Origin of the sequence: Comamonas sp. 4034 (assembly GCF_050434545.1) — a bacterium.
GTDB classification, from domain to species: domain Bacteria; phylum Pseudomonadota; class Gammaproteobacteria; order Burkholderiales; family Burkholderiaceae_C; genus Comamonas; species Comamonas odontotermitis.
Map to the genome: position 1 here is coordinate 1 of NZ_JBNDIT010000025.1, position 47,957 is coordinate 47,957.

A 47,957-nucleotide genomic window follows, 5' to 3' on the forward strand; every position below is an offset into this window, starting at 1 on the left:
GCACCCAGGGCAGGCGGGTAGGGGCCCGCTTTTCGGAATACAGATCTAGCCTGGGAGTAGCAATAATACTGTATATCCATACATATATTTATGCCAGTGCCTGTAGGTCTGCATACGGGTGAGTAATGGGACAAGTATCGGCACTGCCAGTCGGGGTGTAGCAGGGTAATTGGCAATGTATTGATGGCGCTGGTTGAATGGTGGTCTATTGCACCGCGCGCAGCTTGCCGGGCTCTGTTGTGGCATCAAACTGCACCCCGGCTTGTTCCAGAATCCATGCCTCGATACGCTCATGGTGTAGGCGTAGTAAATCAAGGGGACGCACTTTGTAGTGCTTTTCTGCCGTGGCGCTGGGTTTGTGGCCTTGAATCTGCGCGACTACCCCGGCAGGCACCTCAAGCCATTCGGTAAGGCTGGCGAAACTGCGACGCAGGCCGTGTAAAGTTAAGCCATCCAGGCCAGCAGCATTGCAGGCGCGGGTGTGTGGATTGTTGGGCTCGGTCAGACATCCGCTGGCGCTGGTCGGACTGGAAAACACCCATTTATTTCGGCGGGGTAGGGTGGACAATAAATGCAGCACATAGGGTGTTGCCGGTATCTCGCGCTTACCTTCCGCCTTGTCGCGGATGCTTATTCCCTTCCATTGGGTGTTCACATCCTCCCAGCGCAGTGACAGCACTTCGCCGGGGCGAGCACCTGTCAATAGCATCATTTGCAGACAAGCGGCAATGACTTGGTTTGGTATCTGCTGCACCGAGGCAAACCATGCGGTCAATTGCTCACGCTGCAACACGTCTGACTTGGTGCCAGCTTTGCCCAACGCCTCTCGCGCCTTCTTGGTCTTGGCAGGATTCTTGTCTGGCAGCAGTGCGGCATAGGTAGGGTGTTCCCCGCACCACGTCAAAAACACTGTTAGCAGTCGCCACGCAAGTCGAGCTGATGATGGCCGGGTTTTACCTTCGTTGGCTGCCCACGCCTCTATGGTGGACTGATTTAGGTCTTTCAGCGCCAGCGGCATCAATTCAGCCAATGGCCCCGGCTTGGTCAATTGCTTGCCACCACCACGGCGGCCAGACGGCAACCCGCCAACCTTCGCCTTGTCGATGTGGTCGCGGTAGTGCAGGTCGCCCCAGAATGGGCGGCGTTGTTCTATATAGTCGGCCCAAACCTCGCCTACGGTTACAGCCTCCTGTTTAGCAGTGGCAGCTTGCACCATAGCGGCTATTGCTAGGGCGGCTTTGTTTGCCTGTTGCTGGCGCTCAATCTCTCGCGGGTCTTGCCCACTGTCCAGAAGAACGGCCAAGCGGCGGGCTTCGATACGGGCCTGCTCTATTGTCCAGGTCTTCACATCGCCAATCGTGCGACGGATGGTCTGTCGGTTGAGTTTGGCCTCAAACACAAATGACTTCGCTCCTGTGTTGGTGACCCGCACACGCAAACCGGGTGTTTCGCTATCTCGTAGGAATGCCTGTGCCTTGGTATCGGTGCGGCAAGTCAGGCGCTCGATAGCGCTTGTTGTCAGCGTGATGCGCTGGGTAAGGTCCAGGGGGGTATCTTTCTTGGGGCGAGCCATTACGGTTCCTCGGTTTAGCTACAACGAATCTTGTGTAGCCACTGTGTAGCCAAATTTTCCATATTTTGACGCATACAGACATATATCAGTACTGATTTTATACACAGTTGTAGTTGGTTAATTTATTGTTTTATATATATTCGTCTATTGTGACCAACACAGGCAAACGCAAAAAAGTCAGGATTGTGATTCCTGTTGTCGTGGGTTCGAGCCCCATCAGCCACCCCATATAAACAAAGGCGCTAGTGCTATTAAAGCTCTAGCGCCTTTTGCTTTATATTCCAACCGTTGGAATTTGGAGCACTACAAGGATCCCTGCCCAATCTCTTTCAAGGGATCGTATGTTTTGCGGTGAAAACACAATGGCGGTTGATCATCCTGTATCACCTGGCTTGCTTCCAGGGGTGGAGTAGAGGATTCCGGAGTCTTCGGTCAGGCCAGACCTCGGCAGGCAGGTTTGCTATTTACTGTTCAATGACAACCAGCTGGCCGTCCACTTCCATTGCGTTGTGGGCCAGGGATCTGGACAGCGGCAAGCCCAGGACACGCTGATCCCAGAAGTCGGGGATGCTCGGCATCCACGACGCGCCCAGCGTGCGGTCGTTGATCAGCTCATGGAGTCCATCGTCCGTCAGGTGCAGCCTCGACGGGATCTGGCCATTTTTCAGTGCCTGAAGGAATGCCGCTTCTATAGATTCGTACAGGCTCATGTTTCGTGCAACTTGTTAATTAGTGTGTTTTTAACCTATTGCATGTTAGCAAAACGCGATGGGTGTAGAAGACATGTGGATCCATGTAGAGCGATGAAGCGCCGCGCGCTTCAGGGCGTGGGCAGGATGCAGGCGAGCAAGCCCTGCACGGTTGCGATTCAACTCCTGGTGGGGCGGGTTTGAACAGGCTCTCGGCAGTGAGGCAAACATGGCCTTTACTCGTGGATAGAATGCGGGCTGCTATAGTTTTTCTACGAACGCGCCTTAATTTATCCACGAACGTCTAGCAATGTTTACACAGTCACCAGCAAATAAAAAAGCCGCTAAGTTGTTAAAACTTAACGGCTTTCAGGTTGGTGCCCGGGGCCGGAATCGAACCGGCACGCCTTGCGGCGGGGGATTTTGAGTCCCCTGCGTCTACCAATTTCACCACCCGGGCTGCGTATCTCGCAGACCAAAATTATGACACAAAATTCGGCCATGAAAAGATATCCAACGATTGAAGACGCCATTGGCAACACCCCTCTGGTTGCATTGCAGCGCATTGGAGCGGACTACAACGATTCGCATGGCAATGTGGTGCTGGGCAAGATGGAGGGCAACAACCCTGCAGGTTCGGTGAAGGATCGTCCGGCGATCTCGATGATCCAGCGCGCGCAGGAGCGAGGCGAGATCAAGCCCGGTGACACCCTGATCGAGGCGACATCGGGCAATACCGGCATTGCGCTGGCCATGGCTGCGGCCATCAAGGGCTATCGCATGGTGTTGATCATGCCCGAGGACCTGTCGATCGAGCGGGCCCAGACCATGAAGGCCTATGGTGCCGAGTTGATCCTGACGCCCAAGAGTGGTGGCATGGAATACGCGCGCGATCTTGCCGACAAGATGGTGGCCGATGGCAAGGGCAAGGTGCTCGATCAGTTTGCCAACCCCGACAATCCGCGTGCGCACTATGAGGCCACCGGCCCCGAGATCTGGCAGCAGACTGGCGGCAAGATTACCCATTTTGTCAGCGCCATGGGCACCACGGGCACCATCACTGGCGTCGCGAGGTACCTGAAGGAAAAGAACCCGGCCGTGCGCATCATTGGAGCGCAGCCTACCGAGGGCTCGCGCATTCCCGGCATCCGCAAATGGCCCGAGGAATACCTGCCCGCCATCTACGATGCCAGCCTGGTCGATGAGCTGGTGTACGTGACGCAGGACGACGCAGAAGATATGGCGCGGCGTCTGGCGCGCGAAGAAGGTATTTTTGCGGGCATTTCGGCCGCTGGCGCCTGCCATGTCGCGCAGGAAATTGCACGCCGCGAGCGCAACGCTACGATTGTGTTCGTTGTCTGCGACCGTGGGGATCGCTATTTGTCTACCGGGGTGTTTCCCGCCTGATGGATTTGAAGCAATTGCCCCTTCTGCCGCAGCTGCTATCCATTTGAAAGCGTTATGCAATACGAAACCAAATTCTGCGTGAACTGCGCCACCCCACTGCAATGGATCGTGACGGCGGAGGACAGCGGTGATGTCAACCGCCTGCGTTGTCCGGCCTGCGGCTGGACGCACTGGGGTAATCCCACGCCTGTACTGGCTGCCGTGGTGGAAAACGATGATGGCCAGGTATTGCTGGCCCGCAACGCGCTGTGGCAGGAAGGGGTGTTCGGCCTGATCACGGGCTTCATGGAGGCGGGTGAATCGCCGGAGGCAGGCATTGCGCGGGAGGTGCTTGAAGAGACGGGCCTGCGTGCCAAGGCGCTGCGCCTGATCGGCTGCTGGGAGTTTCTGCGGATGAACCAGGTGCTGATTGCCTACCATGTACGCGTGCATGGCAAGCCCGGCGACGTGCGCCTGTCGCCCGAGCTGGCCGATTACCAGTGGAAGACGGCGCAGCAGGCCCAGTGCTGGCCTGCCGGTACGGGCTATGCACTGGCCGAGTGGATCAAGAGCAAGGGCGAGCCTGTGCGATTCGGTGCATTTCGCCCCGGCCAGAACCCGGAACCAGACCCTGCCAAATGGCCTGTGCGTTACTGGGACGAGGATGGCCGGTTTGTGGTGGCGCCTGCTTTGGACTAGGGAGCTTCTGCAGAGTCTTCGTCAGATGGGATGGACGCGGATCGCCCGAGACCGCGTTGAAACCTCAGAGGAGTATTGCAGAGAGTCCTCGGGCATCCATGCTGTCGTTGATGGCTTCGTTGCATGGCAATGCCATGGACCGTGATGCTGGTAGTGATAATGGAGCCATGAAGCAGCGCCCCTGCGCTGCACAGAGAGTGCACGATGGAAGTTGACCAAGAAGTAGATACCCGCGGCCTGAATTGTCCGCTGCCCATCCTGAAGGCAAAAAAGGCGCTGGCAGCCATGCAAAGCGGCCAGTTGCTCAAGGTGGTCGCAACCGATACGGGATCGATCCGGGATTTTCAGGCCTTCGCCAAGCAAACCGGCAATGAACTGGTGGAGCAGCAGACGGTGGGCGAGGAGTTCATTCATATCCTGCGCAGAAGATGAGATGGGCCAAGATGGCGGCATCGGCTTGCAGCGATGCAGCAATGGCTTGACCATGGATTCTCTGTTTGCTATTGATAAGGTAGCATTTTGCGTAAAAAAGGCCTGCATTTGCAGGCCTTTTCGTATTTGAAATTCACATCTCCCCTGATGAGGATCACTTTGGACGCTATCAGATGCTCAGGTTCTTGAGGTACTGGCGGAAGCTCTCGCCGACATCGGGGTGCTGCAGCGCCAGCTCAACTGTCGCCTCCAGAAAGCCTTCCTTGCTGCCGCAGTCGTAGCGCTTGCCGCTGTACTGGTAGGCATAGACCGTCTCGTGCGCCATCAGGCGTTCAATCGCATCGGTCAACTGAATCTCGCCGCCCACGCCCTGGGGTTGGTTGCGGATCTGGTCGAAAATACCCGGGGTCAGTACATAACGGCCCGCGACCCCCATGCGTGACGGCGCTTTTTCGGGCGCCGGTTTCTCCACGATCTCATCGATGCGCATCAAGGGGCCACCTGCAGGTTCTCCCTTCACGATGCCATAGCGCTTGGTGTGCTCCAGTGGCACTTCCTGCACGGCCAGCAGCGAACGGCCCTGTTTCAGGAAAGCAGCCGTCATCTGTGCCATCACGCCCTGGCCACCGGCAGAGCCGGTCATGAGGTCGTCGGCCAGCAGTACGGCAAAGGGTTCGTTGCCGACCAGCGGCTCGGCGCACAGCACGGCGTGGCCCAGGCCCAGCGAGCGTGGCTGGCGCACAAAGAGGCAGTTCATGTCATCGGGGCTGACGCTGCGCACCAGCTCCAGCATGGCTTGCTTGCCCGCGCGCTCCAGCTCGTTCTCCAGCTCGTAAGCAGTGTCGAAATGGTCTTCGATCGCGCGCTTGCTGCGGCCGGTGACGAAGATCATGTCACGGATGCCGGCCTCATAGGCCTCTTCCACGGCGTACTGGATCAGCGGCTTGTCCACGACGGGGAGCATCTCCTTGGGGGACGCCTTGGTGGCGGGCAAGAAGCGGGTGCCCAGGCCAGCTACCGGAAAAACTGCTTTGCGTACACGGGTTGGAGTGATCATAGGTGCTCAGTTTACTAAGGCAGATGTGACAAAGGCGCAGCATGCTGCGCCTTTGTGCACCGTCATGGCGCATTATCTGACGATTTGCGCATGGCAGCGCCGGGGTTTCAGCCCAGGCGCTGCAACTGCTCCTGCAGTTTGGCGAGGGTAGCGCTCTTTTCGGCCACGCGCGTGCGCTCCTGCTCCAGAACCGCTGGCGGCGCCTTGGCGACAAAAGCCTCGTTCCCCAGTTTCTTTTGCGAGCTGGAGACTTCAGCTTCCAAGCGGGTGATTTCCTTGGTCAGGCGGGCCTTTTCTGCCGCCACATCGATCTCAACAAACAGTGCCAGGCGCGCATTGCCCACCACCGAGGCAGGCGCATTCTGCGCCTCGGCAGACCAGGCAGCTTCGTCTTCGAAGATCTTGACGTCGCTGAGCTTGGCCAGGCTCTTGAGCACCTGGGCATTGCTGTGCAGGAATTGCAGTTCGTCGGCTGAGCCTGCCGTTGCCAGCAGCGGCACGCGCTGGGCTGGAGAGACGCCCATCTCGCCGCGCAGCGCACGGCAGGCGTCCACCATCTGCTTGATGCGGGCCACGTAGGCGATGGAGGCTTCGTCGATCTTCTCAGGCTGAGCCTCGGGGTAGCGCGCAATGGCGATGGACTCGCCCTTGAGGCCGGCGACTGGTGCCACCTGCTGCCACAGCTCTTCCGTCACGAACGGGATGATGGGGTGCGCCAGGCGCAGGATCGCTTCGAGCACGCGGATCAGCGTGCGGCGTGTGCCACGCTGCGCAGCTTCGTTGCCGGTCTGGATCTGCACCTTGGCGATTTCCAGGTACCAATCGCAGAATTCGTTCCAGACGAAGTCGTAGATGGTGTTGGCCACGTTGTCGAGGCGGAACTCCGCAAAGCCCTTGGCCACCTCGGCCTCGACCTTCTGCAGCTGGGAGACGATCCAGCGGTCTGGCTGGCTGAACTGCAGGTACTCGCCGGTGGCGCATTGCTCCTTGGTGTGTTCCAGCAGGCCGCAGTCATGGCCTTCGCAGTTCATCAGCACGAAACGCGAGGCGTTCCAGAGCTTGTTGCAGAAGTTGCGGTAGCCTTCGCAGCGCTTGCTGTCGAAGTTGATGCTGCGGCCCAGCGACGCCAGCGCAGCGAAGGTGAAGCGCAGCGCATCAGCGCCGTAGGCGGGAATGCCTTCGGGGAATTCCTTTTGCGTGTTCTTGCGCACGGTCGGCGCGGTTTCGGGGCGGCGCAGGCCGACGGTACGCTTGTCCAGCAGGGGCTCGAGCGCAATGCCGTCGATCAGATCCACCGGGTCGAGCACGTTGCCTTCGGACTTGGACATCTTCTTGCCCTGCGCGTCGCGCACCAGGCCGTGGATGTACACATGCTTGAACGGCACGCGGCCGGTGAAGTGCGTGGTCATCATGATCATCCGGGCAACCCAGAAGAAGATGATGTCGTAGCCGGTCACCAGCACCGAAGAGGGCAGGTAGAGGTTGTAGTCGTCGTCGGCAGCGTCGGTCTGGGCAGGCCAGCCCATGGTCGAGAACGGCACCATGGCCGACGAGTACCAGGTGTCGAGCACATCGGGGTCGCGGGAGAGCTTCTTGCCTGGCGCAACCTTGTCGGCCTGGGCCTGGGCTTCGGCTTCGGTCTTGGCAACGTAGATATTGCCCTCTTCGTCGTACCAGGCCGGAATCTGGTGGCCCCACCACAGCTGGCGCGAGATGCACCAGTCCTGGATGTTGTTCATCCACTGGTTGTAGGTGTTGACCCAGTTTTCGGGTACGAACTCCACCTGACCCGAGGCCACGGCGTCGATGGCCTTTTGTGCAATGCTCTTGCCCGTGGGGTCCTGGTCGCTGACCTTGCTCATGGCGATGAACCACTGGTCGGTCAGCATGGGCTCGATCACCTGGCCGGTACGGTCGCAGATCGGCACCATGAGCTTGTGCTTCTTGGTCTCCACCAGCAGGCCTTGCGCCTCCAGGTCGGCCACGATGGCCTTGCGGGCCACAAAGCGGTCCATGCCACGGTATTTTTCGGGCGCTTCGTCGTTGATCTTGGCGGTCAGCGTCAGCACCGTGATCATGGGCAGGCCATGGCGCTGGCCCACCTGGTAGTCGTTCTGGTCGTGCGCAGGGGTGACCTTCACCACGCCGGTGCCGAACTCGCGGTCGACGTACTCGTCGGCGATGATGGGGATCTGGCGGCCCACCAGTGGCAGGGTTACAGTCTGGCCGATCAGGTGTTTGTAGCGCTCGTCCTCGGGGTGCACCATCACGGCCACGTCGCCCAGCATGGTTTCGGGGCGGGTGGTGGCAACCACCAGATTGCCTTCGCCGCTGGTGAGCGGGTAGGCGATATGCCAGAGGCTGCCGTCCTTTTCCTGGTTTTCGACTTCCAGGTCGGACACGGCCGATTGCAGCACCGGGTCCCAGTTCACCAGGCGCTTGCCACGGTAGATCAGGCCCTGCTCATAAAGCTTGACGAAGGTGTCGGTCACCACGGTGGACAGCTTGTCGTCCATCGTGAAGTACTCGCGGCTCCAGTCCACGGTATCGCCCATGCGGCGCATCTGCGTGGTGATGGTGTTGCCGCTCTTTTCCTTCCACTCCCAGACTTTCTTGACGAAGTCGGGGCGGCCCAGATCGTAGCGGCTCTGGCCTTGTTCCTGCAACTGGCGCTCCACCACGATCTGGGTGGCGATGCCGGCGTGGTCGGTGCCGGGGATCCAGGCGGTGTTGTAGCCCTTCATGCGGTGGTAGCGCGTGAGGGAGTCCATGATGGTCTGGTTGAACGCATGGCCCATGTGCAGCGTGCCGGTCACGTTGGGGGGCGGCAGCTGGATGGCGAAGTTCTTGTGCTCGGCGGTGGCCTGGGCGTCCGGGTGGCCGGTGCCACGGTAGCCTGCGTTGCCATAGCCGCGCTTTTCCCACTCAGGGCCCCAGTGGGCTTCGATGGACGAAGGCTCAAACGACTTGGAGAGGCTGTCGAGGCCCGGCTGGGAGACCGTTGTGGAATTGGTTTCGCTCATGGTGTTATCAATGGAAAACGGCATCGCGGGTGGGGATGCCGTTCTATAGCAATCAGACAGATGGCTTGATTTTAGCCCGCCCGCCAGCAGGAATGGGCTGCGTGGGCATGTGGGCCGTGGCGGGGCGGTTGCAGCTGCCGTGTTTGCTTCCAAAAAAATAGCTGCCAGCGCTTATGTATAAAGCGCTGGCAGCTATTTTTATCTGAAATGTGCGCTTATTGCTTTACGGCTTCGATCTGCAGCACCAGGCGCACGTTCTTGGGGAAGCCATAGGCAATGCCGTAGTCCAGGCCCCACTGGGTGCGGTCGATGGTGGCTTCGAAGTCGCCGCCGCAAACTTCGCGCTTTTGCAGCATCGGGCTTTCGTAGCAGGTGAACTTGTTGGCCTTGATGGTCATCGGCGCGGTCTTGCCTTTGAGGGTCAACTGGCCGGTCACTTCCTTGAGCTTGTCGCCATCAAACACAAACTTGTCAGACACGAACTTGGCGGTGGGGAATTTCTCCGCGTCAAAAATGTCGGCGCTTTGCAGGTGTTTGTTGAAGGATGGCGTGCCGGAGTTGACCGAAGTCATGTCCAGTTCCACTTCCACCTTGCCGCTCTTGCCTTCCTTGTCGAATTCGACCGAGCCACTCTTCTTGTCGAAGCGGGCGCGGTTGGTGGAAGCGCCGAAGTGGTCGATCTCGAACGTGGCGAAGGTGTGGGTTGGGTCGATGGCGTAGGTGGCAGGCGCTGCCTGTGCGGCGGTGGCAAACAGAGCGGCAGCGGCCAGAGCGAAAACGGTGGTGCGCATGGTGAAAACTCCTTGTTGGAATGGAATGTCAAAAATGAGAGCTGCTGGCGCTTGAAGGGTAAGCACCAGCAGCCAATTTCGTTTAAATCTTGCCGACGCCGGTCAAGGCCAGCTTGAACTGCACGTTCACTTCATCGGCCACCATCGAGGTGTCGGCCCAGTCGCCATCGCCAATCTTGAAGGCCAGGCGCTTGAGCGGCAACGTGCCGGTGGCCGTGGTGGTGGAGCCCGATTGCGCCAGCGTCACAGGCAGGCTGACCTTTTGGGCGTTGCCCTTGATGGTGAGCGTGCCGTCCACCTGGAACTTGCCGCCGCCCAGCGCCTTGACGGTGCTGGAATCGAACGTGGCTTGCGGGAATTTGGCAACGTTGAACCACTCTGCCTTGGGCAGCTCAGCATCCGTTTCCTTGGCACCCATCGTGGCGCTGCCGGTATCGACCGTGAAGTGGATCTTGCTCGCTTCGGGCTTGGCTGCATCGAACGCAATCTTGGCATCAAACTTCTGGAAGTGGCCCTTGATCGGCACGCCCATCTGCTTGGCTTCGAAATTGACGGCGCTCTGCGCAGGCACCAGGGCCTGTTGGGCAAATACAGGGGCAGCGAAGGCTGCTGCGCCCAGGGCGGTGGCGATGAGGGTGGTTTTGAAGAAGGAAGACATGGGTTCGGACTCCAGAAAATGGGGGATATCAGGCTTTGCCGGGCAGCATGCGGGCCAGCAGGCCGTCACGGTCGATCAGCTGGTGCTTGAGGAGCGCTGCTACGTGCAGTACCACCAGGGCCGCCAGAGCGTAGGCCAGATAGGCATGCCAGGGCTTGAGGGCCTCGGCCAGCTCGGGGCTCTTGCCCACCAGATCAGGCAGGGGCAGCACGCCAAAGAGGACGATGGGGAACCCGGCGGCAGAGCTGTAGATCCAGCCGACCAGCGGAATGGCGAAGAACAGCACATACATCAGGTGGTGCACGCCGTGGTGGGCGATGTGCTGCCACGCAGGCATGCTGCGGCTCACAGCTTCAGGCAGCGCAGGGGGGCGGTGCGTGATGCGCCACAGAATGCGCAGCGCCGACAGGATCAGGATCGTCATGCCGGCCCATTTGTGCCAGTTGAAGTATTTGAGCCGGGCAGGCGAGAACGGCAGGCTGGTCATGTACAGGCCAAAAGCAAAGATGCCGATCAGGGCCAGGGCCAGAATCCAGTGCAGTGCAATGGCGGTGCCGGTATAGCGTTGAGAGGTAGTGGAGGCAGAGGGCATAAAAAAGCGCTGCGCTACAAGCGGCAGCGGTCATCAATGGGAGCCAGTGTAGGAGGGGGGCGGGTTGCGAAAGTTCAGCCTGATTGATGTTGAAGTTCAAAAGAATTGAATTGACTGGCGTGGGACACACAAAGTTCCAGAACCAATTGCCATATGCAAATGCCGGTTGGCTATTTGCGCAACACCGCTCGGGCGGGGTGGTTGACTTGGTACAAGCCCTAGCGGGCAAAACGGGTAAACCCCATGGACGGTTTCTGTATATGCAAATAAATTTGCATTGACGCTTTGCATGCAAATTTCTGTTGCTTTTCGTGGCCGCCTGATGGCGTACCAGCCATGTCTTGTGGGCTTGGCAGTGCGGTCCGGCCGCAGCGAGGGCCGTTTTTGCGAATCGCGAAGCGCCTGATCTTCAACATGCCTGAGAAAGGGTTGCGATGAAATTCAAGTTCAAGAAACTGCTGGCCATGGGTCTGATGTCGCTGGCTGCTGCGGGTGCCTCGCAGGCGGCGCAGCTGGTGGTGGCCACCGACACGGCTTTTGTGCCTTTTGAATTCAAGCAGGGTGACAAGTACATCGGCTTCGACATCGATCTGTGGGATGCCATTGCCAAGGAACTCAAGCTCGACTACCGCTTGCAGCCAATGGATTTCAACGGCATCCTGCCTGCGCTGCAGACCAAGAATGTGGATGTGGCGCTCGCCGGCATCACCATCAAGGACGAGCGCAAGAAAGTCATCGACTTCTCGGATGGCTATTACGACAGCGGCTTCATGATCATGGTGCCCGCCAACAGCAAGATCAACGGCGGCGAAGACCTGGACGGCAAGCAGATGGCGATGAAGACGGGAACCTCGGCCGTCGACTACGCCAAGGAGAATTTCAAGAAGACCGAGCTGCGCCTGTTTCCCAACATCGACAACGCCTACATGGAGTTGATGACCGGCCGTGTGGATGCTGCCATGCACGACACGCCCAATGTCCTCTATTACGCCAACACCACCGGCAAGGGCAAGGTCAAGGTAGTGGGCAAGCAGATGATGGCGCAGGAATACGGCATCGGCTTTCCCAAGGGCAGCGAGCTGGTGCCCAAGGTCAACGGCGCACTGGCCAAGATCAAGGCCGATGGCCGCTACACCACCATCTACAAGAAGTGGTTTGGTGTGGAGCCTCCCAAGAAGTAAATGCCTCTGAGGCGTCACCCGCCTCCCCCTCTCGGGCGCCTCGCGCCGGGGAGGGTGGCACCGTTGCTGCGAGAAGCGGCAGGGGCTTGTGCGTTCATTGAAGAAAGAAGCTCATGGATTTCGACTGGTCAGTGATCTGGAGCGCCATGCCCGAGCTGATGAAGGGCACGCGGCTTACGCTTTACATTGCCATCCTGGGACTGCTGGGCGGCCTGGTGCTGGGGCTTCTGGCTGGCCTGATGCGCGCCTACGGCAACAAACTGCTGAGCGGCATTGCGCTGGTGTATATCGAGGCCATCCGTGGCACGCCCATCGTCGTGCAGGTGATGTTCCTGTACTTTGTGCTGCCGTTGCTGGCGGGCTTGCGCATCGATCCGATTGCTGCATCGGTGCTGGCCATCATGGTCAACTCCGGCGCCTACATTGCCGAGATCGTGCGCGGCGCCTTTCTGTCGGTGCCCAAGGGTCTGAGCGAAGCGGGCCAGGCCATGGGCATGCCCATGTGGCGCGTGCTGCTGTTTGTGGTGGGGCCGGTGGCCTTTCGCCGCGCCGTTCCTGCGCTGGGCAACCAGTTCATCGTCAGTTTGAAGGACACCTCGCTCTTTATCGTGATTGGCGTGGGCGAACTCACGCGCCAGGGGCAGGAGATCATCGCCACCAATTTCCGGGCGGTGGAGATCTGGACTGCGGTGGCGCTGATTTATCTGGCACTCGTGGGCGTGCTGACCTTTGGCCTGCGCCAGTTGGAGAAAAGGATGCGCATCCTATGAGCATGGTCGAATTCAAGAAGGTCAGCAAACGGTTTGGCAAGACCGTGGTGCTTGACGGTGTGGATCTGCAGATCGAAAAAGGCGAGGTCGTGGTGCTGATCGGGCCTTCGGGCTCGGGCAAGTCCACCTTGCTGCGCTGCATCAATGCGCTGGAAAGGATCGACGGCGGCGACCTGCTGGTGGACGGCCTGAGCGTGAATGGCGGCGAGCGTACGGTGCGCGAGATCCGCCGCGAAGCAGGCATGGTGTTCCAGCAGTTCAACCTGTTTCCGCAGATGACGGCGCAGCAGAATGTGGCCTTTGGTCCGCGTCAGGTGCGCGGCACGGCCAAGGCGCAGGCCATGCAGGAGGCCGAGCAGCTGTTGGCCCAGGTGGGCCTTGCCGAGCGCAAGGGCCACTACCCGTCAGAACTGTCGGGCGGGCAGCAGCAACGCGTGGCCATTGCGCGTGCGCTGGCCGTCAAACCCAAGCTGATGCTGTTTGACGAGCCCACCTCGGCCCTTGATCCCGAATTGCGCCAGGAGGTGCTCAAAGTAATGCAGAACCTGGCCGAGAGCGGCATGACCATGATCGTCGTGACGCACGAGATAGCCTTTGCCCGCAAGGTGGGCACGCGCCTCATCTTCATGGAGCACGGCCATATCTCGGTCGATGGCAATCCGGTGGAGATGATCGACAACCCCAGCAACCCGCGCCTGCGCGATTTTCTGCAGCACGTTGAGTAGTTTTATGTTGAAGTATCTGGAAGTGGAAGGTTCGCCCTACGAGTTGGGTCAGGCATTGGGCCGCTTTGGCAAGCAGGCGGTGCACGATTTGCTCCTGCCGAGCGCTGCATGGGCCAGTCTGATGGCGTGGCGCGGCAGCGCAGAGGTTGTAGTCATGCAGCAGCTCACGCAGGAGCGGTTTCCCGCGATCTGGCAGGAAATCGAAGGCCTGGCCGCTGGCCTGGAGCTGCCGCTTGCCGATGTGTTCATCTGGAACTGCCGGGGCGATCTGTGGGCCATGGCGCCCGACGGCTGCACCACGGTGCTGCTGCCCGGCGAGGCGGGCGCAACCGCCCGGCTGGCGCACAACGAAGATGGCCTGCCGTTCTTCAAGAACCACTGCGCCATCGTGCGTGCCAGTGTGCGCGGCCACAGCGATGTGGTGTCGTTCGCCTACCCGGGCTCGATTCCGGGCCATACGTTTGCCGTGAATGCCCGGGGGCTGGGCATTACCGTCAACAACGTGCGCACGCGGCTCGTTCGCGCTGGTGTGCCCCGCATGGTGCTGGGCCGCGCGGCGCTCAACCTGGACAGCGCCGTGGCGGTGCAGCACATGCTTGAAGAAGTGCCGCGCGCGGGAGGCTTTCACTTTTCGGTGGCCCAGGCGGGAGTGGCCTTCATTGCCAGTGTGGAGTTCACGGCGCACCGGGTGTCGATGGAGTTGATCACTGCACCAGCGCTGCATGCCAACCATCTGGTACACGCTGCCATGCGCCACCATCCGCAGTTGGTCACCAATTCATCGGGATTCCGGCAGGAGCGCGGCGAGCAGCTGTTGCAGGAGGGCGTGCGGGATGCGCTGTCGATCCTGGCAGACCAGCACAACAGCGCATTTCCGATTCTGCGCAATGCGGCCGATGACAGCGACGATGAAAACACCATGGCGACGGCCTTCATGGAAGTGGAGCCCGATGCCATCCGCTGGGATGTGCTGGAGGATGGCGGGCGCGTACCGGTGATGCAATTTGTGAATGCCCAGGCGGTATGAACCCGCCCGCTGCACCCCAGGTGCCCGGCACCGCACCAGCCAGCCTGCAGGCGCTGGCACAGTTGGTAGATCGCCTGGCGCAGGGTACGGGCGATGTGCAACTGGGCCGCAAGGCCATGACGGCGCTGGCGCAGGCACTGGCTGCGCCCACTGATTTTGCGCTGCTCAGTATCACGCAGGCAGCGGCACGCCATGGCATCAGCGCATCAACCTGGACACGGCTTGCCACCCGGTTGGGCTATGAGGGGTTTGCAGATCTTCAGGCGGTGTTCCAGGCGCATCTGGCGCAGCAGACCCCGTATTTCTACGCGCGCCAGACCAGGCAGGCCGTCGATCTGCAGCAGCCCGGTGGCACCGCCGCTGCGGTGCTGGCAGCCATGGCCCAGAGCGCCATCGACAATATCCATGCGCTGGGCAGCGAAGGCCATGCGCAGCAGATCGAGCAGGTGGCGCAGCAATTGGCGGCAGCCCCCCGGGTGGCCTGCTTTGGCCTGCGGCAGATGCACAGCGTTGCCAGCTATTTATGCTACGGCCTGAGCCTGCTGCGTCCGGATGTCTGCGTGCTGGGCGGCAGCAACATGGCGGTGGCTGAAGGCCTGGCGCAACTGGTGGCTGGCGACGTGCTGGTGGTGACGAGCGTGGCACCCTATACCCGCATGGTGGTGGATGTGGCGCGCGCCGCGCGCGAGCAGGGGCTGGTGGTGGTGGCGCTGACCGACCACCGGGCATCGCCCCTGGCCGCCGCCGCCCAGCATGCCATTTATGTATCGCATGCCTCGGCCTTTGTCAGCAACAGCCTCGTGGCGCATCTGGTGGTATGCGAAGCGCTGGTGAATACGGCCGCCCAGTTGCTGGGCGACAGTGCGCTTGCCGCAGTGCAGCAGCGGGAGCGATGGATTGCAAGGCTCGGCATCGAGCAGTGATGGGCGCGCCAACAGGGGGAGCCTTGCAAATCGCTCACAAAACAAGAGCTTTCAGCGCCGATCTGTATTAGATTTTGTGGCTAAAAATATCCAATACCAAGACGGGCTATGCGCTATCAGCTATTGTTTTTATAGATAGCTGCTTACTGGAGAACGCTGAGTGCAGCCTGCTTCCAGGCCTGTGCGGCTGCTGCGTCATCGCCGCGATGCTCTGCCAGCCGGGCGAGGTGGTGCCAGGCTCTGCGGCGCAGCTCTGCATCCTGCAGCGCAGGGGCAGCCTGCTGCAACCATTGCTGGGCCTTGCCCCACAGCTGGCGCTCCAGGCAGGCGCAACCGGCGAGGTACTGCAGGTGTTCGTCGTGCGGGCGCTTTCGCTGGGCGTTCTCAATCCGGGCCAGCCATTCACCGTCCAGATCCTGCATGCTGTCTTCCAGCACGCGCACCAGGCGTTCGGTCTGCAGGCTGGGCAGGCTTTTGCTGCCACCGGTGAACCGTTCCCAGGCGGGCAGCAGCCATTCGCGCATCTGGGCGGGTGATCCGGCCAGGGTGTGCAGGCGGCGTGCTGCGTGGATGCCAACTTCGGGCATGGCGCGTTCGGCCGCATCCAGGCTGCGCCAGGCTTGCATCAGTTGCTCGGGGTCGTGGGCGTCGTTGATCAGCTCCATCGCCAGGCCTTTGACGATGCTCTGCGCCGCAGCGGCCGAGAATGCACGGTGCTTGGCCAGCAGGCGCGCGGTATCGAGCGCCGGCAGGGCCTGCTGCAGTTGGCGTGCAGCCTTCAACTTGAGGCGAAGCGCCAGGGTGCGGCGTGCTGCGCCCTGTGGCAGTTGGGCCAGGTTGTCGAGCGCGGCATGGGCGTCGTGATCGTCCAGCGCCCATTGGGCGGCACGCAGCTGGGTGCCTTCGCGCAACTCGGGCAGGTGCCTGGCATCCGCGCTGACTGCTTCCTGCATGGCCAGGTCCCAGTGGTGGTCGCGCTGGGTCTGGTCCTGCAGCGCATGCGAGCTTTCTGCAGCCAGCACGTGCGACAGCACGCGCAATTGCAGGCCATGCGGCATGGCTTCGCCGGTGTCGTGCAGGGCTTTTTCCTGTGCCAGGGCCGATAGCGCAGCCTTGCGTGCCCGCACGAAACGGCCTGCCTGCAACTGTGTGACGGCATCAAGCGCCGCGCCATGCATGGCGCGTTCCTTTTGCTGCACGCGCCAGCGTTTGGCCTGCTTGGGCAGCTCGAACATGACGCTGATGCCGCGCAACGCGCCATAGAGCAGCACAAAACCCAGCAGCAGCAACACGACCACCATGTTGAGCGAAAAATCAATGCGGTAGGGCGGCCAGTACAGGGTGACACTGCCCTGGTTGCTGCCTGCAAACAGGGCGGCGGCAACGGCAATCGCAAAGAGGCCAATCAACCAGATGGCGGCGCGCATGGCTTAGCGTCCTGCAGCCGCAGTGGCCAGGGCTGCCAGCGTGTCGCTGGCACGGGGAATTTCCACATCGCGCATGGCTTGCTGCAACTGCAACAGCTGCTGGCTGGCCTGTTGCGTGCGGCGCGACGAGGGGTCGAAATACTTGCGGATGGTTTCGCCAGCCGACGCGAGGTCATTGCGCGATGCTGGCATCTGGCGCGCCAGCAGGGCCAGGCGTGCATTCATGATGCGCAGCTTGAGGTTTTCTCGCAGGAAGAAGGCCTCGCTCGGGGAGAGCAGCACGGCATCGGGGTAGTCGATGCGGCGAACGCGCACCAGGCTGCGCGCCTCGTCATGCACCGCGTTCCATACGGTGGTGAATGCGGTGGACCACCAGCTTTGTGCTTCATCCTGTGCGTCGCCGTCCTTGCTGGAGACATCTTTGCCGTGGGCTGTGTCCTTGGCGCGGGCAGGCGCGGAGCGGCGGCCCGTGTTGGTAGCGACATCGTTTTGCAGCGGCAGCTCGTCCACCTGGCGCAGCAGATCGTCCAGCCGCGCCAAAAGGCCGGCGGTGTCGAGCGATTTGCTGCTGGCAAAACGGTCCAGATCACGGGCAATGGCGCGCTCGACGGGCGCCAGGCGCGGCTGGGCAGACGCCATGACGCGCTGCTGCGCCGTCTTGAGCGCACTCACCACCGGATCCGGACTGCCGCTGAGCTGGCTTTGCTGCATGGCAAAACGGATGGCACCCTCGATATCGCCCACCAGGTTGTCGTCGCGGCTGCGCGAGAGGCTGTGCATCAGCTCTTCGAGCTGGCCGCGCTGCAGGGCCACTTCGCCTACGCGCGCTTCAAGTACTGACATGCGCGAGGCCGCGTCGCGCGATACATCTTCGGCCTGGCGTGCCAGGGTACGTGCTTCCACCGCCTGACCACGAGAATCAGCGCTTTGCAGGGCCAGCTGCTGCTGGATATTGCCCAGCCGCTGCCACAGCATCACGCTGCTCACCACCGCCACCGTGGCTGCAACGCCCAGCACGACCGACGTCCATACCCAGGCATTCGGCGCACCGCCCATGCCCGTGCTCGCGGCAGCAGACCCGGCAACCGCAGCGCCAGCGGTGCTGGCAGCGCTGTCGGTGACGGGGGGTGTGGGTGCTGGCGTAGGGTGGGGGGCCGGTGTCTGCTCTGGCGGCGTCATAGCCTGGATTCTAACGACGCTATGACATCCGCCACGGTGGGACGACATGGCTTGACAGAGGCAAATCCTGCCTTTTGCGCGGCCCGCGCTATGCGTGGATGGGTGGTGATAGCCGAAACGGCCGCCAGTTCTACGGGTGAAAAAATGTTGCTTAAATGCATCACTGCCTGTGAACTGCTGAACAGCCAGATGCTGCCATCGGTGAGGGTGGTGCGGGCATGTGCCATCTGCTCGGGCGTCCACTGTGGCATTCGGCGCTCGTACACGGCGACAAAATCCACACCCACGCCGGCAGCCTGCAATTGCGTCGCGAGCCATTGGCGGCCCGTTCCGCCGGAGGCCGAGTTTTCGCCAGACCCGCCATCGCCCTCGGAGGCGCCACGCACCACCAGTACACGCAAGCCCGCTGCAGCCATCGCAGGCACCTGGGAAGAGACTTGTGCCCACAGCGATTCAGAGTCGAACTGCGCCGCGCCGGGCGCAGGCTGGTCGATCAAGGTGGCCGGAATGCCCTGGGCCAGGGCAGCACGCGCTGTGCCGGGGCCGGGGCTCCATACTCTGGTTTTGATAGCTGTAGGCGCTTGACAGGAGAGCGCCAGAGCCAGTTTTTCATCTAAAAAATACTGCGCCGCATTGCCGCTTACCAGCATGATGGCGCCATAGCGACCACCACGTTGGCACGCGGCCCGGGCCTCGCTTGCCGCCTGTTGATCGGCAGGCAGGGTAGCTGGCCCGATCTCGATCAACGGCAAGGCCCGTGCGGGCACGCCATGCGCTTGCAATTGCGACACCCATGCATCCGCTTCGGGTTGCGGGCGGGTGACGATGATGCGGAGCAGGGTTATATCAGCCATTCAGGATGCTGTGCGCTACCCGCGCTGGCGGCTCATCGCTGTTTGGCGCCTGCGGCCTGCAACAGCTGGGCCACTTGCTGGCCCAGGGCATCGGCGCTGGCCAGGTCAGTGACTTGCGCGCTGGCAGCGGCGCGCACGAGTGGCGCGTCGGGTTGAAGCTCGTCGCCCCAGGCAGCTTGCAGGTGCAGGGTGTCGCCTTGCCACTGTCCATGCGCGGCCAGCGGCATGGAGCAGCTGCCACCCATGCAGCGGCTGACGGCGCGCTCGGCGGTCACCGTTTTCCAGCTGCGGGCATCGGCCATGCTGGCAAACAGCGCTACCAGGTCTTGCCGGTCTGCGCGGATTTCAATGCCCAAGGCGCCCTGGCCTGCGGCGGGCAGCATGGTGTCGGTATCGAATTCGTGGCGGATGCGGTCGTGCATGTCCAGGCGCTTGAGGCCTGCCGCCGCCAGAACGATGCCATCGTATTGACCGTCGTCAAGTTTGCGCAGGCGGGTATTCACATTGCCGCGCAGCGGCTGGATGTCCAGATCAGGCCGCAATGCCTTGAGCAGCACCTGGCGGCGCAGGCTGGAGGTGCCGACGACCGCGCCCTGAGGCAGGTCATCCAGTCGCGCATAGCGGTTGGAAACCCAGGCGTCGCGCGGGTCTTCCCGCTCCAGCACGGCCGCCAGCGCAAAGCCTTCGGGCAGTTCCATCGGCACGTCCTTGAGCGAATGCACGGCCAGATCGGCGGCGCCGGTCTCCAGCGCGGTTTCCAGCTCCTTGACGAACAGGCCCTTGCCACCCACTTTGGAGAGCGTGCGGTCCAGGATCTGGTCTCCGCGCGTGGTCATGCCCAGCAGCGAGGCCTGGTGGCCCAGGTTTTGCAGCAACTGCTGTACGTGCCGCGCTTGCCACAGGGCGAGCTGGCTTTCACGGGTGGCGATGGTCAGGGATAAGGAGGTCATGGGTCTGGGCACCGCCTTCTGCGCTCACGGGCGGCGGATTCCCCACCACCAGAGCGAAAAAGCGTCTCAAAACAGGTCACGAAATGCAATCTTCGATGCTAGCATGTGCTGCGCCGTGATTGGCGCAGTGCGGATTCGCCCTGCGCAGCACCTTCTGTTTTGCCACCTGCTTTCCTTCGCCCATGACTACTGCCAGCAAAAAAGACTCTTCTGCAGCGCATGCAGTTGCCAAGACCGCAACGCGCAAGACCAGGCCTGCCGACAGCACTGCAAGCCAGCCTACGGGGCGTCGTGCCGACAAGGACCAGCCGCTGATCGAGGATATTCGTCTGCTGGGCCGCATTCTGGGTGATGTGATCCGCGAGCAGGAGGGCCAGGCCGCGTTCGACCTGATCGAGCAGGTGCGCCAGCTCTCGGTGGCCTACCGTCGCAATGACGACCAGGATGCGGAAAAATCCCTCAAGACCCTGCTCAAGCACCTGTCGGGCGATCAGACGGTGAGCGTGATCCGTGCCTTCACCTACTTCTCGCATCTGGCCAATCTGGCGGAAGACCGCCACCACATCCGCCGCCGCGAGGTGCACGAGCGCGCCGGCAACACCCAGGAAGGCAGCATTGAAGTGGCGCTGGCCCGGTTGCGCTGGGCGGGGATTCCGGTCAAGTCGGTGGCTGACACGCTGTCGCACAGCCTGGTGTCGCCGGTGCTGACCGCCCACCCGACCGAAGTGCAGCGCAAGAGCATTCTGGACGCCGAGCGCGCCATTGCTGCCCTGTTGGTGGAGCGCGATGACATTGCAGCTCGCGCCCAGCTCTTCAACAGCAGCAAGGACACGCTCACGCCCCGGCAACTGGCCGACAACGAACTGCTGCTGCGTGCGCAGGTAACGCAGCTGTGGCAAACGCGCCTGCTGCGCTTTTCCAAGCTGACGGTCGAAGACGAAATCGACAACGCGCTGTCGTACTACCAGGCCACGTTCCTGACCGAGATTCCCAAACTCTACGCTGCGCTGGAGCGCGAGTTGGGCGAGCGCGATCTGGCAACTTTCCTGCGCATGGGCCAGTGGATTGGCGGTGACCGCGATGGCAACCCGAACGTGACCGCGTATAGCCTGCAGGAGGCGCTGCGTCGCCAGGCCGATCTGGTGCTGCGCCACTATCTCAAGCAAGTGCACTACCTGGGCGGGGAGCTGTCGATGTCGCAACGCCTTGCAGGTACGACGCCAGCGCTGCAGGCCCTGGCCGCGCGATCGCCCGACACCAGCGAGCACCGCGAGGACGAGCCCTATCGCCGCGCGCTGATCGGCATGTATGCACGCCTCGCTGCAACGCTCAAGAACCTGAGCGGCGGCGACGCCGCCCGCCATGCCGTGGCGCCGCAGAATCCCTATGTGACAAGCGATGAGTTTCTGGCGGATCTGCGCGTCATCGAGGATTCGCTGCGCGACAACCATGGCCGGGCGCTTGCTGAGCAACGCCTGTCGCCGCTGATCCGTGCGGTGCAGGTATTCGGCTTTCACCTGGCCACGGTGGATCTGCGCCAAAGCTCCGACCAGCACGAGGCCGTGGTTGCGGAACTGCTGGCCACTGCAGGCCTGGAGGGCGATTACGCCCAGTTGCCCGAAGCTGCCAAGCGCGAGTTGCTGATCCGTCTGCTGTGCGATGCGCGCCCGTTGCGGGTGGTTGGCGCGCGGTACAGCGACAAGACCCAGAGCGAGATGGCCATCTTCGAGCGGGCCTGCCAATCGGTGAAGCTGTATGGGCGCGAGGCCATCCGGCACTACATCATCAGCCACACCGAAGCGGTGAGCGACCTGCTCGAAGTGCTGCTGCTGCAAAAGGAAGTGGGTCTGCTGGGCGGACGCATCAACGATGGCCAGTCGCAGGCCGCGCTGATCGTGAGCCCGCTCTTCGAGACCATTGACGACCTGCGCAACGCAGCGACCATCATGCGCGAATACTATGCGCTGCCGCATATTGCGTCTCTTGTTCAGCGCAGTGGGGCAGAGCAGGACATCATGCTCGGCTACAGCGACAGCAACAAGGATGGCGGTATCTTCACCAGCAACTGGGAGCTGTACCAGGCCGAGATTGCGCTGGTGGCGCTGTTTGACGAACTGAGCCAGCAGCACCCGGTGCAATTGCGCCTGTTCCATGGCCGAGGCGGCACCGTGGGGCGTGGCGGCGGGCCCAGCTACCAGGCCATTCTGGCGCAGCCACCAGGCACGGTGCGTGGACAGATCCGCCTCACCGAGCAAGGGGAGGTGATTGCCTCCAAGTACGCCAACCCTGAAATCGGCCGCCGCAACCTGGAAACCCTGGTGGCCGCTACGCTCGAAGCCACCTTGCTGCAGCCCACCAAGCCCGCTACGCAGGCGTTTCTGGCTGCAGCCGCTGACCTGTCTGCTGCCAGCATGGCCGCGTACCGCGAGCTGGTCTATGGCACCAAGGGCTTCGAAAGCTATTTCTTCAGCTCCACCCCGATCCGCGAGATTGCCGAGCTGAACATCGGCTCGCGCCCAGCATCGCGCAAGGCCAACCAGCGCATTGAAGACCTGCGCGCCATCCCGTGGGGGTTCAGCTGGGGCCAATGCCGCCTCACCTTGCCCGGCTGGTATGGCTTTGGCACGGCGGTGCAGGCTTTCGTGAACCAGGAGGGCAAGTCTGCCAAGGCGCAGTGGGCACTTCTGCAGAAAATGTACCGCCAGTGGCCCTTCTTCCGGACCCTGCTGTCCAACATGGACATGGTGCTGGCCAAGAGCGACCTGGCGCTTGCCTCGCGCTACAGCGAACTGGTGGCCGACACACGTCTGCGCAAGCGCGTGTTCCAGGCGATCGAGGTCGAATGGAAGAGCACCGCACACGCCCTGGCCCAGATCACGGGGGAGGAGAACCGCCTGGCCAACAACCCGGCGCTGGAGCGCTCCATCCGCCACCGCTTCCCCTACATCGATCCGCTGCACCACCTGCAGGTCGAGCTGATCCGCCGCTGGCGCAATGGGGAGGACAACGAGCGCGTGAAAACCGGCATCCACATCTCGATCAACGGCATCGCAGCAGCACTGCGCAATACGGGTTGAGGGAGACGGGCCACTTTGAGGTGGCATGTCGTATACCGGCCACGGTAGTCAAGAGGAAAACCGCGACGGCGCTTCTCTGAGATTGACGCTGGCTGTTGCATATTGGCTGCAGATTTTCCGCAACAAACGTATAGGCAGTGCGCCATCCATCCTTTTGGTCGAAGGCCTTGACGGGTTAATGCGGAAAGATAGTTTTTCAAATGTAAAAATAGTATTTTTCTGAGGTTCTGTTTCAGTTGGTAGTCAATGATTATGAAATTACGTCATCGTGTAACGGCATGGGCGCTGGGGCTGGTATCCCTGGCGTGTGTGGCCCATGCAGGGGCTCAGCAGGTACCTCCGGCGCAAGGCTTCAAAGTCGGTGCATTTGAGCAGCCGCTGAGTACGCCCAAGGAGTTCGTGCTCACCAAGAGCATGAAAGCAGGTCTTGCGGTTGAACCTGTCCGCATTGATCTGGGCGAATGGAGTGGGCTCAAGTCGGCTTCTCAGGGCCCGGTGCTTCTGGTTGGCCAGTCCCGTGAAATCAGCCAAACCCGAACCGCTGAGGCGCTGACTTCGATGCTGCAATGGCGTCGCTCCGCCAGAGGTGGAGCGGTTGCGGCTCTGAGCGTTCGCTCGGGAGGTGCCGAAGGCATGCGTTTGGGGGTGGTGGTGGATCAATTGCCTGGCAATGCCATGCTGCGGCTCTATACCGACCACCAGCCCAACGCAGTGTTTGAAATTGCCGGCCAGCGCGTCTTGCAGATTCTGCAGGCCAATCTGGACGCCGGTGACAACAGTGAAGCGGGCCGCACCTGGTGGACGCCCAGCAGCTCGGGTGATCAGGTGACCCTGGAGATCGAGCTGCCTGCGGGCACGCCGCGAGAAGCGCTGCAGATTGCATTGCCCCGGGTGATGCATATCTATGAAAACCTGTCCTTGCCCATTGGTGACGATGCTGCTGAGCCTGCCGAAGAAAAGGCCATGCCGCTGGGCAACCCGCTCACCTGCCACCTGGATGCCACCTGCTACAACCAATACGATGTTCAGCGCCGTGGCGTTGCCCGCATGGCTTACATCACCGAAAGAGGTGCGGATGGCAGCTACTCCTACGGGCTGTGTACCGGTGCCTTGCTCAACGACTACCAGTCTTCCGGAACCCCGTACTTCCTGACTGCGGCCCACTGCATTTCCACCCAGACACTGGCATCGGCACTGGAAACGGATTGGTTCTATACCTCCAGCAGTTGCGGCAGCAACAGCCTGTCGCCCAGCAGCGTGAATCTGCGCAATGGCTCCCAATTGCTGTATTCCAGCGCCAATCCCGATGTCACCCTCTTGAAGCTCAATGACGTGCCTCCTGCCGGTGCGTATTTTCTGGGGTGGGACAGCACTGCCGTCCCCTTGAACAGCAGCGTGGTGGGTATCCACCATCCAGATGGCGGCCTGCAGAAAATCAGCATGGGCGTGGTTCCGGCGCGTGCGTCCTGTGCTCCCGTCAATGGCAGTTTCAATTGTTCCATTGGCGGAAATGCCGGCAACTATTACTACGTGCAGTGGAGCGAGGGATTGACCCAGCCCGGCAGCAGCGGTTCACCGCTGTTGTACCAGGGCCTGGTCACGGGGGTGCTGTCCGGCGGCTCGACTGCGAGTTGCCCGGCCTCCAATGCCACAAGCGTTTATCCAAGCCTCAACAGTGTATTCCCGGTACTCAGAAAGTGGCTGGTGGACGCGAATGCCAACCCCGCGCCTAATTCTGCACGCGTGCCGATCTACCGTTTCTATAACACCCAGACGGGCACCCATTTCTTCACCGCCGATGCGGCCGAGCGTGATTATGTGATTGCCACCTATCCTGTATTTCAGTATGAAAACATTGTTTTCTATGCTTCCAGGCAGTCGGCTGCAGCGCCCGATGCGGTGTATCGCTTCTATAACACCGGCTCCAACTCTCACTTCTATACAATCAGTGAGGATGAACGCAAATATGTGATTGCCAACTACCCTGTTTTCAAGGAAGAGGGTATTTCCTGGTACGCGCGTAAAACGCAAGGGGATGGCAGTATTCCCATGTATCGTTTCTATAACATGAATACGGGTTCCCACTTCTACACAATCAATGCGTCAGAGCGTGATTTTGTGATTGCAAATTATCCGCACTTCAAATACGAAGGTACCAGTTATTACGTTTGGGGCAGTCAGTAGCCACTGCTTGGCTGCATGGATTGCCAAAATAAAAACACGGCCTATGTGCCGTGTTTTTTTATGATGGAAATACTACTGGAAAAACCGCAATGGCTGGAGCTATTTCAGGGGAGCACCGAGCGGAAAATGCCAGGAAAGCGCCAGCCGTTCAACCGCGCTCCACCGGCCGCGTCGCATCGCTGCACCATTCGCTCCAGCTGCCCGCAAACAGGGCCGTGGGCGCGTAGCCTGCAATTTCCATGGCGATCAGGTTGGGCAGGGCGCTCACGCCGCTGCCGCATTGGTGAACGACGGTGCCGGGATCGCGGCCACCCAGCAGTGCGTCAAATTCGGCGCGCAGCTCGGCGGCCGGTTTGAAGCGCCCATCTGCGCCGATGTTGGTGCTGAACAAACGATTGAGCGCACCTGGAATGTGGCCGGCAACAGGATCGAGCGGCTCTACTTCGCCGCGATAGCGGGCAGGGGCCCGGGCATCGATCACGGTCTGCGCACTGCCCAGCGCTTGGAGCACCTGGCCTGCGGTGCGCAGCTCGCGCAATGGGGCTTTCAACTCGAAATTGCTCTGGAAATGGCTGGTGGGCTTGCCACTCTCTACCGCTCCGCCCATGGCTTGCCAGGCCTGCAGACCACCGTCGAGCACGGCGACGGCCTCGTGGCCTGCCCATTTCAGCATCCACCACAGGCGGCCTGCGTAATTGACGCCATTGCGGTCATACACCACAGCCTGCATGTCGTTGCGAAAGCCGACCTGCGACAGCCAGGTGGCAAAGGTTTCGCGCGTGGGCAGGGGGTGGCGACCACCGGATGCGGCCGCAACCACCCGGCCAGCGCCGTCGTGCGGGGCGCTGAGGTTCTTGTCGAGGTTGGCGTACAGGGCGCCGGCAATGTGCACTTCGTCATACAGCGCCTCGCCCGCCAGGGGCTGGGCCAGCTCGAACGTGCAGTCGAACACCATGACGCTAGCAGGCGCGCTCTGCTGCAGCGCCTGCAGCTGGGCAGGGGTGATGAGGGTGGTATAGGGCATGGTTGCCATCGCAGTGCTCCAAAAAAGCGGCTGGCGCAGGCCGGACAAGGCCCACTCAAGCCTGAAAAAGAGTCGTTTTCAGCCATTATGGTGCAGCACCGTCGGCGCCGTATTTTATGAATGAAAAACACGGCTGACGTATGACTGGTGTGCGCCGTCAGCTATCCTTTGCGCAGCACGGTGGCGGCAATGCCGCTGCCCACGATCAGCGCCATGCCGATCCAGCCGATGGCCGGAATCTGGTCGCCAAACACCACAATGCTGGCCAGCCCGCCGAACACGATGCCCGAGTACTGGAGGTTGGCCACGACCAGGGTCGCGCGGCGCGTGGTGGCACTGGCATAGGCCATGGTCATGAACAGCTGGCCTGCAGTGGCCAGAATGCCGATGGGTATATGCCAGAGTGCAGGCCAGCCGGGGAAGGGCGAGGCGCCGGTGAACAGCATGGTCAGCCCCCCCGCAACCGCGGAGCCCACAGCAAAGTAGAAGACCACGCGCTGCTCGGGCTCGCCAATGCGCGACAGCGCCACCACCTGCATGTAGGCAAAGGCAGACATCAGGCCCGACAGCAGGCCGATGATGCCGGCAAACAGCTGCTCGGCATCCATGCTGGGGCGCAGCATCAGCAGCACCCCGGCAAAGCCGATGAGGACCGTGAGCACCAGCGGAATATTGAGCGCTGGCTGGTCGCCTGCTGCCTTGGGTCGCCAGGCCATCAGCGCGCCGCCCACGACAAAGGCAGCAATCCAGAGACTGCTCATGTAGTTGAGCGTCATGGCGGTGGCCAGGGGCAGCTTGCCGATGGAGTAGAACCAGAAGCCCATCGAGAGCACGCCGATGAAACTGCGCCAGGCGTGCATCAGCGGGTACTGCGTGCCCAGGGTGATGCGCTTGCGCCGGGCCAGCCACCACAGCAAGGCCATGCTGATGAGGCCCCGGTAGAAGATGATCTCTGCCGCGTTGTAGTGGGCAGATGCGAACTTGATGCACACGCCCATGAGTGCGAAACAAAAGGCGGCGGCCACCATCCACAGGGCTTGCATCGGAAGGACTTTAGAATAAAAAAGCTGCTTGCGCTTATTGTGTAAGCGCGAGCAGCTATTGATTTGATAGTAATTGAGAGGAATTACTTCGCCAGAACAGCCTCTTTCATCATACTGCGATACCACTCGTGAAAGTGCTGCATGCCGTCTTCCATGGGACTCTGGTAGGGGCCGACTTCGTTGTCGCCGCGCTCCCACAGAGCCCTGCGGCCCGCGTCCATGCGCTCGCCGATCTCGTCGTCCTCAATGGCGGTTTCCATGTAGGCCGCACGCTGGGCCTGCACGAACTCGGGCTCGAAGGCGCTGATTTCTTCCGGGTAGTAGAACTCGACCACGTTCATGGTCTTTTCCGGGCTGATCGGGTGCAGGGTCGAGACGGTCAGCACATGTGGGTACCACTCAACCATGATGTGCGGGTAGTAGGTGAGCCAGATGGCACCGTGCTCGGGCATCTGCCCGCCACGGTAGGCCAGCAGCACTTCGTGCCACTTCTTGTAGGTGTCGGAGCCTGGGCGGGCAAAGCCGGGCGCAACGCCTACGGTCTGCACCGAGTACTCCTTGCCAAACTCCCACTGGAGATCGTCGCAGGTGACGAAATTGCCCAGACCTGGGTGGAAAGGGCCGACGTGGTAGTCCTCCAGATAGACCTCGATGAAGGTCTTCCAGTTGTAGTTGCACTCGTGCATTTCCACGTGGTTGAGCACAAAGCCATCAAAGCTGAGCGCTGCGGCCGGGCCCATGCCAGCCAGGTCAGCCTGGATGTCGCGACCGTTGTCTTCAAACAGCAGGCCGTTCCATTCACGCAAACGGTAGTTGTTGAGGTTGAGGCAAGGGTCTTGCGCGAAATGGGGCGCGCCCAGCAGTTCACCACTGGGGCTGTAGGTCCAGCGGTGCAGCGGGCAGACGATGTTGCCGCCCGCACTGCCTTTTTGCTGGTGATGGAGCGAGCCCCGGCCCTTGAGCATCACCGCCTGGCGATGTCGGCAGACGTTGGAGATCAGCTCGGCCTGGCCCGTGGCGCTGCGCACCAGGGCGCGCCCTTCCTTTTCATGCGGAAGGGCGTAATAGTCGCCAATCTCGGGGATCGCCAGTTGGTGGCCGACATACTTGGGGCCGTGCTGGAAGATGGTTTGCATCTCGCGCTCAAAGAGCGCTTGATCGAAATAGCTTGAAACTGGAAGTTGGCTTGCGGCCTGCTGCAGTTGAAGACTTAAATCAGACATGGGTGACCTGACCTAAAGACTCCCCACAGGGAGGTTGCGCGTGCATGCGCAGAGAAAAAATAAAACCGGCTACCCTAGAAGAATACCGGTTTCGCGAGAAATGGGATTATACCCAGTGGGGTTATTCCCGTTCCGTTCATGCGTGAATTGAGAGCAATTCTCGGCTGCAGAACGGAACTGCCTTTCCATACTGGCTTCAAAATTCTATCAAATTGATAGCTGACTGCGCGCTCTGGTAGGGCGAAATCCCTGTCTGGGAAACTGGATATGATGGCCTGCTGGTCTGCGCTTTGCAGGGGTAGCGGGCGCTGTGTTCGTGGTGGCGCGCGCAGCGCCTAAAATCAGCGCTTTCCATTCCGTACCAGCGGCAACCCCGGTTGCCCTCGCAAGCCCATGCCCAAGGCCACAGCCTCCAAGGCGTCTGCCATGCCAGATTTGCCCGAACCCGCCAACTATGAAAGCGCCTTGCAGGAGCTCGAAGGCCTGGTGGCGCGCATCGAATCGGGCCAGTTGCCGCTCGACGACATGCTGGCCGCCTACCAGCGCGGCGCCGTGTTGCTGGCCTACTGCCGTGGCAAGCTCGAAGCGGTGCAGGACCAGATCAAGGTGCTGGACAATGGCCAGCTCAAGCCCTGGGCGAGCGAGGAATAAAGAGAACAATGACAGCAGCGCACGAAAATTTTGCACAGTGGTGCAGCGATGAACTGGCCCGCGTGGAAGCGGCCCTGAACCAATGGATCGTGGCCGACGCTCCCGCCAACCTGGGCGAGCCCATGCGTTACGCCGTGCTTGATGGGGGAAAGCGCCTGCGTCCCTTGCTGGTGCTGGCCGCTGCACAGTCCGCCGGTCCGTTGGGCGTGCCGCAGGCCGAAGCCGCTTTGCGCGCCGGTTGCGCGGTGGAGCTGATCCATGCCTACTCGCTGGTGCACGATGACATGCCCTGCATGGACAACGATGTGCTGCGACGGGGCAAGCCCACGGTGCATGTGCAGTTTGGCGAAGCCCAGGCCTTGCTGGCGGGCGATGCCTTGCAGGCCCTGGCGTTTGAATTGCTGGTGCCTGAGGGCCGCGATATTCCCGACGCCATGCAGGCCAGGCTGTGCCGCCAGTTGGCGCTCGCTGCTGGCTACAACGGCATGGCAGGGGGCCAGGCAATCGATCTGGCAAGTGTCGGCAAGAGCCTGACGCAGCCTCAGTTGCAGCAGATGCACAAGCTCAAGACCGGCGCGCTGCTGCAGGCCAGCGTGGAAATGGGCGCCACCTGCGCCGGTATTACGGGCGCTGCACTGGCGGCGCTGCGGCAATACGGCGCGGCACTGGGTCTGGCCTTTCAGGTCATCGACGATGTGCTCGATGTGGTGGCAGATTCCGCCACATTGGGCAAGACGGCAGGCAAGGACGCGGACAATGACAAGCCTACCTATGTATCGCTGATGGGCCTGGATGCTGCCCGCGCCTACGCCAATGATCTGCTGGCCGAGGCGCAGCTGGCGCTGGCGGGCAGCGGCCTTGCGCAACCGCGCGCGCTGGCCGCGCTGGCCGATATGGTGGTGCGCCGCAGCCACTGAGGCGTGGTGCAAAAAGTGCCTTGATACCGGTCAATTTACCCAAGGCGCTACCATAGACCATTGCGATTTGAACAAAAAACTGCGCCAGCGCTTGTCTGGCATGCGCAGTCAGCTATCGAAACAGTAGTATGCCCACGAAGAACTTTCCATTGCTCGCCACCATCAACGATCCGGCCGATCTGCGCAAGCTGTCGCGCGCCGAGCTCAAGACCCTGGCGCGTGAACTGCGGGAGTTCGTTCTGGAGAGCGTGTCGCAGACCGGCGGACACCTGAGCTCCAACCTGGGAACGGTCGAGCTGACCATTGCCTTGCACGCGGTCTACGACACGCCCCATGACCGCTTCGTGTGGGACGTGGGCCACCAGACCTATCCGCACAAGATTCTGACGGGCCGCCGCGACCGCATGACCGGCTTGCGCCAGTTGGGCGGGATTTCGGGCTTTCCGCTGCGTACCGAGAGCGAATACGACGCATTCGGTACCGCGCATTCGTCCACCAGCATATCGGCAGCCCTGGGCATGGCCGAAGCCTCCAAGCTCAAGGGCGAAAGCCGCCAGGCAGTGGCCATCATCGGCGATGGCGCGATGACGGCCGGCATGGCGTTTGAAGCCTTGAACAATGCTGGTGTCAGCGATGCGAACCTGCTCGTCATCCTGAACGACAACGACATGAGCATCAGCCCGCCGGTGGGCGCACTCAACCGCTATCTGGCGCAGTTGATGAGCGGCCAGTTCTACGCCAAGGCGCGTGGCGTGGGCAAGAGCGTGCTCAAGCAGGTGCCTCCGCTGCTGGAGCTTGCCAAACGACTGGAGCAGCAGGCCAAGGGCATGGTGGTGCCTGCCACGCTGTTCGAGAATTTCGGCTTCAACTACATCGGCCCCATCGATGGGCATGATCTTGATTCGCTCATTCCCACGTTGGAGAACATCCGCCAGCTCAAGGGGCCGCAGTTTCTGCACGTCGTCACCAAGAAAGGCCAGGGCTACAAACTGGCCGAGGCCGACCCGGTGGCCTACCATGGCCCGGGCAAGTTCGACCCGGCCATTGGTCTCGTCAAACCTGCCACGCCGCCCAAGCAGACCTTTACCCAGGTATTTGGCAGCTGGCTGTGCGACATGGCCGCCCATGATGAGCGACTGGTGGCCATTACGCCAGCCATGCGCGAAGGCTCGGGCATGGTCGAATACCACAAGCGCTTTCCCAAGCGCTACTTCGATGTGGGCATTGCGGAGCAGCATTCGGTCACGTTTGCCGGGGGCCTGGCCTGCGAAGGACTCAAGCCGGTGGTCGCCATCTATTCGACCTTTCTGCAGCGCGCGTACGACCAGCTGATCCACGACGTGGCCCTGCAGAACCTGCCCGTGGTGTTTGCGCTGGACCGCGCGGGCCTTGTCGGTGCCGATGGCGCCACGCACGCGGGTAATTACGACATTGCATTCACCCGCTGCATTCCCAACATGAGTGTGGCCTGCCCGGCTGATGAGCGCGAATGCCGCCAACTGCTGAGCACCGCCTATGCGCAGAACCACCCCGTGACCGTGCGCTACCCCCGTGGCGCAGGCGTTGGCGTGGCTCCACTGGAGTCGCTGGAGGGCCTGCCCTTTGGCAAGGGTGAAATCCGCCGCCAGGCCCAGCCTGCGGTGGCGGGGGCGCCACGCATTGCCATCCTGTCGTTTGGCAGCTTGCTGTATCCGGCCTTGCAGGCCGCAGAGCAGATCAACGCCACGGTTGCCAACATGCGCTGGGCCAAGCCGCTGGATACCGAATTGCTGCAGCAGATCGCACAGACCCACGATGCCCTGGTGACCGTGGAAGACGGTTGTGTGATGGGCGGTGCAGGCAGCGCCGTGCTCGAAGCACTGCAGGCCTTGCACCTGGAGGTGCCGGTGCTGCAACTGGGCTTGAAGGACGAATTCATCGAACATGGCGACCCTGCCAAACTGATGGCGTTGCAAGGGCTGGATGCGGCAGGAATCCAGAAATCGATCACCGAGCGCTTTGGCCCGCGCACCGTTGCAGCTGCCAGTGCGGCAGCCTGATTTCTGTACACGCCAATCACGATGCCTGGCAGGTTGCCAGGCATTTTTTCGTGGAAGATGCCTCGCTGAACAAAAGCACCTTTCGGGGGGCGCCTGGTCCTGTTTGGTTGCCTGACGTGGATGCGGTGGGCCGGCCCAGGCATGCCTGCTGGCGAGCGCGTGAGACTGCCGCTGTGGCAGCGTCGCTTTCCGTGGAGAGCGTGAATGCAGCCATCAACGCGTCGATGATGAGAGCGCGCGCATCCAGTGTTCGTACTCCTGGTGTTCCAGCTCCAGCAAGGCCTCGGGTGGGCCGCCTCCACCGACGGCCTGAATGTCTCGCAGAGAGTCGCGCACCTCGGGCTTGGCAAGCACCTGTGCCACCGCTTCCTGCAAGATGCGGTTGGATGCGGAATCCGAATCCGCAGGTGCCCAAAGGCTGAAGTGGTCGTATACCGTGTAGCCAGCCAAGGATGCATTTGAAGCCAGCGTTGGCCACTGCACTCCCCGGTAGCTTTGGGGATGCGCCGGGTTGGCGGTGGTGCCCAGCACCCGCAACTGGCCGCGTTCGATGGCTACTTTCACGCCGTTGGCGGGTGCAAACAGCAACTCCACCGCATGTTCCTTGGTAATCACATCCGAGTCGGGGTACATGCGCTTGTAGACCACGCGCTGCATGTCAACGCCGCTCATCGAGCGGAGCAGGCCGAAGGCGAGGTGTCCGATCCAGCCATCGTCGCCGGTGGCAATGCGCAGGCTGCCAGGGTGGGCGCGCGCGTAGGCCAGCAGGTCATCCGTGCTGTGAATGCCTAGCGTGTCGGCCTTCTCGCTGTCGATGACCAGAACCAGCGGCTCCGACGCCAGCAGCGTGACGGGGTGAAGGGATTGCAGCAGCGTATCGATCAACGGGCCTTGGTGCAGGCCCTTGATGCCCCCGCGCGGCAGCATCATGGCGCCGAGCCAGACTTTGGCGTTACCGCCTTCCATCGTCAACAGGCGATAGTCGGCCAAAGTGGCGGGCGGCTTGTGATCGACCTGCACATTGCGCCCCAGCAGATTGGGCAAGTGCTTGGCCAGCATCTGGGCATAGTGGTCGCTGCGGCCACCGGGGGGAAATATCACGGTGATGTGCAGCGTGGGCTGCGGTGCAGGGGCTAGCCACTGCCCTGCGTCGTTCATCAGTCCGAAGCGTATGGCCCACTGTCCATCAGTAGATGCGTTGCGTACCAGAGCTTCGGCCGCCCAATAGCGACCCACGCGGTGGAATTTCCGGATCATGGGCCAATCGTCCTGCCACCCGGGAGGGCGCCAATCCTCCGGGAATGCGCCTGCGACAACGGCGTAACCATGGCGGAACTGGCGCGCCTCATGAAACTGCGGCGCAATCACCCATTGGCCCTGGGCGTCCTGGTATCCCCACCGATTCGTGTTCACGTCCTTCACCGGGCGCAGGGCGGCTCCTCCATGGCTGCCGTGCAACCGTTGCCAGCGGCACACACGTGAGGTGTCGGTGTGGCGCTGAGAATCCCATCCGCCGGAGGTACACAGCTGGATGCGCTTCTGGGCGGTTGCATCGGGCAGGTTGCCGAAGATGAACGGGATTACCATCCTCCCTCGCGCATCGATCAGGCCCGTGCCAGAGGAGCCAGGCGTCACAATCTGCTTCCTGTAGGCCATCCACTGCGCAGTAGTGATATCGAGCGGCGGTACGGGGGGAAGCCACTGGCCTTGTGCATTGCGCAGGCCAGGCTGTGCATATACCTTGTCAATGTGCAAATCGGAGGCCATTTGTTCGCCTCCGTCTGGCGAGAGGTAGGAAATTGCGAACGGGGAATCGACGTATCTCGGGTCCAGGCCATCACAGGTGACGGGCGGAACGGCCCACCGACCTTGCGAATCAATCCGCCCGTAGGCCGTGGTGCTTCGGAGTCCACCTCCCGGCTTTCGCTCTACCAGCCACACTTTGAACCCCGGTTGAAGTGTGTCGTTGATGCTGCTGGCGCTGACATAGTCCATCCGGACAACCTGCCAGCGGCCATCGCAGAAGCTACGAGCTGCCGAGGACAGAAAAAGCGTTTGTCCGCTCTGCGCGTTGAACAGCGCGGGGGCCAGCGCGCTGTTTTTGCCCGGATTGAGGCCCAGCCAACGCAACCGCTCCATCAGGCGGGGGTCAATGCCGACCGTGAACGCGAAAATGTCTTTCCACGGCTGCACCTGCCCGACTTGCCCGGTCACCGGCTGCAATTGCCAGTTTGCCTGCATGGGCATGGCACGGCCAGGATCGGCATAGAGGTCGGCGTAACTCGGCGGCGCTGCATGGACCCGGCCCAGGGCGATACCGAGCCACAACAGGGCGGCGACGAGATACAGACGCTTCATCAGGTGATGTCTCCAGGCACTGCGTGTCCATTTCAATGGCATGATTTTCCTATCGCTACCTTGCCGCCTTGGCAATGCACCGGGCAGATGGACAAGAGCATACTGTTTGGAATGGTGGTTTGTTGTGAAACATGCGCCATGTGAGCGAAGGGTTCGGTCACAGTCCCATCCGCGGCAAAGGCTGCGGCGCAACGGCGTTCCAAACCACTCCCCAAAATGCCTGATGCCAAATATGCAATGGACGGTTGAGCTGTTCACTGCCGGGGCGAGGCGCGCCCCCGTATCAGCCCTGCGGCGAAGCGGTGACTTTGTCGAGAAGCTGCAGGGCCTGTGACGGCTCGGTGATTTCTATCCACTGGAGATGGGAAAATTCGCCGTGGTCGCGCAAAACAGCGAATTTCGACTGGTTTTTCTCGTAGGTGGACAGAGCCCAGAGAAGAATCGAGTCTTTGGAAAAGAATGCCATGCGCAGCGATTCCCGGTTTCCGTGTGACAGCTGCTTGCGAGTGAGACCACGGCCGAGGGTGCGCCAGAGCAGGCGGGAAAACACCGTGAAGCGTCCGTAGTTGAGCCAGACCACATGTGTTGCGCGCGACCAGAGCACGTCTCGAACGGCGCTGTAATTCCCATCTGCGACCCAGCATGCGCCTTGAGTCGCTTCAGTGACCGAACGCCTGAATTGATCCAGAGGCACGGGTTGCCAGCCTGGCCCCCAGTACAGCGAATCCAACTCGATGAAAGGAGACCGCGTTTGGGCTGCCAGTTTCATCGCCAAGGTGGATTTGCCTGCCCCGCTGGTGCCGACTACTAGATAGCGCATCTCATTCCTGTACTTGCATGGCTTCCCATTGTGCTCACGAGAGAAGAGGTGACGGAAGGCCGACACTTCTCGACCATACCAGCAAGTTCATCACTTCTGTAGACACGCATGACGGGCCAGCACATCAGTGCAAGTTCACTTGGCTATCTGCCAACTGCGGAGGCTCGAGTGAGAGACCGGCGATGGTCCGCATGTTGCCAGCGCTACACTCGCAGACATGAACCTGCTGATTCGACCTGAAAGGCCCACAGACCCAGCGGCCATTGAGTCCGTTACCGTGGCCGCATTTCTTCATGCGCCCCATACCGACCACAACGAACAGTGCATTGTTGCGGCCCTTCGAGCTGCACAGGCACTCAGCATCTCTCTTGTTGCCGAGGTGGATGCAGCCGTGGTCGGGCATGTCGCTGTTTCACCAGTTTCCATTGCCGGTGATTCGGTGGGCTGGTTCGGCCTGGGGCCGGTATCGGTCGTTCCTGCCCTGCAAGGCAAAGGCATCGGGTCGAAGCTGGTGCGCCAGGCGCTGGGCATGCTCAAGGAGCAAGGGGCATCGGGCTGCGTGGTGCTGGGAGACCCCTTGTACTACACGCGATTCAGCTTCAGAAATGAGGCGGGTCTGGTCTTGCCGGGCGTCCCGCTTGAATATTTCATGGCAATATCGTTTGGGCCGACAGTGCCTGCCGGAGTCGTTTCCTACCATTCTGCATTCACGGCAACGCATTGATGGAATGCGCCTGGGGCCTTCTGGGCCTTCAAGGCGTTTAAGGCGTTTAAGGCGTTTAGGGCGTTTAGGGCGTTCAGGGCCACAGCACCTGCTTTTGCCAGTTGCCTTCCTTTTCCGTATTGGCATAGCGAAGCCGTTGATGCTATCTGTCCGTGGTGCCCTGCCAGGACTCCTGCACGGTGCGTATGACGGCGAACAGACGCCATCCCGGCTCGGTATGCTCGGGATGGTTGTCGAGAAATGTCCGGGCTCCAACTGGCGGCAGGCGCGTGACCTGCTGCGGAGCGACACTCTTGACGAATTGGCATTCATTGTCGAATGAGCAAAGGCTCATGATGCAGGTCAAGAAAGCCGCGTTTTCCATCTCCATGCCAAAGATGGCAAGAGGCAACGACTGGCAAAGAGCGGTTGTGGAAGCATGCCCATGTATTGGGGGGCCAAGGCCACACGCCTTCTTGCACGCGTGGTGCAGATGTGGTGGACAAGGAACATAAATAAGGCGCGATCTGCAGGGAAAACCCGAGCAAGTCGCATGAGCAACCATTTCTACAATTTGCAAACCAAAAACCGGGCTTCAGCTGTGGCACGATTGCAGCTGCAACTTTTTACAATCAATCGGAGATACAGATGGATCGTCGTTCCCTTATCAAGAATGCTGGCATCGCTGGCGTGTTGGCTGCTGGTGTGGCCCCCGCTGTGCATGCCCAGGCGGCGGTGCGCTGGCGTCTGGCTTCCAGCTTCCCCAAGTCGCTGGATACCATTTTCGGTAGCGCCGAGAAGCTGTCGCAGACCGTCAAGGCGCTGTCGGGCGGCAAGTTTGAAATCTCCGTTCACCCCGCTGGCGAGTTGATGCCTGCTTTCGGTGTGGTCGACGCACTGCAGTCCGACACCATCGACATGGCAGAAACCGCTGCCTACTACTTCACCGGTAAGGATCCGATCTTCGCCTTCAGCTGTGCCGTGCCCTTTGGCCTGACCACCTTGCAGATGAATGCCTGGAAGGACCATGGCAATGGCCGCAAGCTGCTCGATGCCTTCTTCGAGAAATACAACTTCAAGACGGCATCCGCTGGCAACACCACTACCCAGATGGGCGGCTGGTACCGCAAGGAAATCAAGACCGTTGCCGACCTCAAGGGCCTCAAGATGCGTCTGGGTGGCGGCGTGTTCGGTGAAGCCATGGCCAAGCTGGGCGTGGTGGCGCAAAACATGCCTGCAGGCGATGTGTACCAGGCTCTGGAAAAGGGCACTCTGGATGCCGTGGAGTTCGTCGGCCCCTACGACGATGAAAAGCTGGGCTTCAACAAGGTGGCTCCGTTCTACTACTACCCCGGCTGGTGGGAAGGCTCCGCAGACCTGGAGTTCTTCATCAACATCAAGAAGTACAACGCGCTGTCGCCCGAGAACAAGGCGATCCTCGACGCAGCCACCCGCGTGGCAGCTGCCGACATGACCAGCAAGTACCAGGTTCTCAACCCCATCGCGCTCAAGAAGCTGGTGGCCAACAAGACCCAGCTCAAGCCTTTCCCCAAGGAGCTGATGGACGCAGGCTTCAAGGCCTCGATGGAAGTGTTTGCCGAGCACGAAGCCAAGTCGCCCGAGTTCAAGAAGATCCACCAGGACATGCGTGCCTTCCAGCGCGACCAGATCCTGTGGAACCGTTTCTCCGAGTACCCATTCAACCAGTACATGGCGTCGGTCAAGATCTAAAGCGATTCCCTCTGCAGCGCTCGGCGCTGCGGGATGGAGCACCCAAGCCGCAGCGCAAGCTGCGGCTTTTTCATTGCGGCGATCAGGGGCGCTCAGGCCCCTGCAGCACCCGGTTCAAAACACTCACTGGTATCCATGCGTACGTTGCGCAGCCTGGCGGTCTTGAGGTGAGAGGCATACAGCGGCTCGGCAAAGTAGCTGACAAGGAAGGAACGGCGCCGCGCGCCCGATGGATTGATGCAGGCGCCATGCACCAGATCGGCGTCGAATACCAGAATATCGCCTGCGTGGCCGCTCAGCTGCAATGAGCGCGATTCATCGAGAAAGTCGAATGGCGCTTCCTGAGGCCGTGCCCGGTGGCTGCCCGGCACGATGCGCGTGGCTCCATTGTGTGGCCCATAGTCGTCGAGAAAAATGAGCACGCTGATGTTGTCGCCCGGCCGCTGCGAGGACAGATCGCGGTGCAGTTGCTGGTGACCTCCGCCCTGGCGTGGTTCTCGCCCCTCGACCTGGGCCAGGAAAAAGCGCTCGCCAATCAAGGCCCCCACCACTGCCAGCAGGGCGGGCAACCGGCACACTGCTTGCACCTGTGGCAGGAGGTCGACCATGGCGTGGTTCCAGCTCGATGCACGGGGCACTGGCCACAGTGCAGACTCGGCAATGTTGCTGTCGAAGCTGGCGCACAGATCCGGCAGCCAGTCCTGCGGGACCGCCTGGCTCAGCAGGGCAAAACCGTTGCTGTGGAGTTGCTCTTGCTCACTAGTGGAAAGCGGTGAATGGCGGGCAGCGGTCATGGGGCAGTGCAGGGATGAAAAAGACTCTTCTGGGGTGGGTGAAAGCCGTCAACGGCTTTGAAAGCACCCATAAAAAAGCCCCGGCATGTGCCAGGGCGGGGAGGTGCAGGCCAGCTTACTTGCTTGCAGGTGCAGCGCTGGAGGCTGCGTCCTGCAAGAGCTTGGCGGGATCGTCCGAGCCGTAGCCGCCGTCAGCAGCAGGTGCGGCGGCTCCCGGAGCGTCGGCTCCCGAAGCGGCGGCTCCAGGGGCAGGAGGCTCGCCGTTGATGCTGGGCGCGTCCGAACCATAGCCGCCATCGCCGCCAGGGGCTGCAAACGGGTTCTCTGCCCCATAGCCAGCACCGGCGTCGTTCAACTGCTCCATCATTTCTGCGTTGACCTTGTTCATGTCCACGGCCACTGGCTTGTCGACAGCGCCCGTCACGATGCCGGGGAACGCGATCAGAACGCCCACCATCACCAGCTGGATCAGCACAAAGGGAACGGCTCCCTTGTAGATCTGCATGGTGGTCACCGGCTCGATCACCTTGTGCGTCACACGGTCCACATACTGCTTGTCAGGTGCCACCGAACGCAGGAAGAACAGCGCAAAACCGAATGGTGGGTGCATGAACGAGGTCTGCATGTTGACGGCCAGCAGCACGCCGAACCAGATCAGGTCGATGCCCATTTTTTCGGCCACGGGACCAAGCAGCGGCACCACGATGAACGACAACTCGAAGTAGTCCAGGAAGAAGGCCAGGAAGAAGATCATGATGTTGACCACGATCAAGAACCCAGTCTGACCGCCGGGCAGGCTGGTCAGCAGATGTTCCACCCACTTGGGGCCGTCGGCCGCCTGGAAGACCAGACTGAAGGTGGTAGCGCCAATCATGATGAACATCACGAAGCTGGCCAGCTTGGTGGTGGAGCCCAGCGCCTGCTTGAGCAGGGTCATGTTCAGACGCTTGCGGGCAAAACCCATGATGAGGGCTGCCATCGCACCCATGGCACCGCCTTCGGTAGGCGTTGCGATGCCCAGGAAAATGGTGCCCAGCACCAGGAAGATGAGCAGCAGAGGAGGAATCAGCACAAAGGTCACGCGCTCTGCAAGCTTGGACAGCAGGCCCAGTTTGAAGATGCGGTTGAACGATGCCAGCACGAAGGCGATGAAGGTGCCGCCGCACATGGCGGTAACGATCTTTTCGTCAGTGGCGACTTCGGTGATTTCCTTGCCTTGCCACCAGGTGTGGATGTCGGCCATGTGGCTGGCCAGGAAGAGGGCCACCACGGTCGAAATGCCCATCACAACGATCAGCGAGGTATAGCCTGCGTTGCCATTGGCTTCACGGTAGATGCGTGCCTCAACAGGCAGGGCTGGCACCATCTTGGGCTTGAAGATGGCCAGGAACATGACCCAGACCACGTACAGCCCCATCAGCATGAAGCCGGGAATGAACGCGCCCTTGTACATGTCACCCACGCTCTTGCCCAACTGGTCTGCCATCAGAATCAGCACCAGCGAGGGCGGAATGATCTGCGCCAGGGTGCCGGATGCTGCAATCACGCCCGATGCCAGGCGCCGGTCATAGCCGTAGCGCAGCATGATGGGCAGCGAGATCAGGCCCATCGAGATCACCGATGCGGCAACAACGCCGGTGGTGGCTGCCAGCAGGGCGCCCACAAAGATCACCGCCAGTGCCAGACCGCCGCGGATGGGGCCAAACACCTGGCCCACGGTATCCAGCAGGTCTTCGGCCATGCCGGAGCGCTCCAGGATCAGGCCCATCAGGGTGAAGAACGGCACGGCCAGCAAGGTGTCGTTGGCCATGATGCCGATCAGGCGCTGGGGCAGCCAGGCCATGACGGACGACGGAAAGACGCCCATTTCGATGCCGATGAAGCCGAAGGTGAGGCCCGCAGCCCCCAGGCTGAACGCAACCGGAAAGCCCAGCAGCAGGAAGACGATGAGCCCCGCGAACATGATCGGGGCGTAGTTGGTAGCGATAAATTCCATGTGTTTTTCTCCCGCTACCGTCAGGCTTTGTGGGGGCTGGCTTGCGCTGCCAGGGCCTCGGCCTGCTTGCGCTCGGCTTCGGCACGCAATGCTTCGGCCAGTTCTTCTTCGGCGCTCTTGTCGCTGAGCTTGCCCATCGGATCGGGGCCGTCGCCTGTCAGGAAGGCAACGCGCTTGATCAGCTCCGAGATGCCCTGCAGCAGCAGCAGGGTGATGCCTACAGGGATTGCGGCCCAGACCGGCCAGCGGATCAGACCGCCTGGGTTACCCGAGATCTCGCCTGACTGGTACATCTGGATCACGACGGGCATGGACAGCCACAGGATCGTGACGCACAGCGGGGTCAGGAAGAAGGCGAAGCCGATGATGTCGATCCATACCTGGGCCTTCTTGGACAGGCGCGAGTTGACCACATCGATGCGCACGTGTTCGCGGTGCAGCAGGGTGTAACCGGCCGCGATCAGAAAAGACCAGGCAAACAAATACCATTGCACTTCCAAAAAGGCATTCGAGCTGGTGTCGAATGCCTTTCGAACAATGGCGTTGGCGGCGCTGATGAAGGTGGCGGCAAAAATCAGCCAGATGGAATATTTGCCGACAAAGGCGTTCAGCCTATCGATAGCCCTGGATAGGGCAAGTAAAGCCTGCATGGTGTCTCCAATGGTTGGCTAGTCCCGTGTTGTGCGCTGGTCTGCCGGTAAGCGGGCGTACGCATCGTCAAAAAGCATCGATTTTACGAATAGCTACGCTTCCTCAGGAATAAGTTTGAACCCGTGAAAGTGTTGAATGTTGCGTTCACAAGGAAAATAGCTGGTCTAAATGACGAAATCTAGGGTAAATACTAGGCTGATGCTGATATTGCTTGCCTGAATTGCTATGGATTTTGCGTTCTCTCAAACATCTGGGCATGCGGCTGTTGATGGCGCGAGAGATCGATGTTGCGTGGTGCTACAGCGCCTGCCGGGCGTTCTGGTTACAATCGCGCTCGAATTCCGTGCTTTGTATGTCTGGGCCCGATTGCGTGCGTGATCTGGCCTTGGCGGCGGATCGGATCTATTTTTTCTTGTTCATAGTTAATGCACCACCGGTGTTTGGAGTTTCACAGTGAGTTCCTCGCAAAACAATGACAGTGATGAGCGCTTTGCCCTGGGCCTGGTTTTTGCCCTGATCACCCTGGTGGTGTTGAGCGTTTTGTGGTTTGGTGCATACAAGGGCATTCATGGTGCCAAGTCGGCCAAGGGTGGCGTGGTCGCCGCCAAGCTGCAGCCGGGCGCTTCGGGCGCCGTGCTGGGCGGCACTGCTTCAGCAGGATCTGCTGCAGCCACTGGCGCGGGTGACGCTGCTGCTCAGGCGGGTGCTGCTGCCGGTGACTCGGCATCTGCGGCCAGCGGCGCTGCGGCCCAGGCCGGTGCTGCTGCAGACGATGCAGCCCGCGTGCTGATCGAAAACGGCATCGTCAAGTTCTACTTTGCCACCGCCAAGGCCGATCTGGCTCCTGGCGCCAACGAGGCGCTGGTGGATGTGGTCGCTGGCGTGAAGGCGGGCCAACGCGCTGTGATCTCGGGCTACACCGATTCCACGGGCGACGCTGAAAAGAACGCTGAATTGGCCAAGCAGCGCGCCTTTGCCGTGCGCGATGCGCTGGTGGCCCTGGGCGTGGCGGAAGACAAGCTGGACCTGAAGAAGCCTGAAGCGGTGGAAAACGCGGGCAACAACGCCGAAGCACGCCGTGTGGAGGTGGTGCTCGCCAAATAAGCCAGCATCTGCTGCAAACAGCCCGGCTGCATGCCGGGCTTTTTTGCGTCTTTTGCTTCTGATTTGATAGCTTTTGGCGCTTGATGGGTAAGCGTTATAGGCGGTTTTTGTCGATATCCAGCTCAGCTCAGCGGAGCACCGCTACGCTTTTGAGTTGCGCATGCACCGCCATGCCAGGTGCAATTTGCAGCACCCTTGCCGAACGCGCAGACACCAGTGCCAGCAGATAGGTACCTGCATCGCCAGGCTCCAGACGCAGTTGCACCAGCACCTGCCCGGGGCCGCTGGCCTGCGCGGCCGTCACCGTGGCTGGAAGGCTGTTGAGGATGCTGCTGCCGGTGTGTGGCGCCAGCGACAGGCTGACATCGCGCGCCAGGATGCGCAGGCGAACCTGTTCTGCTGGTTGGTAATGGGCATCGGGTTCGGTCCAATGCAACTGGTGGGCTGCCTGCGCGCCGATCTGCATGGACCACAGGTGGTCTTGCGCGTCATGGGCGCAGACCCGGCCTTCCACGATGCTGGCCTGCTGCTCGCCGGGCAGGCTGCGCGTCAGAGGCGCATCCATCCGGGTCAGTACGTCGGCCACATCGCCTTGCGCCACGACACGGCCCGCCTGCATCAACAGCATGCGATCGGCCAGGCGGCTGACTTCGTCGATGGAGTGGCTGACATAGAGAATGGGCAATGCCAGCCGCTCACTCAGTTTGTCCAGGTAAGGCAGCACCTCGGCCTTGCGCTCGGCGTCCAGTGCGGACAGCGGTTCATCCATCAGCAACACGCGCGGGCTGGTGGCCAGCGCACGGGCGATGGACACGCGCTGGCGTTCGCCGCCCGAGAGCGTTGCGGGCTTGCGTGGCAGGAGGGGCGCAATGCCCAGCAGATCGATGATCTGCTCCAGCGCAACGCTTTGGCGGGTTGGCGGCGCGCGGCGCAGGCCATAGCGGATGTTGCCTTCTGCCGTGAGGTGCGGAAAGAGGCTCGCTTCCTGAAACACGTAGCCCAGCGCGCGCCGGTGGGTGGGCAACCAGTGACGCGAGGCATCGTCCTGCCAGACATGGCCGTTGACGGTGACCGCGCCGCGCGCACGCTCCAGCCCTGCCATGCTGCGCAACAGGCTGGTCTTGCCACAGCCCGAAGGCCCGAACAAGGCTGTCACGCCCTGGCCGGGCAGTTGCAGATCCACGTCGAGCACGAAATCGCTGCGCTGCAACTGCAGGCGCGCGGTGATGCCTTGGGCGTGGGTGTTTGGGTTCATAACGGCGTGGCGTTGCGGTGGTCGCGCGGTTGCAGCCACTGCAGTGCCACCAGCACCACAAAGGCAAAGGCCACCATGCCGCCAGCCAGCCAATGGGCGCGGGCGTATTCCATGGCTTCCACATGGTCGTAGATCTGTACGGACACCACGCGTGTCACGCCTTCGATATTGCCGCCCAGCATCAGCACGATGCCGAATTCGCCCACGGTGTGGGCAAAGCTCAGCACCGCTGCGGTGATGAAGCCGGGCAGTGCCAGCGGCAGTGCCACGGTAAAGAACGTGTCGATACGGCTGGCGCCCAGGGTGGCGGCCACTTCCAGCGGGCGGTTGCCGATCGATTCAAACGCACGCTGCAGCGGTTGCACGGCAAACGGCAGCGAGTACACGAGCGAGCCCACCACGAGCCCTGCAAATGTGAAGGGCAGCCGCCCCAGCCCGAGCGACTGTGTCAGATGGCCAATCGGCCCATTCGGGCCCATGGTGACCAGCAGGTAAAACCCGATCACGGTGGGCGGCAGCACCAGCGGCAGCGCTACCACCGCTCCAATCGGCCCGCGCCAGTGCGAACGGGTGTGCGCAAGCCACCACGCCAGCGGCGTGGTCAGCACCAGCAGCAATAGGGTGGTCGTACTGGCCAGCTCCAGCGTCAGCCGGATGGCGGCCCAGTCTTCGGGGCGGAGGAGGGCGGAGGTCAATGGCGTGCAGGCGGCAGTGGGCTATATAAAAGGAAGCGGCATGCGCATATGGTGGGCGGTTCTTTATGCTTCTTCAAGCGGAAAACCCCGTATGGCAATTGCAGGCTGCTATGAAAACATATGCGCTGCAAGGGCGGGTAGACGGTACGTCCGCAGCCAATGTGCCTAGATGGGCCATTGGCGCACCGCCTGGTTGCAGCCACGAGCCGCGTTCTGGTTGCAGGCCGTCAGTTTGGGAAACACGTTCTCAGAAAGCGTAGCCGTAGCTCTTGATGACTGCGCGCGCCTTGTCGCCTTTCAGGTATTCCATCAGTGCCTTGGCTGCGGGATTGTCCTTGGCGCTGTTGAGCACAATCGCGTCCTGGCGGATCGGCTCGTGCATGGCTTCAGGGACGATCCAGGCGGAGCCTTCGCGCAACTGACCGCCCTCCATCACCTGGGACAGCGCTACAAAGCCCAACTGGGCATTGCCGCTGGCGGCAAACTGGTAGGTTTGGCCGATGTTCTCGCCCTGCACGACCCTGGGCTGTACCTGCGCGGTGAGGCTCAGCTTGTCGAGTGTCTGCATGGCTGCCAGTCCATAGGGAGCCAGCTTGGGGTTGGCAATGGCGATGTGCTGGTAGTCACCGGTTTTGAGCACCTGACCCTTATCGTCCACATAATTGGCCTGTTTGCTCCACAACACCAGTTGGCCAATGGCGTAGGTGAAGCGGCTGGCGTCCACCGCCTTGCCTTCCTTGGCAAGCTTTTCTGGCGTGGTGTCGTCGGCAGCCAGCAGAATGCCGAATGGAGCGCCATTGTTGATCTGTGCGTAGAACTTGCCCGTTGCACCGAATGACAAGGTCGCCTTGTGGCCCGTGTCCTTTTCAAACTGGGCGGCAATCTTCTGCATGGGCGCAGTGAAGTTGGCGGCGACGGCCACGGCGACCTCGTCTGCCTGCGCGTGTGCGCAGAAGACGGCTGACAGTACCAGGGCGATAGAGGTTGGGCGCAGGCAATTCATGGGTGTCCAAAGGTTACGCTATTCTTAATAGGAATAACGAGTGTAATCTGATTTGTTGCAGGTGCCAAATATCTGCGGCTTCATGCGAAGATGCGTGCCATGATCCGTAAAGCATCCCTTACCGCCGCGCTGGCAGAGCAGCGCTCCGACCGCCGCATCGAGGTGCTGCGCCGCATACAGGCGAGTGGCTCCATTTCGGAAGCTGCGCGCCAGGTCGGAATCAGTTACAAGGCGGCCTGGCAGGCGCTCGATACCTTGTCCAATCTGGCCGGGGTGGAGTTGGTGCAGCGCAGCGTCGGCGGCCGGGGCGGCGGCGGCGCGGTGCTGACGCCCGATGCTCTCTTGTTGCTGGAGGCTGCCGATGCCATGGGGCAGGCGCGCGAACAGCTGCAGGCGCAGTTGCAGCAGGCGCAAAGCCACGCCAAGGGGGATGCTCCGCGTGCAGGCATCTCCGTGGCCACCACCTTGGCGCGGCTGCAGGTGGTGACCAGCATGCGCAACCAGTGGCCCTGCGTCGTGCAAAGCCTCCATGCCGACGGGCCGCTGGTGGTGGTGCAGATGCATGGCGCGGAGGCGGGTGCGCGGCAGTTCGAGGTGCGCTCGCACATCACGAACGAAAGCGCACAGTTACTGGGCTTGAGGCCCGGCCTGCCCGTGCTGGCCATGTGCAAGGCAACCGCAGTGACGGTGGTGCCGGCAGGCGAGGCGGGGCAGCCAGCTGTCAATCACTGGCAGGGCACAGCCACCCGCGCAACCCGGGGCGGATCGGTGCAGGAAGTCGCCGTGCGGCTGGCTGCGGGCGTGCAACTGGTTGGTTTCAGCCAGCAGGCTGCCGGGTTACGCGCGCGTGCCCGGGTGCAGGTCGTGGTGGAGCCATCTGCTGTTGTGATTGCGCTCAGCGGGGAGTGAACCAAACCCGGGCAGAGGGAGGCAGACATGGCCTCGCGCTTTGCAGGCATGTGCCAGGATGGAAGGGCCACTGCACAGTTCAGCCACCGTCTTGCCCGTCCAGACGCTGGGGTGGCGGCTCGGTGCCAACAGAGGCGGGCGCATACCGTGCCAGCTTGCAGGATGAAAAAAAGCCACCCTGAGGTGGCTTGGATGTTCAGCGGGCGCGTCTCCGGATGCGAACCAGGGCGAACAAGGCCAGCGCGGAGGACAGGCCCATGAGTGCCCACTGGTCAAGGGTGGGTACGGCGGTCGGGCTGGGCGCTGGCGTGGTCGTGCAGGTCACAACGACGTTGGTCACATCCGAATTGTTCATCGGGCCGGATTGGGCCTGCGTTACCGAGCAGGTCTGTGTGGCAGGCTGACTGGGGATGGTCACCGCATAGCTGTCCGATCCCAACAGCGATTGGGGGAAGTTGAAGGGGCCGTTGGCTGAAATTTGTACCTGGTCCCCGTTGCTGTTGAGCAAGGTCAAGGTATTGCCGTCAGCCAGCCCGACGACGGTTCCGCTCACATGGTAGGCAAGGGCTGTCCACCCTGCATAGAGCGTGATGTTCTGAGTCACAGGCGTGGCAAAGTCATAGGGCTGGGTGAGGCCTGCGTCCTGGAACCAGCCGGTAAAGCTGTATCCGGGCCTGGTGGGGGCGGATGGATCGGTGGCCAGATCATCGGGGTAGACGGATTGTGGGGCCACGGCTGAGCCGCCATTGCTGACAAAATCCACGGTGAGCAAGCACGACTGCCCCATGTCTTCGAGCTTGATGTTCGTGACAACAGGGGATGCGCCAGTCATTCCTGCTTCATACAGGCGCATGGAGAGCGATCCGCTTTTGGCACACACCGTGGCGGAAATGGAGCGCGAAACATTGTCATCCGGAATGTCCAGTCTGGCAGTCACAGGGCCAAAATCCAGGCCCAGTGCTGTAGCGCCGGGAGAATCGTCATGCCAGGCATCTGCCGACACACGATACACCTGGCCGACGGTCAAACCAGTCAGATTGCGGCGCATCTCGCCCTTGGGACGGGGCGTACCCATGACACTGTCAAAAAAGGCCTCGTTCAACCAGGCAGCCTTCGATGCCCCGCCTGGGAATACGGTAGCTCCATAGGGGGTGACCAGATAGGACGCACCATCAAACGCCCAGGTACCGCCGCATGCGGGTTGCCCATATTGCGTTGCTGGTGTGGCATAGGGATAGAACATGTTCACAAAGCCAATACCCGTTGTCACCGGCGAAGCATAGTTCTGCCCCAGGGCGCAGGTCTGCAACTGGTCCAGGAAAATCTGGGTCTGTGCCTTGGCGGGCTGAATGAGCCCGATGAGTCCAAGGAGCGCAAACAACCAGGTGCAAAGGAACTGACGGAAAAAAGGAGACCGTGGGAACATGCGTCTTGACCTCAATGGCTTCTCGAAATAGCGCTCATGGCGCTGCATATGTCATCCTGGAACAGGATACCGGATGAGCTCGGATGATAGCGGGACTCGATGAAGTTGTCTCAATTTGTTTCGTTGGCGCTGGTGGTGATACAACAATTTCTCACCGAATGCTGAATACGCCGAGCTGACCGATTCATGCCTGGCAACTGCCAAGAAAAAGCCACCCGAAGGTGGCTTTGCATCAGCTCTGGCGTCTGCGTAACTGCATCGCGCCCATTGTCACCAGAACCAGTGACAGGGCCATCACGCCCCATTCTTTGAGGGTGGGGACCGGTGCAGGGGTAGGCGGCGCCGTGCTGGTGAGCTTGTTCACGAATGCCGCGACATTGCCGCTGCCCGATGTCACCAGTGTCACGGCAGGGGGCAG

At 61.3% G+C, this 47,957-nt stretch carries 43 protein-coding genes and 1 tRNA gene; 18 read left to right on the plus strand and 26 right to left on the minus strand.

Annotated features, from left to right (window positions below; all coding sequences use genetic code 11):
* Nucleotides 1–205 precede the first annotated feature (205 nt).
* The 3 genes from ABIE32_RS19625 to ABIE32_RS19635 form a co-directional block, all read right to left on the minus strand.
* The gene (locus ABIE32_RS19625) at nucleotides 206–1,573 is read right to left on the minus strand and encodes a tyrosine-type recombinase/integrase (RefSeq protein WP_429018638.1); all 1,368 of its coding nucleotides are present in this window, start codon (nucleotides 1,571–1,573) and stop codon (nucleotides 206–208) included.
* 464 nt (nucleotides 1,574–2,037) lie between these two features.
* Entirely contained in the window at nucleotides 2,038–2,283 is a 246-nt protein-coding gene (locus ABIE32_RS19630; RefSeq protein WP_224149788.1) for a hypothetical protein, read from the minus strand.
* A 354-nt stretch (nucleotides 2,284–2,637) separates the two neighbouring features.
* Nucleotides 2,638–2,722: transfer RNA gene (locus ABIE32_RS19635), tRNA-Leu, on the minus strand.
* A 41-nt stretch (nucleotides 2,723–2,763) separates the two neighbouring features.
* Between ABIE32_RS19635 and cysM the strand changes: the two genes are divergently transcribed.
* The 3 genes from cysM (at nucleotide 2,764) to ABIE32_RS19650 (ending at nucleotide 4,779) form a co-directional block, all read left to right on the plus strand.
* Nucleotides 2,764–3,669, plus strand: a complete 906-nt coding sequence (cysM, locus tag ABIE32_RS19640; protein ID WP_429018640.1) for a cysteine synthase CysM — start codon at nucleotides 2,764–2,766, stop codon at nucleotides 3,667–3,669.
* 54 nt (nucleotides 3,670–3,723) lie between these two features.
* On the plus strand, nucleotides 3,724–4,347 hold the full coding sequence (locus ABIE32_RS19645; RefSeq protein WP_224149786.1) for an NUDIX hydrolase: 624 nt from the start codon (nucleotides 3,724–3,726) through the stop codon (nucleotides 4,345–4,347).
* 204 nt (nucleotides 4,348–4,551) lie between these two features.
* The gene (locus tag ABIE32_RS19650) at nucleotides 4,552–4,779 is read left to right on the plus strand and encodes a sulfurtransferase TusA family protein (protein ID WP_429018642.1); all 228 of its coding nucleotides are present in this window, start codon (nucleotides 4,552–4,554) and stop codon (nucleotides 4,777–4,779) included.
* Between the two features lie 169 nt (nucleotides 4,780–4,948).
* On the opposite strand, the gene galU is transcribed toward ABIE32_RS19650, so the two are convergent.
* From galU to ABIE32_RS19675, 5 genes are all read right to left on the minus strand, one after another.
* On the minus strand, nucleotides 4,949–5,836 hold the full coding sequence (galU, locus tag ABIE32_RS19655; RefSeq protein ID WP_429018645.1) for a UTP--glucose-1-phosphate uridylyltransferase GalU: 888 nt from the start codon (nucleotides 5,834–5,836) through the stop codon (nucleotides 4,949–4,951).
* A 107-nt stretch (nucleotides 5,837–5,943) separates the two neighbouring features.
* Nucleotides 5,944–8,859: a valine--tRNA ligase gene (locus ABIE32_RS19660; protein ID WP_429018648.1), complete on the minus strand. Its 2,916-nt coding sequence runs from the start codon at nucleotides 8,857–8,859 to the stop codon at nucleotides 5,944–5,946.
* A 215-nt stretch (nucleotides 8,860–9,074) separates the two neighbouring features.
* Nucleotides 9,075–9,650 carry a YceI family protein gene (locus tag ABIE32_RS19665; protein ID WP_224149782.1) on the minus strand — a complete coding sequence of 192 codons (576 nt, stop codon included), beginning with the start codon at nucleotides 9,648–9,650 and terminating at the stop codon, nucleotides 9,075–9,077.
* A gap of 82 nt (nucleotides 9,651–9,732) precedes the next feature.
* A complete protein-coding gene (locus tag ABIE32_RS19670) occupies nucleotides 9,733–10,308 on the minus strand; it encodes a YceI family protein (protein ID WP_224149781.1) in 576 nt (191 codons plus the stop codon).
* Nucleotides 10,309–10,336: 28 nt separating this feature from the next.
* The gene (locus tag ABIE32_RS19675; RefSeq protein ID WP_224149780.1) at nucleotides 10,337–10,900 is read right to left on the minus strand and encodes a cytochrome b; all 564 of its coding nucleotides are present in this window, start codon (nucleotides 10,898–10,900) and stop codon (nucleotides 10,337–10,339) included.
* A gap of 434 nt (nucleotides 10,901–11,334) precedes the next feature.
* On the opposite strand from ABIE32_RS19675, the gene glnH reads away from it, so the two are divergent.
* From glnH to ABIE32_RS19700, 5 genes are all read left to right on the plus strand, one after another.
* Nucleotides 11,335–12,081, plus strand: a complete 747-nt coding sequence (glnH, locus tag ABIE32_RS19680; protein WP_429018653.1) for a glutamine ABC transporter substrate-binding protein GlnH — start codon at nucleotides 11,335–11,337, stop codon at nucleotides 12,079–12,081.
* A 113-nt stretch (nucleotides 12,082–12,194) separates the two neighbouring features.
* Entirely contained in the window at nucleotides 12,195–12,851 is a 657-nt protein-coding gene (glnP, locus tag ABIE32_RS19685) for a glutamine ABC transporter permease GlnP (protein WP_184709036.1), read from the plus strand.
* Nucleotides 12,848–13,576, plus strand: coding sequence for a glutamine ABC transporter ATP-binding protein GlnQ (gene glnQ, locus ABIE32_RS19690; RefSeq protein ID WP_429018657.1), 729 nt, complete (start codon nucleotides 12,848–12,850; stop codon nucleotides 13,574–13,576). Before glnP ends, glnQ begins: the two co-directional genes overlap by 4 nt.
* Nucleotides 13,577–13,580: 4 nt before the next feature.
* Nucleotides 13,581–14,603, plus strand: coding sequence for a C45 family autoproteolytic acyltransferase/hydolase (locus ABIE32_RS19695; protein ID WP_429018659.1), 1,023 nt, complete (start codon nucleotides 13,581–13,583; stop codon nucleotides 14,601–14,603).
* Entirely contained in the window at nucleotides 14,600–15,526 is a 927-nt protein-coding gene (locus tag ABIE32_RS19700; protein WP_429018662.1) for a MurR/RpiR family transcriptional regulator, read from the plus strand. The genes ABIE32_RS19695 and ABIE32_RS19700 overlap by 4 nt, the downstream gene beginning before the upstream one ends.
* A gap of 143 nt (nucleotides 15,527–15,669) precedes the next feature.
* On the opposite strand, the gene ABIE32_RS19705 is transcribed toward ABIE32_RS19700, so the two are convergent.
* From ABIE32_RS19705 to hemC, 4 genes are read right to left on the minus strand one after another with little or no spacing between them, the layout of a single operon-like run.
* Nucleotides 15,670–16,953: a heme biosynthesis protein HemY gene (locus ABIE32_RS19705; RefSeq protein WP_224149774.1), complete on the minus strand. Its 1,284-nt coding sequence runs from the start codon at nucleotides 16,951–16,953 to the stop codon at nucleotides 15,670–15,672.
* A gap of 3 nt (nucleotides 16,954–16,956) precedes the next feature.
* Nucleotides 16,957–18,132, minus strand: coding sequence for a uroporphyrinogen-III C-methyltransferase (locus tag ABIE32_RS19710; RefSeq protein ID WP_429018665.1), 1,176 nt, complete (start codon nucleotides 18,130–18,132; stop codon nucleotides 16,957–16,959).
* The gene (locus ABIE32_RS19715) at nucleotides 18,129–18,986 is read right to left on the minus strand and encodes a uroporphyrinogen-III synthase (protein WP_429018668.1); all 858 of its coding nucleotides are present in this window, start codon (nucleotides 18,984–18,986) and stop codon (nucleotides 18,129–18,131) included. The genes ABIE32_RS19710 and ABIE32_RS19715 overlap by 4 nt, the downstream gene beginning before the upstream one ends.
* Before the next feature lie 32 nt (nucleotides 18,987–19,018).
* The gene (gene hemC, locus ABIE32_RS19720; RefSeq protein ID WP_429018670.1) at nucleotides 19,019–19,936 is read right to left on the minus strand and encodes a hydroxymethylbilane synthase; all 918 of its coding nucleotides are present in this window, start codon (nucleotides 19,934–19,936) and stop codon (nucleotides 19,019–19,021) included.
* 182 nt (nucleotides 19,937–20,118) lie between these two features.
* Between hemC and ppc the strand changes: the two genes are divergently transcribed.
* Genes ppc through ABIE32_RS19735 form a run of 3 tightly spaced genes read left to right on the plus strand, consistent with a single transcriptional unit; the run spans nucleotide 20,119 to nucleotide 25,197 of the window.
* The gene (gene ppc, locus ABIE32_RS19725; protein WP_429018673.1) at nucleotides 20,119–23,013 is read left to right on the plus strand and encodes a phosphoenolpyruvate carboxylase; all 2,895 of its coding nucleotides are present in this window, start codon (nucleotides 20,119–20,121) and stop codon (nucleotides 23,011–23,013) included.
* A 25-nt stretch (nucleotides 23,014–23,038) separates the two neighbouring features.
* On the plus strand, nucleotides 23,039–23,236 hold the full coding sequence (locus ABIE32_RS19730; RefSeq protein WP_429018676.1) for a hypothetical protein: 198 nt from the start codon (nucleotides 23,039–23,041) through the stop codon (nucleotides 23,234–23,236).
* Between the two features lie 29 nt (nucleotides 23,237–23,265).
* Nucleotides 23,266–25,197 carry a trypsin-like peptidase domain-containing protein gene (locus ABIE32_RS19735; protein WP_429018678.1) on the plus strand — a complete coding sequence of 644 codons (1,932 nt, stop codon included), beginning with the start codon at nucleotides 23,266–23,268 and terminating at the stop codon, nucleotides 25,195–25,197.
* A 148-nt stretch (nucleotides 25,198–25,345) separates the two neighbouring features.
* On the opposite strand, the gene ABIE32_RS19740 is transcribed toward ABIE32_RS19735, so the two are convergent.
* The 3 genes from ABIE32_RS19740 to ABIE32_RS19750 all read right to left on the minus strand — a co-directional run bounded on the left by ABIE32_RS19740 (nucleotide 25,346) and on the right by ABIE32_RS19750 (nucleotide 28,487).
* The gene (locus tag ABIE32_RS19740) at nucleotides 25,346–26,221 is read right to left on the minus strand and encodes a sulfurtransferase (RefSeq protein ID WP_429018723.1); all 876 of its coding nucleotides are present in this window, start codon (nucleotides 26,219–26,221) and stop codon (nucleotides 25,346–25,348) included.
* 161 nt (nucleotides 26,222–26,382) lie between these two features.
* On the minus strand, nucleotides 26,383–27,264 hold the full coding sequence (locus ABIE32_RS19745; RefSeq protein WP_224149754.1) for a DMT family transporter: 882 nt from the start codon (nucleotides 27,262–27,264) through the stop codon (nucleotides 26,383–26,385).
* Between the two features lie 83 nt (nucleotides 27,265–27,347).
* On the minus strand, nucleotides 27,348–28,487 hold the full coding sequence (locus ABIE32_RS19750) for an aromatic ring-hydroxylating oxygenase subunit alpha (protein ID WP_429018682.1): 1,140 nt from the start codon (nucleotides 28,485–28,487) through the stop codon (nucleotides 27,348–27,350).
* Between the two features lie 393 nt (nucleotides 28,488–28,880).
* On the opposite strand from ABIE32_RS19750, the gene ABIE32_RS19755 reads away from it, so the two are divergent.
* The 3 genes from ABIE32_RS19755 to dxs all read left to right on the plus strand — a co-directional run bounded on the left by ABIE32_RS19755 (nucleotide 28,881) and on the right by dxs (nucleotide 32,094).
* Nucleotides 28,881–29,138, plus strand: a complete 258-nt coding sequence (locus ABIE32_RS19755) for an exodeoxyribonuclease VII small subunit (RefSeq protein WP_224149752.1) — start codon at nucleotides 28,881–28,883, stop codon at nucleotides 29,136–29,138.
* An 8-nt stretch (nucleotides 29,139–29,146) separates the two neighbouring features.
* Nucleotides 29,147–30,055, plus strand: a complete 909-nt coding sequence (locus tag ABIE32_RS19760) for a polyprenyl synthetase family protein (protein ID WP_224149751.1) — start codon at nucleotides 29,147–29,149, stop codon at nucleotides 30,053–30,055.
* A gap of 128 nt (nucleotides 30,056–30,183) precedes the next feature.
* Nucleotides 30,184–32,094 carry a 1-deoxy-D-xylulose-5-phosphate synthase gene (gene dxs, locus ABIE32_RS19765; RefSeq protein WP_429018686.1) on the plus strand — a complete coding sequence of 637 codons (1,911 nt, stop codon included), beginning with the start codon at nucleotides 30,184–30,186 and terminating at the stop codon, nucleotides 32,092–32,094.
* Nucleotides 32,095–32,307: 213 nt separating this feature from the next.
* Here the strand turns inward: dxs and ABIE32_RS19770 are convergent, their stop codons facing one another.
* Both ABIE32_RS19770 and ABIE32_RS19775 read right to left on the minus strand, forming a co-directional pair.
* On the minus strand, nucleotides 32,308–34,452 hold the full coding sequence (locus tag ABIE32_RS19770) for a tripartite tricarboxylate transporter substrate-binding protein (protein WP_429018688.1): 2,145 nt from the start codon (nucleotides 34,450–34,452) through the stop codon (nucleotides 32,308–32,310).
* Between the two features lie 283 nt (nucleotides 34,453–34,735).
* Nucleotides 34,736–35,272 (minus strand): toxin, encoded by a 537-nt coding sequence (locus ABIE32_RS19775; RefSeq protein WP_429018690.1) that lies wholly within the window; start codon nucleotides 35,270–35,272, stop codon nucleotides 34,736–34,738.
* A gap of 217 nt (nucleotides 35,273–35,489) precedes the next feature.
* Between ABIE32_RS19775 and ABIE32_RS19780 the strand changes: the two genes are divergently transcribed.
* Nucleotides 35,490–35,996, plus strand: a complete 507-nt coding sequence (locus ABIE32_RS19780) for a GNAT family N-acetyltransferase (protein ID WP_429018693.1) — start codon at nucleotides 35,490–35,492, stop codon at nucleotides 35,994–35,996.
* Nucleotides 35,997–36,138: 142 nt separating this feature from the next.
* Here ABIE32_RS19780 and ABIE32_RS19785 read toward each other — a convergent pair whose 3' ends face one another.
* Nucleotides 36,139–36,330, minus strand: coding sequence for a hypothetical protein (locus ABIE32_RS19785; protein ID WP_429018695.1), 192 nt, complete (start codon nucleotides 36,328–36,330; stop codon nucleotides 36,139–36,141).
* A 293-nt stretch (nucleotides 36,331–36,623) separates the two neighbouring features.
* Here ABIE32_RS19785 and ABIE32_RS19790 point away from each other — a divergent pair, with 293 nt between their 5' ends.
* Nucleotides 36,624–37,706 carry a TRAP transporter substrate-binding protein gene (locus ABIE32_RS19790; RefSeq protein WP_224149745.1) on the plus strand — a complete coding sequence of 361 codons (1,083 nt, stop codon included), beginning with the start codon at nucleotides 36,624–36,626 and terminating at the stop codon, nucleotides 37,704–37,706.
* 92 nt (nucleotides 37,707–37,798) lie between these two features.
* Here ABIE32_RS19790 and ABIE32_RS19795 read toward each other — a convergent pair whose 3' ends face one another.
* From ABIE32_RS19795 to ABIE32_RS19805, 3 genes are all read right to left on the minus strand, one after another.
* Entirely contained in the window at nucleotides 37,799–38,500 is a 702-nt protein-coding gene (locus tag ABIE32_RS19795) for a phytanoyl-CoA dioxygenase family protein (protein ID WP_224149744.1), read from the minus strand.
* A 115-nt stretch (nucleotides 38,501–38,615) separates the two neighbouring features.
* Nucleotides 38,616–40,496 (minus strand): TRAP transporter large permease, encoded by a 1,881-nt coding sequence (locus tag ABIE32_RS19800; protein WP_429018700.1) that lies wholly within the window; start codon nucleotides 40,494–40,496, stop codon nucleotides 38,616–38,618.
* A 20-nt stretch (nucleotides 40,497–40,516) separates the two neighbouring features.
* Entirely contained in the window at nucleotides 40,517–41,146 is a 630-nt protein-coding gene (locus ABIE32_RS19805; RefSeq protein WP_429018702.1) for a TRAP transporter small permease subunit, read from the minus strand.
* A 454-nt stretch (nucleotides 41,147–41,600) separates the two neighbouring features.
* On the opposite strand from ABIE32_RS19805, the gene ABIE32_RS19810 reads away from it, so the two are divergent.
* Nucleotides 41,601–42,251 (plus strand): OmpA family protein, encoded by a 651-nt coding sequence (locus tag ABIE32_RS19810; RefSeq protein WP_429018704.1) that lies wholly within the window; start codon nucleotides 41,601–41,603, stop codon nucleotides 42,249–42,251.
* A gap of 127 nt (nucleotides 42,252–42,378) precedes the next feature.
* Here the strand turns inward: ABIE32_RS19810 and modC are convergent, their stop codons facing one another.
* The 3 genes from modC to modA form a co-directional block, all read right to left on the minus strand.
* Nucleotides 42,379–43,506, minus strand: coding sequence for a molybdenum ABC transporter ATP-binding protein (gene modC / locus ABIE32_RS19815; RefSeq protein WP_429018707.1), 1,128 nt, complete (start codon nucleotides 43,504–43,506; stop codon nucleotides 42,379–42,381).
* Nucleotides 43,503–44,201: a molybdate ABC transporter permease subunit gene (gene modB / locus ABIE32_RS19820; protein ID WP_429018710.1), complete on the minus strand. Its 699-nt coding sequence runs from the start codon at nucleotides 44,199–44,201 to the stop codon at nucleotides 43,503–43,505. Before modB ends, modC begins: the two co-directional genes overlap by 4 nt.
* A 247-nt stretch (nucleotides 44,202–44,448) precedes the next feature.
* Entirely contained in the window at nucleotides 44,449–45,204 is a 756-nt protein-coding gene (gene modA, locus ABIE32_RS19825; protein WP_429018713.1) for a molybdate ABC transporter substrate-binding protein, read from the minus strand.
* A gap of 99 nt (nucleotides 45,205–45,303) precedes the next feature.
* Between modA and ABIE32_RS19830 the strand changes: the two genes are divergently transcribed.
* A complete protein-coding gene (locus tag ABIE32_RS19830; RefSeq protein WP_429018715.1) occupies nucleotides 45,304–46,113 on the plus strand; it encodes a TOBE domain-containing protein in 810 nt (269 codons plus the stop codon).
* Nucleotides 46,114–46,309: 196 nt separating this feature from the next.
* On the opposite strand, the gene ABIE32_RS19835 is transcribed toward ABIE32_RS19830, so the two are convergent.
* Nucleotides 46,310–47,539, minus strand: a complete 1,230-nt coding sequence (locus ABIE32_RS19835; RefSeq protein WP_429018717.1) for an IPTL-CTERM sorting domain-containing protein — start codon at nucleotides 47,537–47,539, stop codon at nucleotides 46,310–46,312.
* 232 nt (nucleotides 47,540–47,771) lie between these two features.
* Nucleotides 47,772–47,957, minus strand: a 186-nt coding sequence (locus ABIE32_RS19840) for an IPTL-CTERM sorting domain-containing protein (protein ID WP_429018720.1), incomplete at its 5' end; no start/stop codon positions are given.

Excerpts from the sequence above, each read along its gene's own strand:
- modA (WP_429018713.1), bottom strand. The coding sequence starts at position 45,204 with ATGAATTGCCTGCGCCCAACCTCTATCGCCCTGGTACTGTCAGCCGTC.
- ABIE32_RS19755 (WP_224149752.1), top strand. The coding sequence starts at position 28,881 with ATGCCCAAGGCCACAGCCTCCAAGGCGTCTGCCATGCCAGATTTGCCC.
- ABIE32_RS19830 (WP_429018715.1), top strand. The coding sequence starts at position 45,304 with ATGATCCGTAAAGCATCCCTTACCGCCGCGCTGGCAGAGCAGCGCTCC.
- ABIE32_RS19695 (WP_429018659.1), top strand. The coding sequence starts at position 13,581 with ATGTTGAAGTATCTGGAAGTGGAAGGTTCGCCCTACGAGTTGGGTCAG.
- ABIE32_RS19790 (WP_224149745.1), top strand. The coding sequence starts at position 36,624 with ATGGATCGTCGTTCCCTTATCAAGAATGCTGGCATCGCTGGCGTGTTG.
- ABIE32_RS19710 (WP_429018665.1), bottom strand. The coding sequence starts at position 18,132 with ATGACGCCGCCAGAGCAGACACCGGCCCCCCACCCTACGCCAGCACCC.
- ABIE32_RS19700 (WP_429018662.1), top strand. The coding sequence starts at position 14,600 with ATGAACCCGCCCGCTGCACCCCAGGTGCCCGGCACCGCACCAGCCAGC.
- modC (WP_429018707.1), bottom strand. The coding sequence starts at position 43,506 with ATGAACCCAAACACCCACGCCCAAGGCATCACCGCGCGCCTGCAGTTG.
- ABIE32_RS19660 (WP_429018648.1), bottom strand. The coding sequence starts at position 8,859 with ATGAGCGAAACCAATTCCACAACGGTCTCCCAGCCGGGCCTCGACAGC.
- ABIE32_RS19805 (WP_429018702.1), bottom strand. The coding sequence starts at position 41,146 with ATGCAGGCTTTACTTGCCCTATCCAGGGCTATCGATAGGCTGAACGCC.
- ABIE32_RS19740 (WP_429018723.1), bottom strand. The coding sequence starts at position 26,221 with ATGCCCTATACCACCCTCATCACCCCTGCCCAGCTGCAGGCGCTGCAG.
- hemC (WP_429018670.1), bottom strand. The coding sequence starts at position 19,936 with ATGACCTCCTTATCCCTGACCATCGCCACCCGTGAAAGCCAGCTCGCC.
- cysM (WP_429018640.1), top strand. The coding sequence starts at position 2,764 with ATGAAAAGATATCCAACGATTGAAGACGCCATTGGCAACACCCCTCTG.
- glnP (WP_184709036.1), top strand. The coding sequence starts at position 12,195 with ATGGATTTCGACTGGTCAGTGATCTGGAGCGCCATGCCCGAGCTGATG.
- ABIE32_RS19750 (WP_429018682.1), bottom strand. The coding sequence starts at position 28,487 with ATGTCTGATTTAAGTCTTCAACTGCAGCAGGCCGCAAGCCAACTTCCA.
- ABIE32_RS19675 (WP_224149780.1), bottom strand. The coding sequence starts at position 10,900 with ATGCCCTCTGCCTCCACTACCTCTCAACGCTATACCGGCACCGCCATT.
- ABIE32_RS19715 (WP_429018668.1), bottom strand. The coding sequence starts at position 18,986 with ATGGCTGATATAACCCTGCTCCGCATCATCGTCACCCGCCCGCAACCC.
- ABIE32_RS19770 (WP_429018688.1), bottom strand. The coding sequence starts at position 34,452 with ATGAAGCGTCTGTATCTCGTCGCCGCCCTGTTGTGGCTCGGTATCGCC.
- ABIE32_RS19800 (WP_429018700.1), bottom strand. The coding sequence starts at position 40,496 with ATGGAATTTATCGCTACCAACTACGCCCCGATCATGTTCGCGGGGCTC.
- ABIE32_RS19665 (WP_224149782.1), bottom strand. The coding sequence starts at position 9,650 with ATGCGCACCACCGTTTTCGCTCTGGCCGCTGCCGCTCTGTTTGCCACC.
- ABIE32_RS19780 (WP_429018693.1), top strand. The coding sequence starts at position 35,490 with ATGAACCTGCTGATTCGACCTGAAAGGCCCACAGACCCAGCGGCCATT.
- ABIE32_RS19760 (WP_224149751.1), top strand. The coding sequence starts at position 29,147 with ATGACAGCAGCGCACGAAAATTTTGCACAGTGGTGCAGCGATGAACTG.
- ABIE32_RS19625 (WP_429018638.1), bottom strand. The coding sequence starts at position 1,573 with ATGGCTCGCCCCAAGAAAGATACCCCCCTGGACCTTACCCAGCGCATC.
- ABIE32_RS19645 (WP_224149786.1), top strand. The coding sequence starts at position 3,724 with ATGCAATACGAAACCAAATTCTGCGTGAACTGCGCCACCCCACTGCAA.
- ABIE32_RS19670 (WP_224149781.1), bottom strand. The coding sequence starts at position 10,308 with ATGTCTTCCTTCTTCAAAACCACCCTCATCGCCACCGCCCTGGGCGCA.
- ABIE32_RS19735 (WP_429018678.1), top strand. The coding sequence starts at position 23,266 with ATGAAATTACGTCATCGTGTAACGGCATGGGCGCTGGGGCTGGTATCC.
- galU (WP_429018645.1), bottom strand. The coding sequence starts at position 5,836 with ATGATCACTCCAACCCGTGTACGCAAAGCAGTTTTTCCGGTAGCTGGC.
- ABIE32_RS19795 (WP_224149744.1), bottom strand. The coding sequence starts at position 38,500 with ATGACCGCTGCCCGCCATTCACCGCTTTCCACTAGTGAGCAAGAGCAA.
- ABIE32_RS19835 (WP_429018717.1), bottom strand. The coding sequence starts at position 47,539 with ATGTTCCCACGGTCTCCTTTTTTCCGTCAGTTCCTTTGCACCTGGTTG.
- ABIE32_RS19785 (WP_429018695.1), bottom strand. The coding sequence starts at position 36,330 with ATGAGCCTTTGCTCATTCGACAATGAATGCCAATTCGTCAAGAGTGTC.
- ppc (WP_429018673.1), top strand. The coding sequence starts at position 20,119 with ATGACTACTGCCAGCAAAAAAGACTCTTCTGCAGCGCATGCAGTTGCC.
- ABIE32_RS19775 (WP_429018690.1), bottom strand. The coding sequence starts at position 35,272 with ATGCGCTATCTAGTAGTCGGCACCAGCGGGGCAGGCAAATCCACCTTG.
- ABIE32_RS19745 (WP_224149754.1), bottom strand. The coding sequence starts at position 27,264 with ATGCAAGCCCTGTGGATGGTGGCCGCCGCCTTTTGTTTCGCACTCATG.
- dxs (WP_429018686.1), top strand. The coding sequence starts at position 30,184 with ATGCCCACGAAGAACTTTCCATTGCTCGCCACCATCAACGATCCGGCC.
- ABIE32_RS19705 (WP_224149774.1), bottom strand. The coding sequence starts at position 16,953 with ATGCGCGCCGCCATCTGGTTGATTGGCCTCTTTGCGATTGCCGTTGCC.
- glnQ (WP_429018657.1), top strand. The coding sequence starts at position 12,848 with ATGAGCATGGTCGAATTCAAGAAGGTCAGCAAACGGTTTGGCAAGACC.
- ABIE32_RS19650 (WP_429018642.1), top strand. The coding sequence starts at position 4,552 with ATGGAAGTTGACCAAGAAGTAGATACCCGCGGCCTGAATTGTCCGCTG.
- glnH (WP_429018653.1), top strand. The coding sequence starts at position 11,335 with ATGAAATTCAAGTTCAAGAAACTGCTGGCCATGGGTCTGATGTCGCTG.
- ABIE32_RS19730 (WP_429018676.1), top strand. The coding sequence starts at position 23,039 with ATGTCGTATACCGGCCACGGTAGTCAAGAGGAAAACCGCGACGGCGCT.
- ABIE32_RS19630 (WP_224149788.1), bottom strand. The coding sequence starts at position 2,283 with ATGAGCCTGTACGAATCTATAGAAGCGGCATTCCTTCAGGCACTGAAA.